Origin of the sequence: Phenylobacterium sp. J426 (assembly GCF_024699945.1) — a bacterium.
Taxonomy (GTDB): Bacteria; Pseudomonadota; Alphaproteobacteria; order Caulobacterales; family Caulobacteraceae; genus Phenylobacterium.
Map to the genome: position 1 here is coordinate 3,514,354 of NZ_JAJOMY010000001.1, position 55,420 is coordinate 3,569,773.

Annotated in this window: 48 protein-coding genes and 10 pseudogenes (2 of these 58 running past the window's edge); 20 read left to right on the forward strand and 38 right to left on the reverse strand. The window is 69.4% G+C overall.

Annotated features, from left to right (window positions below):
* A protein-coding gene (locus LRS10_RS18545; RefSeq protein WP_374571029.1) for a tetratricopeptide repeat protein crosses the window boundary here: on the forward strand, positions 1-349 show its end. 1,100 nt of this gene lie to the left of the window's left edge; the window shows 349 of its 1,449 coding nt (coding positions 1,101-1,449); its start codon lies beyond the left edge, outside the window; it ends in the stop codon at positions 347-349.
* On the opposite strand, the gene ssb is transcribed toward LRS10_RS18545, so the two are convergent.
* The 10 genes from ssb to flbT form a co-directional block, all read right to left on the reverse strand.
* Entirely contained in the window at positions 346-831 is a 486-nt protein-coding gene (gene ssb / locus LRS10_RS18550; RefSeq protein WP_257838532.1) for a single-stranded DNA-binding protein, read from the reverse strand. The two genes, LRS10_RS18545 and ssb, sit on opposite strands and share 4 nt — an antisense overlap.
* Positions 832-950: 119 nt before the next feature.
* Positions 951-1,334, reverse strand: coding sequence for a hypothetical protein (locus LRS10_RS18555; protein WP_257838533.1), 384 nt, complete (start codon positions 1,332-1,334; stop codon positions 951-953).
* Between the two features lie 32 nt (positions 1,335-1,366).
* Positions 1,367-2,080, reverse strand: a complete 714-nt coding sequence (locus LRS10_RS18560) for a hypothetical protein (protein ID WP_374570436.1) — start codon at positions 2,078-2,080, stop codon at positions 1,367-1,369.
* Between the two features lie 53 nt (positions 2,081-2,133).
* A complete protein-coding gene (locus LRS10_RS18565; protein ID WP_257838534.1) occupies positions 2,134-4,965 on the reverse strand; it encodes a hypothetical protein in 2,832 nt (943 codons plus the stop codon).
* A 136-nt stretch (positions 4,966-5,101) separates the two neighbouring features.
* Positions 5,102-5,938: a flagellin gene (locus LRS10_RS18570; protein WP_257838535.1), complete on the reverse strand. Its 837-nt coding sequence runs from the start codon at positions 5,936-5,938 to the stop codon at positions 5,102-5,104.
* Between the two features lie 166 nt (positions 5,939-6,104).
* On the reverse strand, positions 6,105-6,395 hold the full coding sequence (locus LRS10_RS18575; RefSeq protein WP_257838536.1) for a flagellar protein FlaG: 291 nt from the start codon (positions 6,393-6,395) through the stop codon (positions 6,105-6,107).
* Between the two features lie 118 nt (positions 6,396-6,513).
* On the reverse strand, positions 6,514-7,341 hold the full coding sequence (locus LRS10_RS18580; RefSeq protein ID WP_257838537.1) for a flagellin: 828 nt from the start codon (positions 7,339-7,341) through the stop codon (positions 6,514-6,516).
* Positions 7,342-7,625: 284 nt separating this feature from the next.
* Complete coding sequence (locus LRS10_RS18585) at positions 7,626-8,456, reverse strand: flagellin (RefSeq protein ID WP_257838538.1); 831 nt, start codon at positions 8,454-8,456, stop codon at positions 7,626-7,628.
* A gap of 276 nt (positions 8,457-8,732) precedes the next feature.
* On the reverse strand, positions 8,733-9,104 hold the full coding sequence (flaF, locus tag LRS10_RS18590) for a flagellar biosynthesis regulator FlaF (protein WP_257838539.1): 372 nt from the start codon (positions 9,102-9,104) through the stop codon (positions 8,733-8,735).
* Complete coding sequence (flbT, locus tag LRS10_RS18595) at positions 9,094-9,489, reverse strand: flagellar biosynthesis repressor FlbT (RefSeq protein WP_257838540.1); 396 nt, start codon at positions 9,487-9,489, stop codon at positions 9,094-9,096. The genes flaF and flbT overlap by 11 nt, the downstream gene beginning before the upstream one ends.
* A 198-nt stretch (positions 9,490-9,687) precedes the next feature.
* On the opposite strand from flbT, the gene LRS10_RS18600 reads away from it, so the two are divergent.
* The 4 genes from LRS10_RS18600 to LRS10_RS18615 all read left to right on the forward strand — a co-directional run bounded on the left by LRS10_RS18600 (position 9,688) and on the right by LRS10_RS18615 (position 13,959).
* Positions 9,688-11,475 (forward strand): tetratricopeptide repeat protein, encoded by a 1,788-nt coding sequence (locus LRS10_RS18600; RefSeq protein WP_257838541.1) that lies wholly within the window; start codon positions 9,688-9,690, stop codon positions 11,473-11,475.
* 79 nt (positions 11,476-11,554) lie between these two features.
* A complete protein-coding gene (locus LRS10_RS18605; protein WP_257838542.1) occupies positions 11,555-12,076 on the forward strand; it encodes a hypothetical protein in 522 nt (173 codons plus the stop codon).
* A 118-nt stretch (positions 12,077-12,194) separates the two neighbouring features.
* Positions 12,195-13,061, forward strand: coding sequence for a MoxR family ATPase (locus LRS10_RS18610; protein ID WP_257838543.1), 867 nt, complete (start codon positions 12,195-12,197; stop codon positions 13,059-13,061).
* Between the two features lie 88 nt (positions 13,062-13,149).
* Complete coding sequence (locus tag LRS10_RS18615) at positions 13,150-13,959, forward strand: hypothetical protein (protein WP_257838544.1); 810 nt, start codon at positions 13,150-13,152, stop codon at positions 13,957-13,959.
* 18 nt (positions 13,960-13,977) lie between these two features.
* On the opposite strand, the gene LRS10_RS18620 is transcribed toward LRS10_RS18615, so the two are convergent.
* Together LRS10_RS18620 and LRS10_RS18625 are read right to left on the reverse strand one after the other, a co-directional pair.
* A complete protein-coding gene (locus tag LRS10_RS18620) occupies positions 13,978-14,352 on the reverse strand; it encodes a hypothetical protein (RefSeq protein ID WP_257838545.1) in 375 nt (124 codons plus the stop codon).
* A 15-nt stretch (positions 14,353-14,367) separates the two neighbouring features.
* The gene (locus LRS10_RS18625; RefSeq protein ID WP_257838546.1) at positions 14,368-15,180 is read right to left on the reverse strand and encodes a universal stress protein; all 813 of its coding nucleotides are present in this window, start codon (positions 15,178-15,180) and stop codon (positions 14,368-14,370) included.
* Between the two features lie 108 nt (positions 15,181-15,288).
* Here LRS10_RS18625 and LRS10_RS18630 point away from each other — a divergent pair, with 108 nt between their 5' ends.
* The gene (locus LRS10_RS18630; protein WP_374570449.1) at positions 15,289-15,933 is read left to right on the forward strand and encodes a YfbR-like 5'-deoxynucleotidase; all 645 of its coding nucleotides are present in this window, start codon (positions 15,289-15,291) and stop codon (positions 15,931-15,933) included.
* Positions 15,905-16,910: pseudogene (locus LRS10_RS18635) on the forward strand (NAD regulator); the annotation flags it as partial. The gene LRS10_RS18630 and the pseudogene LRS10_RS18635, both read left to right, overlap by 29 nt.
* Here LRS10_RS18635 and LRS10_RS18640 read toward each other — a convergent pair.
* From LRS10_RS18640 to LRS10_RS18650, 3 genes and pseudogenes are all read right to left on the reverse strand, one after another.
* Positions 16,907-17,825: pseudogene (locus LRS10_RS18640) on the reverse strand (sterol desaturase family protein). The pseudogenes LRS10_RS18635 and LRS10_RS18640 overlap by 4 nt on opposite strands.
* A complete protein-coding gene (locus LRS10_RS18645) occupies positions 17,822-18,211 on the reverse strand; it encodes a hypothetical protein (RefSeq protein WP_257838548.1) in 390 nt (129 codons plus the stop codon). Before LRS10_RS18645 ends, LRS10_RS18640 begins: the two are co-directional and overlap by 4 nt.
* A 116-nt stretch (positions 18,212-18,327) precedes the next feature.
* Positions 18,328-18,858 (reverse strand): porin family protein, encoded by a 531-nt coding sequence (locus LRS10_RS18650; protein WP_257838549.1) that lies wholly within the window; start codon positions 18,856-18,858, stop codon positions 18,328-18,330.
* 207 nt (positions 18,859-19,065) lie between these two features.
* On the opposite strand from LRS10_RS18650, the gene LRS10_RS18655 reads away from it, so the two are divergent.
* The 3 genes from LRS10_RS18655 to LRS10_RS18665 are packed head-to-tail and all read left to right on the forward strand — an operon-like array spanning position 19,066 to position 22,577.
* The gene (locus tag LRS10_RS18655; RefSeq protein ID WP_257838550.1) at positions 19,066-20,181 is read left to right on the forward strand and encodes a beta-ketoacyl-ACP synthase III; all 1,116 of its coding nucleotides are present in this window, start codon (positions 19,066-19,068) and stop codon (positions 20,179-20,181) included.
* A gap of 35 nt (positions 20,182-20,216) precedes the next feature.
* Entirely contained in the window at positions 20,217-21,938 is a 1,722-nt protein-coding gene (locus LRS10_RS18660; protein ID WP_257838551.1) for an amidohydrolase family protein, read from the forward strand.
* Between the two features lie 45 nt (positions 21,939-21,983).
* Positions 21,984-22,577: an exopolysaccharide biosynthesis protein gene (locus LRS10_RS18665; RefSeq protein ID WP_257838552.1), complete on the forward strand. Its 594-nt coding sequence runs from the start codon at positions 21,984-21,986 to the stop codon at positions 22,575-22,577.
* Here LRS10_RS18665 and LRS10_RS18670 read toward each other — a convergent pair.
* The 7 genes and pseudogenes from LRS10_RS18670 to LRS10_RS18700 form a co-directional block, all read right to left on the reverse strand.
* A complete protein-coding gene (locus tag LRS10_RS18670; protein ID WP_257838553.1) occupies positions 22,574-23,821 on the reverse strand; it encodes a hypothetical protein in 1,248 nt (415 codons plus the stop codon). The genes LRS10_RS18665 and LRS10_RS18670 overlap by 4 nt on opposite strands.
* Positions 23,822-23,859: 38 nt before the next feature.
* On the reverse strand, positions 23,860-24,051 hold the full coding sequence (locus LRS10_RS18675; protein WP_257838554.1) for a hypothetical protein: 192 nt from the start codon (positions 24,049-24,051) through the stop codon (positions 23,860-23,862).
* Between the two features lie 80 nt (positions 24,052-24,131).
* Positions 24,132-26,826, reverse strand: a pseudogene (gene ppdK, locus LRS10_RS18680) (pyruvate, phosphate dikinase).
* A gap of 44 nt (positions 26,827-26,870) precedes the next feature.
* Positions 26,871-28,871: a glycine--tRNA ligase subunit beta gene (glyS, locus tag LRS10_RS18685; RefSeq protein ID WP_257838555.1), complete on the reverse strand. Its 2,001-nt coding sequence runs from the start codon at positions 28,869-28,871 to the stop codon at positions 26,871-26,873.
* 4 nt (positions 28,872-28,875) lie between these two features.
* Positions 28,876-29,760, reverse strand: coding sequence for a glycine--tRNA ligase subunit alpha (locus LRS10_RS18690; protein ID WP_257838556.1), 885 nt, complete (start codon positions 29,758-29,760; stop codon positions 28,876-28,878).
* A gap of 111 nt (positions 29,761-29,871) precedes the next feature.
* A complete protein-coding gene (locus LRS10_RS18695; protein ID WP_257838557.1) occupies positions 29,872-30,240 on the reverse strand; it encodes a hypothetical protein in 369 nt (122 codons plus the stop codon).
* 103 nt (positions 30,241-30,343) lie between these two features.
* Positions 30,344-31,042, reverse strand: coding sequence for a fasciclin domain-containing protein (locus LRS10_RS18700; protein ID WP_257838558.1), 699 nt, complete (start codon positions 31,040-31,042; stop codon positions 30,344-30,346).
* Between the two features lie 438 nt (positions 31,043-31,480).
* Here LRS10_RS18700 and LRS10_RS18705 point away from each other — a divergent pair.
* Positions 31,481-31,806, forward strand: a pseudogene (locus LRS10_RS18705) (P-II family nitrogen regulator).
* 75 nt (positions 31,807-31,881) lie between these two features.
* Positions 31,882-33,256 (forward strand): annotated as a pseudogene (locus LRS10_RS18710) (ammonium transporter).
* Positions 33,257-33,340: 84 nt separating this feature from the next.
* On the opposite strand, the gene LRS10_RS18715 reads toward LRS10_RS18710, so the two are convergent.
* The 4 genes and pseudogenes from LRS10_RS18715 to LRS10_RS18730 form a co-directional block, all read right to left on the reverse strand.
* The gene (locus LRS10_RS18715) at positions 33,341-34,219 is read right to left on the reverse strand and encodes a 4-(cytidine 5'-diphospho)-2-C-methyl-D-erythritol kinase (RefSeq protein WP_257838559.1); all 879 of its coding nucleotides are present in this window, start codon (positions 34,217-34,219) and stop codon (positions 33,341-33,343) included.
* A gap of 3 nt (positions 34,220-34,222) precedes the next feature.
* Positions 34,223-34,669 carry a tetratricopeptide repeat protein gene (locus LRS10_RS25295; protein ID WP_374570461.1) on the reverse strand — a complete coding sequence of 149 codons (447 nt, stop codon included), beginning with the start codon at positions 34,667-34,669 and terminating at the stop codon, positions 34,223-34,225.
* Positions 34,611-35,915, reverse strand: a complete 1,305-nt coding sequence (locus LRS10_RS25300) for a tetratricopeptide repeat protein (protein ID WP_374570463.1) — start codon at positions 35,913-35,915, stop codon at positions 34,611-34,613. Before LRS10_RS25300 ends, LRS10_RS25295 begins: the two co-directional genes overlap by 59 nt.
* Positions 35,916-35,980: 65 nt before the next feature.
* Positions 35,981-37,640: pseudogene (locus LRS10_RS18730) on the reverse strand (electron transfer flavoprotein-ubiquinone oxidoreductase).
* Between the two features lie 179 nt (positions 37,641-37,819).
* On the opposite strand from LRS10_RS18730, the gene LRS10_RS18735 reads away from it, so the two are divergent.
* Positions 37,820-38,374: a hypothetical protein gene (locus LRS10_RS18735; protein WP_257838562.1), complete on the forward strand. Its 555-nt coding sequence runs from the start codon at positions 37,820-37,822 to the stop codon at positions 38,372-38,374.
* A 22-nt stretch (positions 38,375-38,396) separates the two neighbouring features.
* On the opposite strand, the gene LRS10_RS18740 is transcribed toward LRS10_RS18735, so the two are convergent.
* Complete coding sequence (locus LRS10_RS18740; protein ID WP_257838563.1) at positions 38,397-39,221, reverse strand: acyl-CoA thioesterase II; 825 nt, start codon at positions 39,219-39,221, stop codon at positions 38,397-38,399.
* Between the two features lie 28 nt (positions 39,222-39,249).
* Positions 39,250-39,486, reverse strand: coding sequence for a hypothetical protein (locus tag LRS10_RS18745; protein ID WP_257838564.1), 237 nt, complete (start codon positions 39,484-39,486; stop codon positions 39,250-39,252).
* Between LRS10_RS18745 and LRS10_RS25305 the strand changes: the two are divergent.
* Positions 39,389-39,619 (forward strand): annotated as a pseudogene (locus LRS10_RS25305) (pyridoxamine 5'-phosphate oxidase family protein); the annotation flags it as partial. The gene LRS10_RS18745 and the pseudogene LRS10_RS25305 sit on opposite strands and share 98 nt — an antisense overlap.
* 49 nt (positions 39,620-39,668) lie before the next feature.
* Positions 39,669-39,884: a hypothetical protein gene (locus tag LRS10_RS18750; RefSeq protein WP_257838565.1), complete on the forward strand. Its 216-nt coding sequence runs from the start codon at positions 39,669-39,671 to the stop codon at positions 39,882-39,884.
* Here the strand turns inward: LRS10_RS18750 and LRS10_RS18755 are convergent.
* From LRS10_RS18755 to LRS10_RS18770, 4 genes and pseudogenes are all read right to left on the reverse strand, one after another.
* Positions 39,881-40,894: a PQQ-binding-like beta-propeller repeat protein gene (locus tag LRS10_RS18755; RefSeq protein WP_257838566.1), complete on the reverse strand. Its 1,014-nt coding sequence runs from the start codon at positions 40,892-40,894 to the stop codon at positions 39,881-39,883. The two genes, LRS10_RS18750 and LRS10_RS18755, sit on opposite strands and share 4 nt — an antisense overlap.
* Positions 40,861-41,928, reverse strand: coding sequence for a PQQ-binding-like beta-propeller repeat protein (locus tag LRS10_RS18760; RefSeq protein ID WP_257838567.1), 1,068 nt, complete (start codon positions 41,926-41,928; stop codon positions 40,861-40,863). Before LRS10_RS18760 ends, LRS10_RS18755 begins: the two co-directional genes overlap by 34 nt.
* A gap of 111 nt (positions 41,929-42,039) precedes the next feature.
* The gene (locus LRS10_RS18765) at positions 42,040-42,831 is read right to left on the reverse strand and encodes a glutathione S-transferase family protein (protein ID WP_257838568.1); all 792 of its coding nucleotides are present in this window, start codon (positions 42,829-42,831) and stop codon (positions 42,040-42,042) included.
* Positions 42,832-42,981: 150 nt separating this feature from the next.
* A pseudogene (locus LRS10_RS18770) lies at positions 42,982-45,495 on the reverse strand (TonB-dependent receptor domain-containing protein).
* A 219-nt stretch (positions 45,496-45,714) separates the two neighbouring features.
* Here LRS10_RS18770 and LRS10_RS25310 point away from each other — a divergent pair.
* The 3 genes and pseudogenes from LRS10_RS25310 (at position 45,715) to LRS10_RS18785 (ending at position 48,253) form a co-directional block, all read left to right on the forward strand.
* Positions 45,715-46,542 (forward strand): annotated as a pseudogene (locus LRS10_RS25310) (uracil-DNA glycosylase).
* Between the two features lie 75 nt (positions 46,543-46,617).
* Positions 46,618-47,676, forward strand: a complete 1,059-nt coding sequence (locus LRS10_RS18780; RefSeq protein ID WP_257838569.1) for a hypothetical protein — start codon at positions 46,618-46,620, stop codon at positions 47,674-47,676.
* Positions 47,588-48,253, forward strand: a complete 666-nt coding sequence (locus tag LRS10_RS18785; protein WP_257838570.1) for a lytic transglycosylase domain-containing protein — start codon at positions 47,588-47,590, stop codon at positions 48,251-48,253. Before LRS10_RS18780 ends, LRS10_RS18785 begins: the two co-directional genes overlap by 89 nt.
* Here LRS10_RS18785 and LRS10_RS18790 read toward each other — a convergent pair.
* Positions 48,161-48,604: a hypothetical protein gene (locus LRS10_RS18790; RefSeq protein ID WP_257838571.1), complete on the reverse strand. Its 444-nt coding sequence runs from the start codon at positions 48,602-48,604 to the stop codon at positions 48,161-48,163. The genes LRS10_RS18785 and LRS10_RS18790 overlap by 93 nt on opposite strands.
* A 77-nt stretch (positions 48,605-48,681) precedes the next feature.
* On the opposite strand from LRS10_RS18790, the gene LRS10_RS18795 reads away from it, so the two are divergent.
* Positions 48,682-49,761 carry a PA0069 family radical SAM protein gene (locus LRS10_RS18795; protein ID WP_257838572.1) on the forward strand — a complete coding sequence of 360 codons (1,080 nt, stop codon included), beginning with the start codon at positions 48,682-48,684 and terminating at the stop codon, positions 49,759-49,761.
* Here the strand turns inward: LRS10_RS18795 and LRS10_RS18800 are convergent.
* Both LRS10_RS18800 and LRS10_RS18805 read right to left on the reverse strand, forming a co-directional pair.
* The gene (locus LRS10_RS18800; protein ID WP_257838573.1) at positions 49,758-50,765 is read right to left on the reverse strand and encodes an LLM class flavin-dependent oxidoreductase; all 1,008 of its coding nucleotides are present in this window, start codon (positions 50,763-50,765) and stop codon (positions 49,758-49,760) included. The two genes, LRS10_RS18795 and LRS10_RS18800, sit on opposite strands and share 4 nt — an antisense overlap.
* Positions 50,766-50,786: 21 nt before the next feature.
* Positions 50,787-52,067: a class I SAM-dependent RNA methyltransferase gene (locus LRS10_RS18805; RefSeq protein ID WP_374570471.1), complete on the reverse strand. Its 1,281-nt coding sequence runs from the start codon at positions 52,065-52,067 to the stop codon at positions 50,787-50,789.
* Positions 52,068-52,209: 142 nt separating this feature from the next.
* Between LRS10_RS18805 and LRS10_RS18810 the strand changes: the two genes are divergently transcribed.
* Entirely contained in the window at positions 52,210-52,797 is a 588-nt protein-coding gene (locus tag LRS10_RS18810; RefSeq protein ID WP_257838574.1) for a hypothetical protein, read from the forward strand.
* A 34-nt stretch (positions 52,798-52,831) separates the two neighbouring features.
* On the opposite strand, the gene LRS10_RS18815 is transcribed toward LRS10_RS18810, so the two are convergent.
* From LRS10_RS18815 to LRS10_RS18825, 3 genes and pseudogenes are all read right to left on the reverse strand, one after another.
* Positions 52,832-53,569, reverse strand: coding sequence for a TlyA family RNA methyltransferase (locus LRS10_RS18815; RefSeq protein ID WP_257839207.1), 738 nt, complete (start codon positions 53,567-53,569; stop codon positions 52,832-52,834).
* Complete coding sequence (locus LRS10_RS18820; protein ID WP_257838575.1) at positions 53,566-55,323, reverse strand: class I adenylate-forming enzyme family protein; 1,758 nt, start codon at positions 55,321-55,323, stop codon at positions 53,566-53,568. The genes LRS10_RS18815 and LRS10_RS18820 overlap by 4 nt, the downstream gene beginning before the upstream one ends.
* Before the next feature lie 96 nt (positions 55,324-55,419).
* A pseudogene (locus tag LRS10_RS18825) lies at position 55,420 on the reverse strand (valine--tRNA ligase); it runs 2,668 nt beyond the window's last position.

The following is a 55,420-nucleotide window of genomic DNA, read 5'->3' on the forward strand; positions in this document are numbered from 1 at the left end:
CCAGGTCGGCGACAGCGCCGACGAGGTTGCCGCCATCGTCCAGGCCACCGGCGCTGACGTTCGAAGCCTGCCCGGTCTCGACCTCAAGAACGATCTCGACGATCTGGCGGCCTTGAGCTGCGCGCTCGACCTGGTGGTCGGGCCGGCGACGGCCACCACCAACATCGCTGCGGCGGCGGGCGCGACCGCATGGTTCGCCACCACGCCCGACGCCTGGCCACGCCTGGGTACCGCCGCCTTTCCCTGGTATCCGCAGGCCCGCGCCTTCTCAGGCGACAAGGCCTACGACTGGCCCGGCGTGATGGCCGCGGTCGCCGCGGCGCTCCACGCCCAGTTGGCGACGCCCTAGAACGGGATCTCGTCGTCCAGGTCGGCCGAGAATTCCTCCCGGGGACCCGAGCTCTGGGCGCGCGGGGCCCCGCCGCCGAAACCGCCGCCGTAGCCGCCCTCGTCTCGGTCGCTCATGCCGCCTGCATCACCGCGGCCCCCCAGCATGGTCAGTTCCCCGCGGAACTTCTGCAGCACGATCTCGGTGGAGTACTTCTCCTGGCCCGACTGATCGGTCCACTTGCGCGTCTGGAGGGAGCCCTCGATGTAGACGGTCGAGCCCTTCCGCAGATAATTCTCGGCGACCTTCACAAGGTTCTCGTTGAAGATCACCACGCGGTGCCACTCGGTCTTCTCCTTGCGTTCGCCGCTGCTGCGATCGCGCCAGGTCTCGGACGTGGCGATCCGGAGGTTGGCGACGCGGTCGCCCGAGGTGAGGCTGCGGATTTCGGGATCGGCCCCGAGATTGCCCACCAGAATGACCTTGTTGACGCTGCCCGCCATGTGGATGTCCTAGCTTTCTGTGCTCGCGGGCGCTCTTGCCCGGCGCGAAGCTAGCCCGCCGTTAACGGAACATCAACAAGATGTTCCGCTTCCGTTCCGCGCCATCCACAGCTATTCCGCTACTGCGGCATCGCGCCCGGGATCGCCAGCCGTCCGTCGCCCGTGCGCACGAGGGCGGTGTAACGCGGTCCCTCCATCGAGGTGGAGGTGCTGATCCCATAGCGGTCGATGAACAGGAAGTTCGCCTGATAGGCGCCGACGAGCTCCTGCTTGGTTCCACCCAGCGTCAGGAACTTCACCCGCATGGCCTCGAGGTTAGCGGCGCAGACCTCGAGGCTCGGGGCGTTCACCAGCTTGTTGTACTTCGGTGTCCCGTCCTGCTGGAAAACGACGTGGTAGCAGATGCCGGCGTCTCCAGGCGGCTTGGTGCGCTGGGCGCAGGCGGTAAGCGCGAACGCCGCGGCGGATGCGGCGGCTAGGACGAGAAGCGGCTTGGCGTGCATGACACTAGCCTATCACGTCCGTCTTACAGCCGTCACCCGGCCTGCGGGATCGGCGGCAAGCTGCAGTTCGGGGCCTGGGCGACCAGCGTGCGGAACGACTGGTTGTCCGACGAGATCTCCACGCGGCCGGTCACGAGGCGGAGGGTCTGCTGCCCGAAGCGTCCGTAGGTCGCCTGCCCCGGCCGCTCGCACCGCCCCGCGAAAAGCGCCTGGACGCAACCGTTGAGGTCCGTGTCCGCCAGCCGCCGCCATTGACCGCCCGCATGCCGGAGGCAGGCCGATACAGGCCCGGCCGGCGCCGTCGCGGCCATCTGGGGCGGCTCTTCGGCCGGGGGCTGGGCCTCCTCCTCCGGCGGCAGCGGCGTGAGCACCATCCCCGCCTGGTCGGCTGCGGCGAGCGCGCCGGTCTCGTCGATCCCGACATCGAGGGCGTCGGTGGCCACGCCGTTTCGCCGGGCGCAGTCGGCAAGGCTGAGCTCGCCGACGAACTGGCCGGCCACGAAACAGCGGAGCGGCCCGGCGGGATCGAGCCGGCCGTCGCTGGGGCCGCTCTCGATGATCAGTCCCGCCTGCGACGCGGGCGGCGGCTCGGTCGGCGTCTCGCCCGAACGGAGCAGCATCCAGGCGATCATGACGCCCGCAAGGAGCGCCAGGGCCGCGCCGGCGATGACCAGCCCGGTGCGGGGCCGTCCCGGAGCCGGGTCGGCGTGGTTCCCAGGTTGCTCGGGCGGGCTCTCGCGCTGCATGGCGCCTCGCTAGACTGCGGCGGGGCGCCTTTCAAGCCGCCGCATCGACGGCGTCAACCGCCAAGGCGGTTCAGCGCCGCCTGGTAGTTGGCCAGCTGGTTCGTCAGGTAGCTCGGAACCTTGCCGCCGGATGAGATCTGGGCGGCGGCCAGGGGATCGCGCGGCGTCGCCGCAGCCACCAGGTCGCGGTAGATCTGCCGGATCACGCCCTGCGCGCGAGCGAGGTCGGCGAGCGCGTGCTTCACCTCGTCCTCGTTCTTGAGGTTGAGGTGCTTGTCCATGTCGAGGCCATAGAACATCGGCTTGCCGTCCGCCGCGACCGTCCTGCCGTTCTTGCCGCTCTCGGTCTTCCGCAGCACGCCGTCCGGGATCCCCAGCAGCTCCAGGGCGTCCCGGTCCGCCTTGCCCGGACCGAACTCCACGACGGCCCGATCCGTGCCCGGGGTGATGTTCAGCACGCGCGAGGCGCCGCTGGACATCACCGCGACCTTCGCCTGGAACCCCGAGGCGCGCTTGATCTTGGCGGCCAGCGTGTCCAGCGTGTCCTTCGCCTCGATGGTGATCGTGTTCCAGCGACCCCCGCCGGCGCGCACCTGGAAGGTGTCGCCGGGCCGCAGCGCGCTCTGGTCGATCACCCGCTGCGAGTCCGCAAGGTCCAGGGTGCCCTTGGGCAGGCCCAGCTTGTCCAGGACGCTGGCGCCGTTCGGGTCGACCGCGATGGAGGTCGGCGCCGCGTGGCCGTCCTTGGCCGTGAACCGGCGCTGCCATTCAATCGCGCCGGTGTCGATGTCGAGCCGCGTCAGGAAGGCGTCCTTCTTGCCGACGGCCCCCGGCCCGTCCCCCGGCGCGCCGACGGCGCCCTCCGGCGGCAGGTCCGTGCCCACGGAGCCGGCGATGTACACCTGACCGCCCGAGACGGTCAGGGCGGTGGCCCGGTCGTTGCCAGTCCCGCCGTAATAGGCGATCCGGTCGCCCGGCCCTGCGGCGAGGTCGGCGGACAGCTTGGCGGCGAAGGCGTCCGTGCCGCCGGCATGCGCCCGGCTGACGGCGCCGGCCGCCAGCGCGCCATTGGCGGTGGTGCCGGCGATAATGATCTCGCCGCCGTCGATCGCCAGGCCAGTGATCTCGCCGCCCTGCAGATCGCCGAGATCGCGCATCGAGGTCAGCACCGGCTGGCCGCTCGAGATATCGAACCGGCGCAGGATGGCGCGGCCGTTCTCCACGCTCGCGGTGACCACGGACGCGCCATCCACCACCAGGCCGGCCGGCCGGTCCGCGCCGGGCGTGCCGAAGCTGTAGGTGAAGTTGCTCGCCACCTTGCCCGTACGATCCTGAGGCGTCGTGACAAGCTCGGGCTTGAAGGACTGGAGATAGCTGTCCCAGTCGCCCACGGCCGTTGCGCCGGGCATGGTGGACTGCGCCCGGCCGGCCACGAGGATCGAACCGTCGGCGCCGAAGGCGATGTGGGTGGCCTCGTCCTGCTTCCGCGCCCCCCGGCGCGCGGTCCAGATCTCTTCACCGTCAGCGTTGAAGAGGGTCACGAAGCTGTCGGACTGACCGGCGTACGCGCCGCCGTCGCCGGAGTTGAGCGGGCCTTCGGTCGCGCCGGCCAAGTCGCCCTTCACGGCGCCGGCGATGGCGATTCTGCCGTCCGCCGAGACCGCCAGGGCGAGGCCCGTCGCCTCCTCCGCCGCTCCGAGCGTCCGGGTGTACATGAGCTGGCCGGCCGCGTCGTACTTCAGCAGCGCCACGTCCTGCTGGCCCTTGATCTCCTGGCCGGCGGTCTTGGCTGTCACATCCGCCAGCATGTACACCGAGCCGTCGGGCCCGACCTGGGTCGCGCGCACGGCCTTGATCTCTGGACCGAGGGTCTTGGAAAACGCACGCCCATCCACCCAGTAGGTTTCGCCGTCGGCTTTCGGGGCCGAGGGAACGTCGGTGGTGTCCGTCTGGAACTTCAGCAACTGCTGGCGCAGCACCCCGTCGTTCGTCGACAGTTTGCCGTCCGGGTTCGGATCGCCGGCGGTCTGGGCCATGTAGACCGCGCCCGCGGTCTTCGGCGCATCGAACGTGATCGCCTCCCCGACCGAGGCCTTGATCTTCAGCGCCCACTGATCGGGCCCCGTGCCGATGTTGATCGTCTTGCCGCCCGACTGCACGGTCTTCGGCTGTCCCGGCAGGCGCTGCGTCGCGAAACGCGTGTCGACCCCGGCCGCCTTCAGCTGATCATTGATGAACACCACGACATTGGCCATCGACCGCGTGTCCGAGCCCATGTCGGCGAGGTCGATGTTGATCGTGTGGAGCACCCCGGCCCGCTTGATCCTGATGTCGAACTGCACGTCGCCCTGGAAGGCGGGAACCTCGGCGCTGCTGGTCCCGGCGAACAGGGGGGCGGTGGTGTACTCGGTCTTGGTCCGCGGCACGGGCGCCGTGCTCTTGGCGCGTTCCGCCGCCACGCCCTGGCTGAGCCGCAGGTTCTCGAACGTGGAGGCGCTGATGAAGGCGTTCATCTCGGCCATGCCGCGGTCGAACACCCGCTGGATCTGCATCTTGTCGGTGCTGGTGAGCCCCTTGGCCCGCATCCGCTCGGCCAGGCCCGACAGGGTCGACAGCCCCTGGTACATGGCGAACAGCTTGCGGTAGTCGCCGCTGGCGCCCGGAAGATCGAGCTGCGCGCCATGCTCGTCGATGACCTTCTTGCCGCCGAGGGCCGACTTCACCAGTTCGCTGGGCGGAACCGGCGTCGCCTGCGTGCTCCAGGGCGCCGTCGGGGCCACCTTCGACCGCATTCCGGTCGACGAGCCGCCGGCCGCGCCGCCGAGCCCCGTCGAACGGGGCTGATACAGACTGAGCAGCAGACTGGTATCGACCGGAATGACCATCGACTCGCACCGCGGGCGGGAGGCCGCCCGTCCCTACTAGCGCAACAGGGTCTCCAGGCTGTTAAGAGCCCAGAAGAAAAGGTCCGGGAGCGCTCAGCCTCCGGACCCTTCCCTACGCCCCAACGGAAACTCGGTCCTAGCCGCCGCGGAACAGCGACAGGATGATCTGCGGCGAGGAGTTGGCGATCGCCAGCGCCTGGGCGCCCAGCTGCTGCTGCACCTGCAGGGCCTGAAGCCGCGCGCTCTCCTTCGCGAGGTCCGCGTCGACCAGATTGCCGACGCCGCCTTCCAGCACGTCGGTGAGCTTCGAGACGAACTCGAGGTGCGCCTCGATCTGCTTGGCCTGCGAGCCCAGATTGCCCAGCGACTGGTTGACCGACGAGATCGCCACGGTGAGCTGGGCCAGCGCCGCCGAAGCCGTCGCGGTCGTCAGGATGCTTGCGCCCGCCGTGATCGCGATGTTGCCGCCGCCCAGCGACAGGTTCTGCGTGGACAGCGTGATCCGCGAGTTGGCGTCGGCGTTGGCCAGGAACTGGATGTTCGCGCCCACCGAGCCGTCCAGCAGGTTCGCGCCGTCGAACTCGGCGTTGTCCACCACCTGGCCGATCTGCCGGAGCAGCGACTGGAAGTCGGAATTGAGCGCGGTGCGCGAGGCGGTGTCCAGCGACGTGTCCATCGCCGCGACGACCTTTTCCTTCAGCTCGACGAGAAGGTCCGAGACGGTGGCGCCCGCGGTCATCGAGACCTGGGCGATGGAGTTCGCCCGCTCCAGGCTCATGCGCACGGCGCCTAGCGCACCGATGTCGGCGCGTTGCCCCTGGGCGATGGCCCAAATGGCGGCGTTGTCCTTCGCGTCGGAGATCTTCAGACCTGTGTTGATCCGGTTCTGGACTTGGGCCAGGTCGTCGTTCGTCTTGTTCAGGTTCTGCAGGGCAATCAGTGCGGACTTGTTCGTATGCACGCTGATCGACATGGCGCTCTCCACTCCGGACGGCATGGGCAGCGACTCGCCGTCCGCCCTCGCCTGCGAAGGTGAAGAAACGTGGTGATCAGATCGTTAACAGCCTCAACGGATCTCGCCGCCTCCGGAACGTTTCCGGGGCGGTTGAAAGGTTCGGACCCGCGGGCTTTGCGGGGGATCAGGCCTTGGTGCGGATGACCGCGCCGGCGGCGTAGCCGGTCTCTTCCCTCAGCCGCAGGACATCGGCCCTGGGCAGCTGGAGGACGACCTCGCCGGTCCGGCGATCGATCGTCTTGTAGACGTAGCTTCCGCTGGCTTGATCCTCTTCGATGACCAGTCGCAGATCGACCGGATCCGAGTTGGCGGCCCGGGCCTTCGCCTCACCGCCGGCGTGGCGGCCGGGTGCGGGCTTGGGCTGGCTGAGCGTCGGATCGGGCGTGGCTGCGGACGGCGCAACCTTGCTTTGCATGTCTCCTGTCGCTGTCGCTTAGGACAGCGCTCCGATGAAGCGCGGAACGGCGGACCGGTCGCCCGGCCCGCCGCCTACGCGGCGGCCGCGAAGCCGAAGCTCCGCGGCCTCAAGGGCCTTAACGGAATAGGCCCAGCAGGATCGACGAGGACTGGTTCGCGATCGACAGCGCCTGGACGCCCAGTTGCTGCTTGGTCTGCAGCGCCTGGAGCCTTGCGCTTTCCTTCGCGAGGTCGGCGTCGACGAGGTTGCCCACGCCAGCGTCGATCGAGTCCTGAAGCTTGTTGACGAACTCGATGTGCGACGACAGCGACTTGGAGCCGGTGCCGAGCTTCGACAGGGCGGTCGACACGTTGGTGATCGACGAGTTGATCGTCGTGATCAGCGACGAGGCCGCCGAAGCCGTGGAGAACGTCGTGCCGGCCGAGATCAGCACGTTCGCGCCACCGAGCGCGAGGCTCTGAGCTTGGACGGTGATCTTCTTGGTGCCGTTGGCGTTCGCGATGGCCGCGATGGTCGTGCCGCCGCTCTTGACCATGTTGATGCCGTTGAATTCGGCATTCGTCACGGCCTTGGCCAGCTGATCACGCAGGGCGCCGAAGTCTTCGGCGAGCGCGGTCCGGCTGGTCGAGTCGAGCGAGGTGTCCGAAGCCGCCAGGGCCTTTTCCTTCATCTGAAGGAGCAGGTCCGAAACGGTCTCGCCGGCCGAGATGGCCACGTCCACGGTCGACACGGAGCGTTGCAGCGACTCACGAACCGCATCCAGCGAACGGCTGTTGGCGCGCTGGTTCTGGGCGATGGCCCAGATGGCGCCGTTGTCCTTCGCAGAAGCGACCCGCTTGCCCGTGTTGATCCGGGCCTGGGTCGTCATCAGTTCGTTGTTGGTCTGGTTCAGGTTCTGGAGCGCGATCATCGCGCCCACGTTGGTATTGACGCTATTCGGCATCAGTTCGGTCCTTCTTCTCAAGGAACCGGCGCCGTTCTGGCGGCCGGAGGCGTTTTGCCCGAGGGAGCCGGCAGCAAGCCGGGCGCCAGAGCCGCGCCGCCCGAAGAATCACCTAAGTTCTTGAAATAGCGCCGTTATACCTGTGTTAGCCATGACAAAACCCGGCACTTTCTGCCGGGTGGGAGGTTGAGGCGGCAAGAATTGCCGGGCGCAAACCGGCCATATCTGCCGGGCGCCTCGAAAGGTCACCCGGGCGGAGCAGGGCCCCGCCCGGGGATCGCGACTTAGCGGAACAGACCCATCAGGATCGACGAGGACTGGTTCGCGATCGACAGCGCCTGGACGCCCAGTTGCTGCTTGGTCTGCAGCGCCTGGAGCCTTGCGCTTTCCTTCGCGAGGTCCGCATCGACGAGGTTGCCCACGCCGGCGTCGATCGAGTCCTGAAGCTTGTTGACGAACTCCAGGTGAGAGCCCAGCGACTTCGAGCCGGTGCCGAGCTTCGACAGGGCGGTCGAGACGTTGGTGATCGACGTGTTGATCGTGGTGATCAGCGACGAGGCCGCCGAAGCCGTGGAGAACGTCGTGCCGGCCGAGATCAGGACGTTCGCACCGCCGAGCGCGAGGCTCTGGGCCGAAACGGTGATCTTCTCGGTGCCGTTGGCGTTCGCGATGGCCGCGATGGTCGTGCCGCCGCTCTTGACCATGTTGATGCCGTTGAATTCGGCATTCGTCACGGCCTTGGCCAGCTGATCACGCAGGGCGCCGAAGTCTTCGGCGAGCGCGGTCCGGCTGGTCGAGTCGAGCGAGGTGTCCGAAGCCGCCAGGGCCTTTTCCTTCATCTGAAGGAGCAGGTCCGAAACGGTCTCGCCGGCCGAGATGGCCACGTCCACGGTCGACACGGAGCGTTGCAGCGACTCACGAACCGCATCCAGCGAACGGCTGTTGGCGCGCTGGTTCTGGGCGATGGCCCAGATGGCGCCGTTGTCCTTCGCAGAAGCGACCCGTTTGCCCGTGTTGATCCTGGTCTGGGTGGTGTTGAGCTCCGTGTTTGTCGCGTTGAGGTTCTGGAGCGCGACCATCGCGCCCACGTTGGTGTTGACCGAGTTCATCGGCATCGTTGAAGCCTTCCGTTCTGGAGGTAAGAGCCCGGCTTTTGCCGGCTGAGCGATTTTTCGCCCGCGGAAGGCCTCGCAAGCGCCGGGCCAGGCTTAACCATGACCGACCCCGACACCGCCCCTGAAATCGTTGAGCTTTTCGGCTGGATGCGCGCGGAAAGCACGCATCTCCGTTAGCCAAACGTGCCGCCCGGCAGGAACTGCCGGTTCAGGTGGGCAAGACATGAAAAAGGCCGCGGCGAACCGCGGCCTCCTGGCGTCCTCAATCGGGTCGGATCAGGCGGCCGCGGCGGCGGAGCCGTTGCTGGCGAGGCCCTGCATGATCATGCGGTTCACCTCGATGAGCGGCTCGATGTCTTCCTGTTTCCGGATCACCAGCGTGGTGTGCTTCGACACCCAGATGCTGAGCGAGATGATCGAGGCGCGCAGCTGCTGGGGCAGCTTGTTTTCCGAGCTCTGGCAGTCCGAGCCCAGCACCGCCCACATCCGACGGTTCCAGTCGAGCGCGTCGATCCGGCCGCGCAGGTCGTCGGGGTCGCAGGCCGCCGCGTCCATCAAGGCGCGCGTCACCTGGGCGAACAGGCGGTATTCCATGTCGCGTGGGTTCTCGGCCCGCGTCGCCGCCTGCTGGTAGGCGTTAAACGACATTCCCCAACCTCTCGTCTTCGTACTCGATCAGCCGACGGCAGAGCATGAGCGCCTTGTAGTACTCGCGCGCCATGCAGTGCCGGGAGATGTTCACGCATTCCCCGAGGATCTGCGGATTGGCGATAACGCTCATGAACTCGGTCATGCGACGCACGAACTCGTCGTAGTACCGGTCGGCGTTCGCCTCATCGAGGTACATCATCATGACGGGGAAGTAGATCCGGCGGGCCGGCGTGTTCGCCTCCTCCGCCTGCATGATGTCCTTCTCGCGGAGGACCGAAGCCTTGTTCTGCAGGACGAGCACCGAGCGACGGTCGCCGTTCTGCACCACGGCGCCATTGAGAACGAACCGCTCTCCAGGCCTCAGCGACAATTTCAGCGGCAAATCCGCCCCCTGCTCCTACGCCCTCGAACCGATTTCCGATTCGACCGGGCCATTGTCGCCTTCCGCCAGGCCCTGCGCACCTAAAGCGATAGTCGGCGGCAAGTTAACGCCACCTTGCCGACCGCCCGGACGGCGCAGCTTAAGGCGGCATTAAGCACGATCGCGCGACCAACGCCTCGACGATCAGGAGTGGATTTCATGCCGCGTCAGGCCCATCGCAGCGCCCCTGCCCCGCAGGCGCTTCAGATCGCCGCACCTGCCGCCAAGCGCATGCTGGCGGACAATCTGGTTGAGGATCGCTCCGGCGAAGCGTTGGCCCGGCTGACCTCCGCCATGGGCGAACTGAAAGCGATGGCGGCGCAGCCGATGCTGCAACGCGCCGTGGAGGCCCTGAACGCCCAGGACGAGAAGGCGGCGGCCGACTGGGCGCTGAAGGCCCTCAAGATCGACGAGCGCAACGGCTTCGGCTGGTGCCTGCTGGCCATGGCCCGCGAGCGCGCCGGCGACTTCATCTCCTCGATCAGCGCGTACGAATCGGCGCTGAAGCTGATGCCGGAGCATGCCGAGATCGCCAACGATCTCGGCCGCTTGGCCATGCGGATGGCCATGCCCGACCAGGCCGAGAAATTCTTCCGCCACTTCCTCATGCAGCGTCCCGGCCACCCCGAAGGGGCCAACAATCTGGCCAGCGCCCTGCGCATGCAGGGGCGAAGGGCGGAGGCGATCGAGGTGCTGCGGCCGGCGATCCAGCAGGAGCCGACCAGCGCGCTGCTATGGAACAGCCTGGCCGCCGTCGTCGCCGAGGACGGCGATCATGCGACCGCCGAGATCTTCTTCGCCGAGGCCCTGCGGATCGATCCGCGCTTCCTGCGCGCCCGCTACAACCTCGCCAACTCACTGGCCGACCGTGGCGCGGTGGCCGAGGCGCTCGAACACATTGAGGCGGTGCTGCCCTCGGTGAAGGCGGCCGACGACCGCCAGATGATGACCCTGGCCCGCGCGACCTGCCGGCTGGCGGTGGGCCGACTGTCCGAAGGCTGGGACGACTACGAAGCGCGGACCGACCACCAGTTCGCCGACAGCGTGCAGTTCCTCATCGACCGGCCGCGCTGGCAGCCGGGCATGGACCTCGCCGGCAAGTCGGTGCTGGTCATCGGCGAGCAGGGCCTGGGGGACGAGATCCTCTTCGCCAACGTCCTGCCGGACCTGACCGAACGTCTGGGCTCCGACGGCCGCCTCACCCTGGCGGTGGAGAAGCGCCTCGTGCCGCTGTTCGCCCGCAGCTACCCGCAGGCGGAGGTCGGCGCGCACACGACCTTCACCCACGGCGGCCGCGCGATGCGGGCGATGACCTTCGTCGAAGACCCGTCGCAGATCGACCTGTGGGTTCCCATCGCGACCCTCCTGCGCGAGTTCCGCCGCGACGTGGCGAGCTTCCCCGATCGGCCTCGGTTCCTGGAAGCGGATCCGATGCGCGTTGCGCACTGGCGCCGCGTGCTGGACGAGGCTCCGACCGGCCTGAAGGTCGGCCTGCTGTGGAAGAGCGGCACCGCCCGCGGCGCCCGCCATCGCTATTTCTCGGCCTTCGAGCAGTGGGCGCCTGTGTTGGCCCAGAAGGGCGTGACCTTCGTGAACCTGCAGTACGGCGACTGCGCCGACGAGTTGGCCTACGCCCGCCGGGAGCTGGGGGTCGAGGTCTGGGACCCGCCGGGCATCGACCTGAAACAGGACTTGGACGAGGTGGCCGCCCTCTCCTGCGCCCTGGACCTCGTCCTCGGCTTCTCGAACGCCACCTTCAACATCGCCGCCGCCTGCGGCGCGCCCGCCTGGCTGATCACCACGCCCGGCGCCTGGCCCAGGCTGGGCTGCGAGGACACCTACCCGTGGTACCCGCAGGTCCGCGCCTTCGCCCCCAAGACGTTCGGCGACTGGGAGACCACGATGGCCGAGGTGGCCGACGCCCTGGGCGCCTTCGCAAGGCCGTGAGGAACGCCCGGTTTTCCTGAGGGTTTTCGCAAGGGACAGCGCCGCTCCGGCGCAGCCCGCAGACCACAGGGAGCCCTTCATGGCCGGCCAGAGCTTCGAGCCCGACTTCGACGATCAGGATCAGTCGGAGATCTTCGACGAGACGAACGCCGGCGAAGGCGGCGACGCCGGCGAGGTGCGCAGCTACGCCGACGCCTCCGAGCGCCGAACCTTCGAGGAGCTGCCGGACGTTCCGGACCTCACTCAGTTGATCGGGGATCGTGACGACGACGAGGCCGTCGCCCTGGACGCCGACGAGTTCGATCCCGACGCGGTCGACGACGGTGATTTCGAGGAGGACAACGAGCTCGACTACCGCGCCGCCACCGAGGAGCGGGAGGACGACATCGACGGCCTGGGTCCCGAGGACAGCTTCAACGAGGATCGGATCCTGCGCACCGAGATCGAAGGCCTGCACGAGGTGCGGGACGCGGACGAGGCCGAGGGCGGGGAGGACGACTTTACGGACTTCCAGGCCCGAAACGTCTCCGACGAGGATCTCAAGGAGCTGGGCTATTCGGAGGACCGCGGCGGCGAGACCCGCGCCAAGCCGGACGAATAGAAGGCTCGCTCGACGCTAGGTAAGGGCGCGGAACCGGCTTGAATGTCGGCCCGCGCCCTATAGTCTGCCCCAGACAAACAAACGTTCGAATGCGGGCCCGACCCGCCTGGGGACCTGAATGAGCCAGCGTTTCGAAGGCACCGAGAACTACGTCGCCACCGAAGACCTGAAGGTTGCGGTCAACGCCGCGATCGCCCTCGAGCGCCCGCTGCTGATCAAGGGCGAGCCCGGCACGGGCAAGACCGTGCTGGCCTACGAAATCGCCAATGCGCTCGGGTCGGACCTGATCACCTGGCACATCAAGTCGACCACCAAGGCCGTTCAGGGCCTCTACGAGTACGACGCCGTCTCGCGGCTGCGCGACAGCCAGCTCGGCGACGAGCGGGTCAAGAACGTCAAGAACTACATCAAGAAGGGCAAGCTCTGGGAAGCCTTCGAGCACGAGGGCCGGCCGGTGCTGCTGATCGACGAGATCGACAAGGCGGACATCGAATTCCCGAACGACCTCCTGCAGGAGCTCGATCGGATGGAGTTCTACGTCTACGAGACCAACGAGACGATCAAGGCGAAGGTCCGCCCGATCGTCATCATCACCTCGAACAACGAGAAAGAGCTGCCGGACGCCTTCCTGCGCCGCTGCTTCTTCCACTACATCCGCTTCCCTGACGCCGAGACGATGAACGAGATCGTCGAGGTGCACTATCCGGGCATCAAGCAGAAGCTCGTCGCCGAGGCGCTGCGCATTTTCTACGACATGCGCAAGGTTCCCGGCCTGAAGAAGAAGCCGTCCACCTCCGAGCTTCTGGACTGGCTGAAGCTGCTGATGGTCGAGGACATCGGCGAGGACGCGCTGAAGGAAAAGGATCCGACCAAGCTGATCCCGCCCCTGCACGGCGCGCTCCTGAAGAACGAGCAGGACGTTCACCTCTTCGAGCGTCTCGCCTTCCTCGCGCGGCGGGAAGGCGCGGCTCGGCCGGGCCAGTGATCGCGCCCTAGCGGTTACAGCTAATTCACTCGCCTTTTTCGAGGGCTCCAGCCACGTTCTCATGTGAACGGACTGGAGCCCTTGTCACATGAAGCCGCTGCTTCTCCTCGCCGCCGCCTCGCTTCTCCCGCTGGCGGCGTGCGCCTCGAAGGCGCCGCCGCGCGCGGCGCTGGACTGCCCGGCCACCCAGGGCGCCCTCACCCGCACCTCCGCCGCCGACGACGGCAAGACGTGCGTCTACGCCTCCGCTGACGGCGCCGAGGTGACCCTGCGCCTCATTCCCGTCGCGGGCAGCGCGTTCGCGACTCTGGATCGCCTCGAGAGCACCTTGCTGGCCGAGGCCGACAAGGCGCCGACCGGCGAGGCCGTCGCGGTCGCGGAAACCGCCGCCTCGGCCACCAGCATCGCGGACGCCAGGCGCATCGAAAGCGAGGCCGCGAAGGATGCGGCGGCGGTGCAGGCGCCCGGCGCGGAGCGCTCGGACGACGGCGTCGACGTCCGGGTGGAAGCCGGCAAGGTCGTGGTCAAGGAGGGCGGCAGCACGACGCGCGTCAACCTGCCCGGCGTCCGGATCGAAGCTGACGAGGACAGCGACTCCGCCAGCATCCGGATCGGTCCGATGCACATCGACGCCAACGGCGACGAGGCGCGCCTCCAGGTGCGCCGTGACGTCCGGCTGAAAGGGGAATCGCTGTCGCGCGAGAAACGCGGCGTGCGCGCCACCTTCATCGTCGGCGGCCGTCAGGGCGAGAACCGGTCGTTCGTGGGCTACGAGGCCGGCGGACCCAAGACCGGGCCGCTGGCCGTGGCCATCGTGCGCTCCAACCAGGCGCTGGACACCGGGGACGACGTCCTCGACGACGTGAAGCGCCTGGTGCGCAAGAACGGCGGGGTCTAGGGACCCCGCCTGCCCGCCTCAACCGGCCGGCTGGACCTCGACCACCTTGTACGTCAGCGGCCGGCCGTCCTCGTCGGTGACGGTGACGTACTCGCCGACCGCGAAACGGTGTTCGCCCAGGCGGTGGACCGGCTCGTCGTCGGCCGCGTCGTCCGCGTCATAGTCGAAGAACCAGCGCTGCCCCTTGCGCGCCAGGCGACCGTCGGCGGGGTCCTCGTCCGGCGCGAAGCGGCGCACGGTGCAGGCGTCCTTCGCCTTGGCGTAGGCGCTCTCGTCCAGCATGCCGTCGGCGGTCAGCGGCGCCGTCAGCGCATAGCCGCGGTGATCGTCGCCGCCGGCGAATTCCGTGCCGGGATTGCGAGCAAGCCGCATCACGATGCGCGACAGGGACATGGGTGACCTCCAGACCTAGTGGGATAGAAATAGGGACGGCTGATCGGAATTCAGCAAGGTGCGGGTCGTTCCGCCGAAGATGAATTCTTGAAGCCGCGGGTGGCCGAACGCGCCGGCCACCAGGATATCCGCGCCCGCCTGGGCGCACGCGTGCAGCAGCGCCGGTGCGGCGTCGCCGCTGTCGGGCAGGACCCGCAGTTCCGACGTCACCGCGCGCGCCGCGTAGTACTGCTGCAACTTTGCCGGCTCGAACGTCCGGGAACTCGCCTTCGGCGCCGCCAGGATGATCACATGGCTCGCCTTCTCCAGCAGCGGCAGCGCCAGCCGCGCCGCGCGCGAGGCCTCCTTCCCGCCGTCCCAGGCGACCGCCACGACGCCGCCGACCTTCAGGCCGGCGCGAGCAACCAGCACGGGCCGCTGCTCGTCGGCGACCATCTGCTGGAACGCTTCGGCCAACGGGCCCCGGCCACGAGCCGGGTCGTCGCCGAAGACCACGACGTCGGACAGCCGGCTCTCCGCCGAAAGGCCGGCCCAGACCGGCGTCTGCAGCGCGATGAACCGACCCTTGGCGTAGCCGGCGCCTTCAAGCGCCGCCCGCGCGTTCTTCTCGCCGGCCGCGGCCGCCTCCTTGAGGGATTCCAGCGCCGTCGTCTGAACGCCGCCCAGGAAGCCTTCGCCCATCCACGGCATGACGTCGGCCACGTCGGCCGGCGTATAGACCCCGGCCACTTCGGCGCCGAAAGGCTCGGCCAGGGTCACGGCGGCCGCGACCGCGGCGCGATCGCCTTGTCCGCCCGAGAGGGGCGCCATGATGCGGGCCCAGCTCATCCGTTCATCCTTCATCCCCGCCTGTCTGGACCCCGCGGCCCCGCCGCAGCATTGATCTTTCGCAGGTCCTGGGCCAGTTCACGGCCTGACTGTGGAGGTAATGCGCCGGTGAGAAAAGGGCTGCGGAGAACGGCTCAGACGCCAAGGGCCTGGCAACGCATGCTGTCGGGCCGTCGGCTGGACCTCTTGGATCCCTCGCCGCTCGACATCGAGATCGAGGATATCGCGCACGGCCTGGCCCGCGTCGCCCGCTGGAACGGCCAGACGGTCGGCGAACACGCCTTCTCCGTGGCCCAGCACTCCGTGGTGGTCGAGGAGATCGTCGCTCACATCCAGCCCGACGTCGAACCCCGGTGGCGGCTGGCGGCCCTCCTGCACGACGCCTCCGAATACGTGATCGGCGACATGATCAGCCCCTTCAAGGCGGCTCTGGGCATGGACTACAAGCTGTTCGAGGAGCGGCTGGAGAACGCCATCCACGTCCGCTTCGGCCTGCCCGCCAAGACACCGGTCGCGATCAAGAAGCTGATCAAGCAGGCGGACCGCGCCTGCGCCTTCTTCGAGGCCACCCAGCTGGCTGGCTTCAGCCACGACGAGGCGCTGGACTTCTTCGGCGCGCCGCCCGCGGGCTACACGCTGAAGATCGATCCCCAGGCGCCGTTCGACGCCCAGGCTCGCTACCTGCAACGCTTCGAGGTGCTGTCCGAGGCGGCGGGCTACCGTCCGCACGCCCAGGCGTTCGACACCGAATGAGCGCGGGATCGAGCATGGTGGTCATCGGCCTGTCGGCGGTGGTGGTGGCCATCCGCGACGGCGAGGCCGTGGTGCTCACCGTCCGCCACGGCGCGGCCGGAGCCGAGGACGTCGGCCTGCCCTTCGGCCCGTTCGACCCCGAAGGGCACCGCACCTTCGAACTCGCGATGCGGGCCTTCGTCACCGAGCAGACCCGGTTCGACCTGGGCTACGTCGAGCAACTCTACACCTTCGGCGACAAGGGCCGAGACGCCCCCCTCGCCGACGTGGGCCTGCCCGGCGGAGACGGCGCTCCGGCGCGGGTCATCTCGGTCGGCTACCTGGCGCTGGCGCCCGCAGCGGTGGACACCCACTTCCAGGGCAGCGCCTGGCGGCCGTGGACGCGGTTCTTTCCCTGGGAGGACTGGCGCCACGGTCGGCCGGCGGCGCTCCAGGCCCTGGAGCCGGCCCTGCGCGCCTGGGCCGCCGGCGGCCCCCAGCGCCTGGCCCGCGTCCGGCTGCTGTTCGCCCTGGACGAGGCTCCGTGGAACGAAGAGCGGGTGCTGGAGCGCTACGAACTGCTCTACGAGGCCGGGCTCGTGCAGGAGGCGGCGCGCGATCGCGGCGAGCCCTCGCCCGCGCGCGACGAAGCGCTGAAGGCGGCGCAAGGCGAGCCGATGATCTCCGACCACCGCCGGATCCTGGCCACGGCCCTGGGGCGGCTCAGGGGCAAGCTCAAGTACCGCCCGGTGGTGTTCGAACTTACCCCCGAAGCCTTCACCCTGTCGGCCCTGCAGCGGACCGTGGAGGCCATCGCCGGCGTGCCGCTGCACAAGCAGAACTTCCGCCGGGCCCTGGAACGGGCCGAACTCGTCGAGGGCCTGGGCCGCCTGGACGCCGACACGGGCGGCCGCCCGGCCGAGCTGTTCCGGTTCCGTCGCGAGGTGCTGGACGCGCGCCCGGTCTCCGGGCTCAGCCTGCCCCTGTTGCGCGATTAGGCCGCTTCGTCGAGCTTCGCGGGCGCCGCCGCGGCCCGTCGCGCCTCCCAATCCGCCTTCAGCTTCGCGCTGGTGTCGCGGCTGCCGTCCGGGCTCCAGCCCGGCGGGCCGAACACCCAGCCCAGGATGTGCCGCGGCTGCCGGGCGATGTCCTGCGCCATCCCGATCCACTCGTGGAACGCCACCCGGACGATGTTGAAGGTGCCGAGGTTCTTCACGATCCCATAGCGGCACGGCTCCTCGTCCAGCTCGGGCTGGAAGGTGCCGAACAGGCGGTCCCAGACGATGAGGATCCCGGCGTAGTTGCGGTCGAGATAGCGGGGGTTGCGCGCGTGATGCACCCGATGATGCGACGGGGTGTTGAACACCGCCTCGAACCAGCCGGGCATCCGGCGGATCGTCTCGGTGTGGATCCAGTACTGGTAGACGAGGCTGATCCCCTTCTGGATGGCGATCATCGCCGGCGGGAAGCCGATGAAGGCCAAAGGCAGCCAGAGCAGCCAGGTGCCGGCCAGGCCCCCCCGTCCAGGTCTGCCGCAGCGCCGTCGACAGATTGTAGTGCTGGCTGGAATGGTGGTTGACGTGGCTGGCCCACCAGAACCGCCGCTCATGCGCGAGGCGGTGGAACCAGTAGTAGGTCAGGTCCTCCAGGAAGAAGATCGCCACCCAGGCCCAGACCGCCGTCATGGGGATATCGAACAGCCGGTACTGGTAGGCCCAGAGGCTCGCGCCCGCGATCGCGCCGCCGAGGATGACGCCGGCGATGGTGGAGCCCAGGCCCATGCCCAGCGAGACGGCGGTGTCCTTGGCCTCGTAGTTCGCCCGCACCTTCCTCAGCCTGGCGAACACGATCTCCAGGATGATGGTGAGGATGAAGAACGGGGTCGCCAGCGTGACCGGGTCGATCGTCTTCATGCCGCCAGGTCCTTCGGCGGCCAGGCCGGCAGGTTGAGGAAGGCCTTGGGCGCGGCGATGTCGGCGAGGTCGACGCAGAGGCGGCCCTGTCGGAAGCTGGCCTGCAGCGCCTGCGCCCAGGGAATCTGGCGCGCCACATAGCCGTCGCCGAGGCGGCACAGCACCAGCGCCAGGCCGCCTGACTTGGCGAGCGCGCCCTGCCCGTCCGAAGCGACCCAGACGGCGTCGAGGCGGCGATCGGGGAACTCGTCTTCGAACAGCGCCCGCGCCTTCGAATCATCGAGCGGCCCGGCCGGCCGCGCGATCTTGGCCCATGCGGCCAGACCCACCAGCGCCGCCACGGCGAGCCCCGAGGCGAAGAGCTGGATGAAGAACGCCTCGCTCAACCGCTTTCCTCCGTACCCCTTTTCGGACGAGCGTGGTCCTGGCGGAGCAAGCGGTCAAGAAGAAGCCCTCCCCGTCGCCGGGGAGGGCTTCCTTGTGTCACATCAGGAAGGCGCCGCTAGAACTTGCGCGTGTAGGCCACGGACCAGACGTCGGCGTTTCCGCCGTCGAAGTCGTGGCGGGTCCAGTCGACGCGTACGCCGTTGACGCCGTCGAAGTGGTGCTGGGCGCCGACCCCGTAGTTCCAGGACTCGCCGTCGTCCGAAGCCGACACGCCCAGGGCCGAGCCCTTGATCTTGGTGGTGCCGTAGCCGAAGCGGGCGAACACGTCGGTGTTGGCGCTCACGGGCGCGAAGCCCACCACATAGGCGGCCAGCTGGTGCTTCAGCTCGACGTTCACGTTCGTGCCGCCGATGTTCACGTCGTCGTCGCGGACCCCGATGGCGGCCTCGCCCTCGACGCCGAGCCAGGAGTTGGCGCGGTAGCCGAGGCGGCCCTGCAGGGCGCCCAGATTCACGCCGTCGCCGTCCACGTGGGCGTAACCGGCGGTGGCGTACATGTTGCTGACCGGCGCCTGCTGCGCCTGGGCGATGGCGGGGACGGCGAAGGCGACGGCGGCGGCGGAAGCCGCGGCGAAGAGAGCTTTCATAGTTGGTACTCCACTCACGTTTTTTGTCTCAAGCTCCCCCGAGCCGGGTTTAGGTCGGCGTCAAACGCGGCCCGTCCCGGCCGGTTCTGTGGCGAAGCTTTGTTCACGGACGACCTGTGGCCTAGCGGCCACAGGGTGCGACCATGCCCCCGATGACCTCGGCGCCGGCCGTGCTATCAGTCGCGCCGCAAGTTCTGGGGAAGACGCATGACCACCGCCGTGATCGCCGCCACCGGCCTCCACACACCCTCGGAGAGCCTGTCCAACGCCGAGCTGGTCGAGACCTTCAACACCTATGTCGAGCGCTTCAACGCGGCCAACGCCGAGGCTATCGCCGCCGGCGAGGTCCAGGCGCTGACCCCCTCCTCCGCCGAGTTCATCGAGAAGGCGTCCGGCATCAAGTCGCGCTACGTGGTGAACAAGTCGGGGCTGGTCGATCCCGACCTGATGCGCCCGATCATCCCCGAGCGCTCGAACGAGGAGCTTTCGGTTCTGGCCGAGATCGCGGTCGAGGCGGCGAAGGACGCCCTGGCCCGCTGGGGCAAGCCGGCCTCAGAGATCGACGCCGTCATCTGCGCCGCCTCCAACATGCAGCGCGCCTATCCCGCGATGGCCATCGAGGTGCAGCAGGCCCTCGGCATCGAGGGCTTCGCCTTCGACATGAACGTCGCGTGCTCCTCAGCGACCTTCGGCATCAAGACCGCCGCCGACTTCGTGGCGTCCGGCTCGGCCCGCGCCGTCCTGATGGTCAATCCGGAAATCTGTTCGGGCCACCTGAACTTCCGCGATCGCGACAGCCACTTCATCTTCGGCGACGTGGCCACCGCCGTGATCGTCGAACGCGCCGACCAGGCGAGCGACGGATGGGAAATCCTCGGCGCCCGCCTGAAGACCCAGTTCTCCAACAACATCCGCAACAACTTCGGCTTCCTGAACCGGGCCGCGCCCGAAGGCGTCGGCCAGCCCGACAAGCTGTTCGTCCAGGAGGGCCGGAAGGTCTTCCGGGAGGTTGTGCCGATGGTCTCGGAGATGATCGTCGAGCACGCCGGCGATCTCGGCATCGACCCGACCGGGCTGAAGCGCCTGTGGCTCCACCAGGCCAACATCAACATGAACGAGCTGATCGGGAAGCGCGTGCTGGGCCGTGAGCCTCAGCCGGGCGAGAACGTCATCATCCTCGACGAGTACGCCAACACCTCGTCCGCCGGCTCGATCATCGCCTTCCACAAGGCCAACCAAGACTTCCAGCCGGGCGACACCGGCCTGATCTGCTCGTTCGGCGCCGGTTACTCCGCCGGCACGGTGTTCGTCCGCAAGCGGTAGGGCTAGGCTCCCCGCAACCGAGGGGAGTCTATTCCATGCGCAAGTTCTTCGCCCTGGCGGGAGTCGCCGCCGCCGCCGTGCTGGCCGGAGGCGCGAGCGCGCCCGCCTACGACCTGCTGATCCGCGGCGGCGACATCTACGATGGAACGGGCGCGGGCCCGGTCCGCGGCGACGTGGGCGTGAAGGGCGACCGGATCGTCTGCGTGGGAAGCTGCGCGTCCGGCGCCGCGAAGAAGACGCTCGACGCGCGGGGCCAGGCGGTCTCGCCCGGCTTCATCAACATGCTCTCCTGGTCGGTCGACAGCCTGATCCAGGACGGCCGCGGCCTGTCCGAGCTGAAGCAGGGCGTGACGCTCGAGGTGATGGGCGAAGGTTCGTCCATGGGGCCCTGGAGCGACGCCCAGAAGGCCGACGACGTTCGCCGGCAGGGCGACATCAAGTACGACGTGACCTGGACCACCCTCGACGAATACCTCCGCCACCTCGAGAGGCGCGGCGTCTCCCTGAACGTGGCCTCGTTCGTCGGCGCCGAGACCGTCCGTGTGAACGTGTTGGGCGAGGACGACGTAGACCCCACGCCCGAGCAGCTCCAGAGGATGCGCGCCCTCGTGGTGAAGGCCATGGAAGACGGCGCCATGGGCGTCGGCACGTCGCTGATCTACGCCTCAGGCAACTACGCGGAGACCGACGAGCTCGTGGCCCTGACCACCGAGGCGGGCCGCTGCGGCGGGATGTACATCAGCCACATGCGCTCGGAAGGGAACCGCCTGCTGGAGGCCATCGACGAGCTCATCGAGATTTCCCGCCGTTCGGGCGCGCCGGCCGAGATCTACCATCTCAAGGCCAGCGGCCGGGCGAACTGGGGCAAGCTGGACGCCGCCATCGCCAAGGTGGAGGCGGCCCGCGCCGAAGGCCTGCGGATCACCGCCGACATGTACACCTATCCGGCCGGCTCCACGGGCCTCGACGCAGCCATGCCGGTGTGGGTCCAGGCCGGCGGCGTCGAGAAGTGGATCGGTCGCCTCCAGGATCCGGCGACGCGCGCCAGGGTGAAGGCCGAGATGCTGGCCGACGGGACCAGTTGGGAAAACCTGATGCGGCACGCGGGTCCCGAGGGGACGCTGCTGGTCGGCTTCAAGAACCCGAAGCTGAAGCCGCTTACCGGCAAGACGCTGGCGCAGGTCGCCAAGGACCGCGGCGTCAGCCCTCAGGACGCGGCCATCGACCTCGTCATCGAGGACGGCAGCCGGGTGCAGGTGGTCTATTTCCTGATGAGCGAGGAGAATGTCGCCCGCCAGACCGCCCTGCCCTGGATGAGCTTCGGGTCGGACGCCGAGGCCCAGGCGCCGGAGGGCCCGTTCCTGCTGTCGTCGACCCATCCGCGCGCCTACGGCAACTTCGCCCGCGTGCTCGCCAAGTACGTGCGCGACGAGAAACGGCTGACCCTGGCCGACGCGGTGCGCAAGCTGTCGGGCCAGCCGGCGCACAACCTGGGACTCCGGGAGCGGGGCCTGCTGAAGCCCGGCTACTTCGCCGATGTGGTCGTCTTTGATCCGGCGACGGTCCAGGACCACGCCACCTTCGAGAAGCCGCAGCAGCTGGCCACCGGCGTGAACCACGTCGTGGTCAACGGCGAGCTCGCCCTCGAGAACGGCGAGGCCACCCGGGCGAGGCCCGGCCGCGTCGTCCGCGGGCGCGGGTGGACGGGCTGGCCCGACGGGGGCTGTCGGGCCAGCGCCCGCGACTGGACCTGGTAGGCCGAAGCGGCCGTTCGCGCGTTGAGGCTCCCTGCGGAGTGCTGGATGCGCGAGAACGGCCCCAACGACCTGACCGGACTGCTGGACGAATTGCAGCGCGCCGCCGATGACAACGGCGCCAAGCTCTCGGTCGGCGAGATCCTGGAGGCGATCGGGAAGCGGTCGTTCGGTCCGTTGCTGCTGCTCGGCGGACTGTTGGGCATGACCCCCGTCGCCGCCGTGCCGAGCGCTCCGACGATCATCGCCGTCCTCACGCTCCTCGTTTCTGTCCAGCTGCTGCTCGGCCGCGAAACCATCTGGATCCCCCGCGTCCTCGAGAAGCTCTCCGTCAAGGCGGATCGCGTCCGCACGGCGGTGAAGATCAGCCGCAAGCCGGCCCGCGTCGTCGATCGCCTGGTGCGGCCGCGCCTGCTGACGCTGACCCGTCCGATCACCGATCGGATCGTGGCCGGCGTGTGCGCGCTGATCGCGCTCTGCGTGCCGCCGCTGGAGTTCCTGCCGTTCGTGGCGTTCGTGCCTTCGCTCGCGATCGCGGCGATCGGCCTGGGTCTTCTGGCCCGCGACGGCCTGCTGGTGCTGATCGCCCTTGCGGTCAGCTCCGGCGCCCTCGGACTGCTCGCCTGGAACCTGCTCCTCTAGGCCCAGTCCGCGTCGGGCCGCATCTTGAGCTCCCGCGCCGCCACGCGAATATCCTCCAGATCCACGGGATCACTCAGGGGATCGGCGTCCAGCCGGGTGACGCGGTTCAGGCGCTTCTGCCAGCGGCGCAGCTCGTCGCAGTAGGCCTTGACCGGGATGCGGCGCAGGTCGCCGTCCTCTTCGATCAGGTCGCACAGCCCGTTGTGGACCCAGATGCCCTTGTGCCAGTCGGGCATGTCCACGGCCGGGAACAGGCAGACGCCGTGCAGATCGATGCCCATGTCCACCGCCGCCAGCCCCTCCTGGACCACGTCGCGCAGCCAGTGGTGGCGGCCTTCCTCGAGCCCGCTGGTCTCGGCCACGATCATCGGCCGTCGGTAGCGCTCGTAGGCGAACTTCAGGAGGTCGCAGAGCGGCACGATGCGGTCGTCGTCGCGCGGCAACGCGGCGTGCGGCCCGTGGGCGCGGTACTCCATCTGGCCGAACGAGTAGCAATTGACCCCAAGGATATCGAGGACGTCCGGCGCGCCGCCCAGCTCCGGATTGCGCTTCCCCGCCAGGATGTCCCAGGCGACGAAGGTGTCGTCGTACGTCTCCTTCCAGGCCGCCGCGGCCAGGTCGGGTCGGTCCCGCGGCGCCACGACGTTCACCAGCGGATCGATGTGCACCATGCGCGCGGCGGGACAGACCTTACGGATCGCCTGCACGGCGGCGATGTCGGCGGCGCAGAGGCGCTTGCGGAAGTCGAAGCGGCGTTCCCGGCTGTCGCCCCACGGCGCGGTCCAGGCCCATTCGCCGCCGCAGAAGCTGAAGAAGGTGATCTCGTTGATCGGCGTGAAGAAGTGGGGCGCCGGCAGGCGGGGGACCACGTGCTCGGCCAGCGCGCGGGCATAGTCGGCGAACCGCGGCACGAAGTCCGGCCCGAAGGGGTCTAAGTCGTCCGGATAGCCATAGTGGCAGAGGTCCCAGATCGGCAGGACGTGCTGAGCGTGCATCGCCTCGATCAGCGGCTCGATCGTCGAGAAGTCGTAGACGCCACCGCCCCGGTCGATGAAAGGCCACGGCGCACCCTCGCGTGCGACGCCGATGCCCAGATGCCGCAGGAAGGCATAGTCCTCCTGGGCATGCTCCCGATGGCGCGTTTCGGCGACCAGGTCGCGACGCCCGCGATCCTTCCAGACGAAGGTCGAGCACTCGAAACCGGACAGGAAAAAGGTCGGGAAGATCCCGTTGGCGACGGCCATGCAGGCCTAACCAGGGACGAGCTTCGCCGTTCCCGCCCCTATCTCACCAGCCACAGGATGCCGCCGACGATCAGCGTCCAAAGCGCCGCCGATCCCAGCACCGCGATGGCGAGGCCGGCGAGCCGCGCCCAGCGCAGCCGCACCCGCGGCCGACGAGGCAGCTCCACGATCGGTACGGGCGGCGGCAGGACGGCGGCGCGCGCCCGCGCTGGGCGCAGGTCGAAAACCATGGCCGGACGCTAGCGAGTAGACCGCCCAAGCTCTACCGTAGGCCTACCCATTTCGTCGCAGCGCCGGCGGGATTGGTCGCTTAGCGGTCCTTCTCGCGTTCGCCGATGGCGGCCTGGGCCGCTGCGAGACGCGCGATCGGCACGCGGTACGGCGAGCAGCTGACGTAATCCAGGCCCACTTCTTCGCAGAACTGGATCGACGCCGGATCCCCCCCGTGCTCGCCGCAGATGCCGAGCTTCACGTCCGGCCGGGCGGCGCGGCCACGTTCGGCGGCGATGCGGATCAGGTCGCCCACGCCCTCCTGGTCGAGGCTGACGAACGGGTCCTTCTCGAAAATGCCCTTCTCGATGTAGTGGCCCAGGAACCGGCCCGAGTCGTCGCGGCTGATGCCGAACGTGGTCTGGGTCAGGTCGTTTGTGCCGAACGAGAAGAACTCGGCGTTGGCCGCCAGGTCGCCGGCGCGGATCGCGGCGCGGGGCAGCTCCACCATGGTGCCGACCTTGTAGTCGATCTGGCAGCCCCTCTCTTCGATGACGGTTTTCGCTGTGCGATCCGTCAGGTCGCGCAGGAACTTCATCTCTTCGCCCTTGGCGACCAGCGGGTGCATGATCTCCGGGATCGGCGCCGGACGCCCTTCGCCCACCACCTCGCAGGCGGCCTCGACGATGGCCCGGACCTGCATCTCGTAGATCTCGGGATAGGCCACGCCCAGGCGGCAGCCGCGGTGGCCCAGCATCGGGTTCACCTCGTGCAGTTCCTTGGCGCGCAGCATCAGCTTCTTCGGGTCCAGCCCCGTCGCCTCGGCGACCGCGGCCAGATCCTCCTCCGTGTGCGGCAGGAACTCGTGCAGCGGCGGGTCCAGCAGGCGGATGGTGACCGGCAGGCCTTCCATGATCTTGAACAGCTCGACGAAGTCCTGCCGCTGCATCGGCAGGATCTTGGCCAGCGCCGCGCGGCGACCCGCCTCGTCGTCCGCCAGGATCATCTCGCGCACGGCTGCGATCCGCGCAGGGTCGAAGAACATGTGCTCGGTCCGGCACAGTCCGATGCCCTCGGCGCCGAACTGGCGCGCGGTCCCGGCGTCCAGCGCGGTTTCGGCGTTGGCGCGCACCTTCAGGCGGCGCACGCCGTCGGCCCAGCCCATCAGCGTGCCGAAGTCGCCCGACAGCTCGGGCTCGATCATCTTCACTGCGCCCGCCAGCACCTCGCCGGTGGAGCCGTCGATGGTGATGATGTCGTAGGCCTTGATGGTCCGGCCGCGGGCGTGGAATTCGCCGGCCTTGCCGTCGATGCGGATCTCGCCCGCACCCGACACGCAGGGCCGGCCCATGCCGCGGGCCACCACGGCCGCGTGGCTGGTCATGCCGCCGCGGGCGGTGACGATGCCGCGCGCGGCGTCCATGCCGCGGATGTCCTCAGGCGAGGTCTCCTCCCGGACGAGGATCACCGCCTCGCCCGCGCCGCCCAGCTTCTCGGCCTCCTCGGCCGTGAAGACCACCTTGCCGGTGGCGGCGCCCGGCGACGCCGGCAGGCCTGAGGCGATCACGTCGCGCGGACTGCCGGGATCGATGGTCGGGTGCAGCAGCTGGTCGAGGCTGCCGGGCTCCACCCGCATCACCGCCTCTTCCTTGGTGATCAGCCCTTCCGAGGCCAGGTCCACGGCGACCTTCAGGGCGGCCTTGGCGGTCCGCTTCCCGTTGCGCGTCTGCAGCATGTACAGACGGCCCTTCTCCACCGTGAACTCGATGTCCTGCATGTCGCGGTAGTGCTTCTCGAGCCGCTCCACGACCTCCCGGAACTGGGTGAAGACCTCCGGCAGCGCCTCTTCCATCGACGGCGAGACGTCGCCCATCTCCTCGCGCGCAGCCTTGGTCAGCGGCTGCGGCGTGCGGATGCCGGCCACCACGTCCTCGCCCTGGGCGTTGATCAGGAACTCGCCGTACAGCCTGTTCTCGCCCGTCGACGGGTTGCGGGTGAAGGCGACGCCCGTGGCGCTGCTCTCGCCCATGTTGCCGAACACCATCGACTGCACGTTCACCGCCGTGCCCCAGCTCTCCGGGATGTCGTGCATGCGGCGGTAGAACTTCGCCCGGTCGTTCATCCAGCTCGCGAACACCGCGCCAATGGCGCCCCCAGAGCTGTTCGTGCGGATCCTGCGGGAAGGGCTTGCCGAGCTCGCTTTCGACGGCGCGCTTGTAGTCGGCGACGACGGCTTCCCAGTCCTCTGCGGTCAGGTCGGTGTCGACCCGCGCCTCCAGACGGTCCTTATGCTCGTCGAGGATCTCCTCGAACATGTGATGGTCGAGGTCGAGCACCACGTTCGAGTACATCTGGATGAAGCGGCGGTAGCTGTCGAAGGCGAAGCGGCGGTCGCCCGACAGCTTCGCCAGGCCGTCCACCGTCTCGTCGTTCAGGCCCAGGTTCAGGACCGTGTCCATCATCCCGGGCATCGAGGCCCGGGCGCCCGAGCGCACCGAGACCAGCAGCGGGTTGGCCGCGTCGCCGAAGCGCTTGCCGGTCAGCTCCTCCACCTTCTTCAGGCCCTGGGCGACCTGCCCCTCGAGTTCGGGCGGATAGCTCTTGCCGTTGGCGTAGTAGTGGACGCAGGCCTCGGTGGTGATGGTGAAGCCCGGCGGGACCGGCAGGCCCAGGGACGACATCTCGGCCAGGTTGGCGCCCTTGCCGCCCAGCAGGTTCTTCATCGAGGCGTCGCCGTCAGCGCCGCCGCCGCCGAAGGCATAGACCCAGCGCGTCTTCACCATCGTGTCGGCCATAACGTCTCCACCTCCACCCGACCCGGCTCGAGAAGCCGGGGAAATCAGCCTGTGACCTGCGAGAAGTCCGCCACGCGCCCCATGGCGTCGCGGACCCTGGCCAAAAGGCGCAACCTGTTGTCCCGTTCCGCCGGATTATCCGAGTTCACGAGCACCTTGTCGAAGAACGCGTCGACCGGCCCGCGCAGCTTGGCGAGCTCGGCCATGGCCTGAGCGAAGTCCTCGCTGTCGATCAGCTCGTCCAGCACGCCGTCCAGCGCCCCGACAGCGGCCACCAGCGCCTGCTCCTCGACCGGCGCCCCGCCCATCTGCGTCGGCTCCCCGGCCGGCAGCGGGCCCTTCTTCTCCTCGGCCCTGAGGATGTTCACCGCGCGCTTGTAGCCGGCCAGCAGGTTCGCCCCGTCCTCGGTCTTCAGGAAGGCGTCCAGCGCCTCGACCTTGGCCACGATGCGCACGAGGTCGTCGTCGCCCAGGGCGAACACCGCGGCCACCAGGTCGTGACGCCGACCCTGCTCGCGCAGCAGCACGGCGAGCCGGTCGGCGAAGAAGTCCAGCACCTCGCCCGAGACGAACCGCTTCAGCGGCAGGCGTGTCCGGGTCTCCAGCACGATCCGGATCACCCCCAGGGCGGCGCGCCGGAGAGCGAAGGGATCGCGCGAGCCGGTCGGCTTCTCGCCGATGCTGAAGAAGCTCGTCAGCGTGTCCAGCTTGTCGGCCAGCGCCACCGTCGCGGCGACCTTGTCGGTCGGCACGGCGTCGCTCGGCCCCTGCGGCCGGTAGTGCGAACGGATGGCCTCGACCACGGCGGGGTCCAGCCCCTCGGCCTCGGCGTAGTAGCCGCCCATGACGCCCTGCAGCTCGGGGAACTCGCCGACCAGGCCCGACACCAGGTCGGCCTTCGCGAGGCGCGCAGCCTGCACCGCCCTGTCCCGGTCCGCCCCGACCAAGGGCGCGAGTTCGCCGGCCAGGGCCACGATCCGCTCGACGCGCTCGTACATCGAGCCCAGCTTGGCGTGGAAGGTGACGCCCTTCAGCTTTTCCAGCCGCTCTTCCAGCCTTGTCTTGCGGTCCTCGTTCCAGAAGAACCGCGCGTCCGACAGGCGCGCCGACAGCACCTTGGCGTTGCCCTTGGCGATGATCTCGCCGCCGTCCTTGGCCTGGATGTTGGCCACCGTCAGGAAGTGCGGCGCGAGCTTGCCCGTCTTGGGGTCGCGGACCGCAAAATAGCGCTGGTGCACCCGCATCGAGGTCCGGATCACCTCGGGCGGCAGGTCCAGGAACGCGGGGTCCATGTCGCCCAGCACCGGCACGGGCCACTCGACCAGGCCTGCGACCTCGTCCAGCAGCCCCTGGTCCTCGACCAGTTCCAGGTTGCGGGCGAAGGCCAGGGTCTTGGCCGCGTCGACGATGCGGTCCTTCCGCGCCTCGACGTCGAGAACCACGCAGCGCTTCTCCAGCCCGTCGGCGTAGGTGTCGAAGTCCTTCACCTCGAAGGGCTGCCTGTCGCCCATGAAGCGATGGCCCTCGACGGTGTTCCCGCTCGGGATGCCGTCGATTTCGAATGGCACGACCTGGCCGCCGAACACGCAGGTGATCCGCCGCAGCGGCCGCACCCAGCGCAGCTTGCTGGTCCCGGACACCATCGACTTCGGCCACGGGAAGGTCCGCACGATCTGCTCGACCATCTCGGCGACGATCGCGGGCGTCGGCCGGCCGGCCTTGTGCACATGGGCGAAATAGACGCCGGCCCGCTCGGTCAGCTGGTCCTGGGTCAGGCCCGTCTTGCGCAGGAACCCTTCCAGCGCCTGCGGCGGGGCGCCGACCTTGGGGCCCTTCAGCTCCTCGTGGCGGTCCTTCTGCGCTTCAGGCAGCCCTTCGGCCACCAGCGTCAGGCGCCGCGCGCCGGCGAAGGTCTTCAGCGCCTCGGGCAGCAGGCCTTCGGCGGCCAGCTTCTCGCGCGCCAGGCGTTCCAGGTCGCGCGCGGCGTTCGCCTGCATGCGCGCGGGGATCTCTTCCGAGAACAGTTCGATCAGCAGCTGGGGCATGGTCTTACGCGTTCGCCCCTTGGCTCTCGACCCAGGCTTCCGCGCAGAGTTTGCACAGGTCCCGGATGCGGCCGATGTAGCTCTGCCGCTCGGCGACCGCGATCGCGCCGCGGGCGTCCATGATGTTGAACAGGTGGCTGGCCTTCAGGACGTGGTCGTAGGCGGGCAGCACCAGCGGCTGGCCCTGGCGTCCCTTCGAGCCGACGATCCGCCGGACCTCGGACTCCATCTCCTCGAACTGCGTCTTCAGGACGTCGACGTTGGCGACTTCCAGCTCGAAGGCCGAGAACTGCTGCTCGTTGGCGAGATAGACGTCGCCGTACTTGAACTCGTCGTTGAACTGCAGGTCGTACACGCTGTCCTTGTTCTGCAGGTACAGCGACAGCCGCTCCAGGCCATAGGTCAGCTCGCCGGCCACGGGGAACACGTCCAGCCCACCCACCTGCTGGAAGTAGGTGTACTGGGTGATCTCCATCCCGTCGCACCAGACTTCCCAGCCCAGGCCCCAGGCGCCGACCGTGGGGTTCTCCCAGTCGTCCTCGACGAAGCGGATGTCGTGCAGCAGCGGGTCGATGCCGATGGCTTCCAGCGACCCCAGGTACAGCTCCTGCAGGTTCGGCGGGTTCGGCTTCAGGATCACCTGGTACTGGTGGTGCTGGTGCAGGCGGTTCGGATTCTCGCCGTAACGGCCGTCCGCCGGCCGGCGCGACGGCTGCACATAGGCCACCTTCCACGGCTTTGGCCCCAACGTGCGGATCACCGTCATCGGCGACAGCGTGCCGGCGCCGACTTCCACGTCGTAGGGCTGCAGGATCATGCAGCCCTGACGGCTCCAATAGTCGTGCAGTTTCAGGATCAGGCCCTGAAACGAAAGCGGCGCATCAGACATGAAAAATGGGCTTGTTCGCAGGCGCAAAAAAAGTCGGCGGACCATAGGGCCCGCCGACCTTCGCTTCAACCCACGCCCGCCCGGTTTCGAGCGGCGTGGAATCCCGAGCTCTTAGTTGCCGCGGGCCGCGGTCTTCTTGCCCGCGTTCGACATGGGCTGGCCGTACTTGGCGCGGTTTTCCGGGGTGTCCGGAACCGGGCCGTTGGTGACCATCGTCGTCGTGACGCTCGCGCCTTCGCCGAAGCTGGTGGCCGAGGTCGCCGTGGCGCCGGTCGACTCGGTGGAGACCGTCGCGTCGGTCGAGGTCGTCACGCCCACGTCCGTCGAGGTCGACGTCGTGGCGCTGGTGTCGCTCGTCGGCGTCGAGGGGCTGGTCGTGGTGTGGTGGTCCGGCGTCGCCGAAGACGTGGACTGGGCCATGGCGGCCCCGGCCATGAGAGCCGAAGCCGCAGCGGCGGTGGCGAGGATCTTGAGGGTCATAGGTCTAGAACTCCTGTTGCCTGGACGTCCGACGCCCCTCCCCGGGGTTTGGCAGAAGCTTTACCGCTGAGCCGGCGATTTGGTTCCCGCCGCAGTTGCAGAACTAGCCGTCGGTCGACGCGCCGGCCGGAGCCGCGCCGCCATCGCCCTGGCCGGCCACCAGCACCTTGTCGACCACGTGCAGCAGGCCCGAACCCGTCCGGATGTCGCTCTGCACGATGGTGGCGCCGTCGGCCTTCAGGGCCGCTTCGTCGCTGCCGTCCAGCACGACCTGATCGCCCGCGCCCGACGGCACCGGACCGCGAGCCCCCTTGATCTTCGCGGAGTCGACGGGCGCGTTGATCACGTGATGCAGCACCAGCTTCTGCATCGCCGTCTTGTCCGCCTCCAGGCGCGACAGTTCCGACGCCGGCAGGGCCGCGAAGGCCGCGTCGGTCGGCGCGAAGACCGTCAGGTTCTTGTTGGTCTTCAGGAGGCTGGTCAGGTTCGTGGCGTCGGCGGCCTTGATGAAGGTGGTGAACTGGCCGGCCGCCTTCAGGGTGTCGATCAGATCGCCCGACGGGCTCACCTGCGCCGCGGCGTCCGACGCCGGCGCGGCCTTGCCGGTCACGGCAGGCGCGGCCTCTGCGACGGCCCTGGCGGTTCCCTGCGGCTGGCTCTTGGCCGGCGTGTCGGACGTCGCCTTGCCGGTGGCCGCCTTGGCCTCGGCCTCTGTCTTGGCGGTGGCCGGGCTCTGGGCCAGGGCCGGGCCGGCGATCAGGGCGGCGACGGCGGCGGCGGAAAGCAGGCGGGTCATCGACATTCGCAAAGATCCTCGTCTCACTAACGGCAGGTCGGTTGTGCAGGCAGCACGACGGACCCGCTGAGGGGGCCCGGCGTCACTACGCGCGAAGAAGGCGGCGAGTTTCTGACCCTCACAGGCTCGTGAACGTTCCGCCCCGCCGCCAACCGGAAGCTGCCGGGCGGCGCGGGTCAAGGGTAAAGGTTCGTGACGCTCGACGCCGGAATTTGCCTCAATTGAAGGCGCCGGCCACAGCCGGCGCCCAACGATTGGGCGCATGACTCCTTCTTGTCCCTTTCCCCCTCCCCGCTGTCCGCCGGCCGCGACGCCGGGCCCTAGCGTCGGGCGACCGCTGCGCAGGGGGGATGTGTTCGCAGACGTCCGCGGCGGTCTCGAGAACGAAGAGGGGCAGGCCCGCCCACGAGGGCCGGACGCGGGAGCGAGCGGATGAAACTCATCATGGCGATCGTCAAACCCTTCAAGCTGGACGACGTGCGCGAAGCGCTCGTCGCCGCCGGCGTGGAGGGCCTGACGGTTTCGGAGGTCAAGGGCTACGGCCGGCAGAAGGGGCAGACCGAGATCTATCGGGGGCCGAGTACCAGATCAACTTCCTGCCGAAGGTGAAGCTCGAGGCGGTGGTCGACGACGCCGCGGCCGCCAAGGCCGTGGAGGCGATCAAGGCCGCCGCGTCCACCGGCAAGATCGGCGACGGCAAGATCTTCGTCCTCGACGTCTCGGAGGCCGTGCGCATCCGGACGGGCGAGACCGGCGCGGCCGCGCTCTAACCGGGATCTGAGGGGAATCTTTCGATGACACGTTCCACGAAGTCGCGACTGGCGGGCCTGGTGCTCGCCGCCGCCATGCTCGGGGCGCCGATCGCGGCGCCCGCCCTGGCCCAGGAGGCGCCCGCGCCGGCCGAGGCCGCGGTGACGGCCGTTCCGGCTCCGGAGGCGACCGCCTCGGCCGCCGCCGCGCCGCCGACGCCCGAGCCCGCGCTCCTCGCGCACCAGGCCAAGCTCGAGCTCGACTCGGCCGGCACCGCCTGGATCCTGACGGCCACCGCGCTGGTCCTGCTCATGACGATCCCGGGCCTTGCCCTGTTCTACGGCGGCATGGTGCGCCGTAAGAACGTCATTGGCACCGTGGCCCAGTCCTTCGCCGTGGTCTGCGTCGTCACCGTCGTGTGGATGGCCCTGACCTACGGCCTGGCCTTCGGCACGAACAGCGACGCCACCCTCAACAAGTACATCGGCAGCTTCGACGTCCTGTTCCTGAACGGGGTCACGATCGACACGGCCTATTCGGCCGCGCCGGGTCTGCCCGAGTTCCTCTGGATCGTGTTCCAGATGACCTTCGCGATCATCACCCCCGCCCTCATCGCCGGCGCGTTCGCGGAGCGCATGAAGTTCTCGGCGCTCCTGCTGTTCACCACCCTCTGGTCGGTGTTCGTTTACGCGCCGGTCTGCCATTGGGTCTGGGGCGGCGGCTTCCTGTCGGAACTGGGCGTCCTGGACTTCGCCGGCGGCACCGTGGTGCACATCAACGCGGGCGTCGCGGGCCTCGTCTGCGCCCTCGTGCTCGGCCGCCGCAAGGGCTTCGGCGCCGAGAACATGGCGCCGCACAACCTGGTTCTCACGATGATCGGCGCCAGCCTGCTGTGGGTCGGCTGGTTCGGCTTCAACGCCGGCTCGGAATGGGCGGCCGACGGCCTCGCTGCCGCCGCCATGCTGAACACCCAGGTCGCCACCGCCGGCGCCCGCCCTGTCGTGGATGGTCATCGAGTGGTTCGAGCGCAAGAAGCCCGGCATGCTCGGTCTCGCCTCCGGCGCGGTCGCGGGGCTGGTGGCGGTCACCCCCGCCGCCGGGTTCGTGAACCCGCAAGGCGCGCTGGTCATCGGCCTGGTGGGCGGTGCGGCGGCCTATGTCGGCGCCGTCTGGCTCAAGCGCCTGCTCAAGTATGACGACAGCCTCGACGCCTTCGGGGTGCACGGCGTCGCCGGTATCGCCGGGGCGCTGCTCACCGGCGTCTTCGCGGACGCGGCGATCAACGGGGCTGGCGAAGGCGCCAGCGTGGTCAACCAGTTCGTCGGCATTCTCGCCACCATCGCCTGGTCGGCGATCGCCACCTTCGCGATCCTGATGGTCTGCCGGTTCACCACGGGCCTGCGCGTCAGCGACGAAGCCGAGGTCGACGGTCTGGACCTCTCGCAGCACGGCGAGGCGCTGCACGAATAGCCTCCGGGGGAGTACGGCGCCCCGATCCTGTCGGGGCGTCAGGAGGTGCGAGGGGGTCCTGCGGGACCCCCTCTTCATTTGCGCTCAGTCCCAGGGACCGCCCAGGCGGCAGCGCTTCACCCACCAGCGGGGCGCGATCGCCTCGATCCGCTCGGCCAGGCCTTCGGCCTCGATGTCGGAGGCGCAGAGCGCGAAACAGGTGCCGCCCGATCCCGAGACCCGCGCCAGCAGGGCTTCGGGCTCCCCGCGAAGGGTCTCCAGCACCGCCCCGACCTCCGGCGCCACGGCCACGGCCGGCGCCTCGAGGTCGTTGCGAAGCGTCGACAGCCAGGCGGCCGCCTCCTGCGGAGTCTCGAGAGCCTCGGGCATCGCCGGCCGCGCAACCGAACCGAACGCCGCGGTGGCGTCCAGCGTGCGGTAGACCTGCGGGGTCGAGACCGGGACGCCCGGATTGACCAGCACCGCGTCCAGCACCGGCAGGTCGGGCGCCGGCGACAGGATCTCGCCGTAGCCTTCGGCGAGCACCGGCCGCCCCCAAAGGCAGGCTGCGCCGTCGGCGCCCAGGCTCGCGGCCACCGCTTCCAGGCGACCGTCGTCGATCGGCAGCTGCAGCGCCTCGCGCATCAGCCGCAGCGTCGCCCCGGCGTCGCTCGAACCTCCGCCGAGCCCGCTCGCCACCGGCAGCCGCTTCTCGAGCCGCAACGCGACAGGCTCCACAGGCCGGCGCGCCTCGGCGATGAGCGCGCGCGCCGCGCGCAGCACCAGGTTGTCATCGCTCGCCGAGAGGCCCGCGGCGAACGGCCCGTCCACGACCAGGTCCAGCGCGTCGCCCCCCGCCACGCCGACCCTGTCGCCGAAGTCGGCGAAGGTCATGAGGCTGCAAAGCGGGTGGTAGCCGGTCGCGTCCGGCGCGCCGACGTGCAGGAAGAGGTTGACCTTGGCCGGCGCCAGCCTCGACGCCATGGCCTACTGCGTCGCCAGCTTGGGGGCCTGCGGTCCTTGTCCCGACGCCAGCTTGCGCTCCGCATCGCCGCGGATCTTCGCGTCGGGATTCAGCGTCAGCACGCGGCGCCACTGGAACACCGCCTCGTCCTTGCGGCCGACCATCCAGTAGGCGTCGCCCAGGTGGTTGTTGATCTCGGGATCGCCGGCTTCCAGCTCGACCGCCTGTTCCAGCTTCTCGACGGCGGTCTTGTAGTCGCCCATCCGGTAGTGGGCCCAGCCCAGGCTGTCGATCATGGCGCCCGAGCGCGGGTTCGCCGCCACGGCCCGCTCGACCATGGCCATGGCCTCCTTCAGGCGTTCGCCGCGGTCGATCCAGGAGTAGCCCAGGAAGTTCAGCAGTTCGGGTTCGTCAGGCCGCAGCTTCAGCGCCTCGACAAGATCGGCCTCGCCTTCCTTCCAGCGGTCCATCTGCGACAGCGCCGCGCCGCGCGCGTAGTAGAGCCGCCAGTCGGGCGTGCGGCTCTCGGCGATCAGTTCGCCCAGCAGCCGGACGGACTCGTCGTATTCCTCGTTGGCGCGGAGTAGGTCCGACAGCGTCAGCCGCGCGTCCGCGTCGCCTGTCGCCGCCGCCGCGCGGGCAAGCTTGAGGGCCGTGGCCTTGTCGCCCGCCTGCTGATAGCTCCAGGCCAGCTTGGCCTGGGCCGACGGATACTCCGGCGAGCTGGGCTTCGGCCGGCCGTAGGCGGCGCGGGGCGCCCTCAACGTCGCCGGCGCCTTGCAGGAAATCGCCGACCATCAGCCAGGCGTCGTTCCGTTGCGGATCCAGCCGCAGCGCCAGCCGCAGATAGGCCAGGCCGATCTGCCCCTGCTTCGCGGCGATCATGGTCGCGGCCGGCGCCAGCAGCGCCAGGGCTGAGCCTTCCTTGATCGTCGGCGCAGGCGGAGCCGCCTTGTTGGCGGCGGCGCGGGCCCTGGCGGTGGTCAGGCCGAGGCTTGCGGGGTTCCGCTCCAGGCCCCCGTCGTAGACCTTGATCGCCTCGGCGCGGCGACCGCGCCGCTCGAGGAAAGCGCCGTAGGCCAGCACCGCCAGTTCGGACGGCGCATCGCCCGCGGTGATCGCCTTGAAGTCGGTTTCGGCCTCGTCATAGCGCTTGGCGCGCTCGTAGAGGTGCGCCTGTCCCAGCTGGCCGAAGTAGTCGACCGTCGGGTCGCCGCGGACCTGGGGCCGCACCAGGGAGCCTTCGACGTCGCCCCCCTGCGCCGCGGCCCAGGGGGCCAGCAGCGCCGCGGCCGCGCGATGCGGGAAGCCGATGGCCTCGCCGGTAAGCTGCTCGTGGGCCTGCTTGCCCTTTCCGACCGCGATCAGTTCCACCGCCGAGACCAGGCGGCCCATGCGCTTGCCCGGTTCCGACGCCGTGGCCCCGTCGGGCGCCAGGACGGCGGCCTTCGACACGTCGCCCGCCAGCAGCGCCGCCGTGAACGCGCGTTCCGTCACCGTCGTCTCGCCGCCGCTTTGGGTGCGGGCGAGGTCGAGGAACCGGGCCGCCTCGTCGCTGCGCCCGCCGGCGAGGGCGGCGTTCCCCGCGAGGAACATGCCGTAGGCCGTGTCGGCGGCCGCGGTCGGCGCGCCGCCGGCTCCAGAGCGTTCCGAAGTGGCGGCGCAGGCGCCCAGCAGGACGAGAGGGGCCGCGAAGGCCAGAAGACGAAGACGCATGGCCTGAGCTTGGGCGCTCGCGCGGGTCGCCGCAAGGCGCCCGCGCGGCGAAACGGCGCCCGCCTCTACATATTCGGGTAGTTCGGCCCGTCCCCGCCCTGGGGCGTGGTCCAGTCGATGTTCTGCGACGGATCCTTGATGTCGCAGGTCTTGCAGTGGACGCAGTTCTGGAAGTTGATCTGGAACTTCGGGTTCTGCCCCGCCTCGTCGTAAAGCACCTCGTACACGCCCGCCGGACAGTAGAGGCGCGCGGGCTCCCCCGTACTTCGGCAGGTTGACGTCGATCGGGATGGACGGATCGCGCAGCTTCAGGTGCGCCGGCTGGTTCTCGTCGTGGTTCGTGTTCGACAGGAAGACGCTGGAAAGCTTGTCGAACGACAGCACGCCGTCCGGCTTCGGATAGACGATCGGCTTGAAGTCCTTGGCGTTCCCCGTCGATTCCGCGTCACCCTTGGTGTGCGGCATGGTGCCGAACAGCGAGAAGCCGCCCAGCAGATGTGTGGTCCACATGTCGAAACCCGACAGCGCCGTACCCATCGCCGTGCCGAACTTCGACAGGAACGGCTTGGCGTTGCGGACGACCTTCAGCTCCTTCTTCACCCAGGAGGCGTCGAAGATCTGCTTGTACTCGACCAGCTCATCCCCGGACCGGCCGGCCGCGATGGCGGCGGCGGCGGCCTCGGCGGCCATCATCCCGCTCTTGATGGCGTTGTGGCTGCCCTTGATGCGCGGGACGTTCACGAAGCCCGCGCTGTCGCCCATCAGCAGGCCGCCGGGGAAATAGAGCTGCGGGATCGACTGCAGGCCGCCCTCGCTGATGGCCCGGGCGCCGTAGGCGATCCGCTTGCCGCCCGTGAAGTACTTGGCGACCTCCGGGTGGTGCTTCCAGCGCTGGAACTCGTCGAACGGCGACAGCCACGGGTTCTGGTAGTTCAGGTGCACCACGAAGCCCACGGCCACGTAGTTGTCGCCGAAGTGGTACATGAAGCTGCCGCCGCCGGTCTTGTCGTCCAGCGGCCAGCCCAGGGTGTGCACCGCCAGGCCCGGCTGGAACACCTCGTCGGGCACCTGCCACAGTTCCTTGATCCCGATGCCGTACTTTTCGGGATTGCTGTCCTTGCACAGGCCGTACTTGTGCTTCAGCACCTTGGCGATCGAGCCGCGCACGCCCTCGCCGATGAAGACGTACTTGCCGTGCAGCTCCACGCCCGGCTGGTAGTCGGGGCCCGGTCCGTCCTTGGTCATGCCGAACACGCCGGCGACCACGCCCTTCACCTCGCCGTTCGGCCCGAACACCGCTTCCGATGCCGCCATGCCGGGGTAGATCTCGACGCCGAGGCTCTCCGCGTGGCCGGCCAGCCAGCGGCAGACGTTGCCCAGGCTCGCGATGTAGTTGCCGTGGTTGTTCATGAAGGGCGGCATCGCCCAGACCGGTAGGTCGAGGCTGCCCTGCGGCCCCAGCACCACGAACTTGTCCTTGGTGACCGGCGTCTCCAGCGGCGCGCCCAGCTCCTGCCAGTTCGGGATGAGTTCGCTCAGGCCCTTGGGGTCGATCACCGCGCCCGACAGGATGTGGGCGCCCACCTCCGAGCCCTTCTCGAGAACGGCGACGGTCAGCTCCGGATTGATCTGCTTCAGCCGGATCGCCGCGGCGAGGCCCGACGGACCGGCGCCGACGATGACGACGTCGTACTCCATGCTTTCGCGTTCGACGGCTTCGCTCATGCCGGCCTGGCTCCTCAGATCCCCTTCGCGACGGGTCGCGGCCCGTCGTCTGTCGCGGGTCTTATCGGGATGTCACGCCACGGTGGTCAAGGGGCGGTCAAGGTGAAAGGCCGCGGAAACGGCAAGGATATTCGCCCGCCGCGCTTCCGCCGCGGGTCGCCTGGGCTATGGTGCGGGCCATGCTGCTTCCCCTGCTCGCCGCCGCCCTCGCCGCCGCTTCGCCGCCAACCGACGTCCGGACCGTCGACGGGGCGAACCCCCAGGATGCGTTCTTCGCCCGCCTCACCGCCCTGTGCGGCCGGAGCTTCCAGGGCCGGCTCGCCTCGGACGACCCCGCGGACGCCGCCTTCCGCGCCCCGGCGACGCTGCAGGTCCGTGACTGCACCGCCGACACCGTGCGCATGCCGCTGCAGGTCGGCCAGGATCGCTCGCGCACCTGGGTGGTCACCCGCACGGCGCAGGGGCTCACGCTGAAGCACGACCACCGCCATGCCGACGGTTCCGAGGACGTGCTGAGCCAGTACGGCGGCTCGACGGCCCAGCCGGGCTCGGCCGAGCGCCAGGACTTCCCCGCCGACGCCTTCTCCCGCGCCCTCTTCGAGCGCCAGTCCATCCCCGCCTCGATGGCCAACGTCTGGTCGCTGCAGCTCCGCCCGGGCCAGCTGCTGGCCTACGAGCTGAACCGCCCCGGCCGCCGCTTCCGCCTCGAATTCGACCTTTCGCGCCCCGACTGACCTCCAGCCCGCCAAGGCCGCGTCATTCGGGCGAGACGCGCGGTGTCTCCCGGTACCAGACCAGCTGTTCGCTGGTGGCCAGCAGCTTGCCGTCGCGCCGCCAGTAGCTGGAGCGCTCGTCCGAGGCCCCGCCGCCCCCGACCCGGCCCTCGTACTCCACCAGCAGCCAGTCGCGGCCGGCCTCGGCGACCTCCTCGGCCGTAGCGTGCAGATAGACCGTCAGCGACAGCGTCGTCGTCATCACCGTATGGCCCAGGGCGTAGAACGCCCGCGGCGGCGAATTGTCGGTCAGCATCCCCAGCATCGGCTTGTCCCAGGGGCCCAGCCTGGGCCGCACCCAGGCCGTCGAATAGGAACTCGCCTGCGGCTGGATCGGGAAGGTCTCGGTCGTCCGCCGCTCGAAGGCCTGGGCTCCGAAGTGCCGCGCGCCGCCGGGGCTCATCGGCGTGGGCAGGTTCTCAGGCTCCGGCGCCTCGGGCATCTTGGCGAAGGCGAACGGCGGCGTCGCCGGTCGCCTGGCCAGGGTCACGATCGCCTGGACGCTGACGCCCTCTGCGCCCGCCGGCCGCAGATCCACCTCCCACACCCCGATCGAGCCGCCCTGCCGAAGCCGCCGCGTCCGGATCTCGACCTCCCCGTCCGCCAGCGCCGCCACATAGGTCAGGCTGATCGACAGCGGCTCGCCCACCGCCTCCGGCTCGGTGCCCACCACCGTCAGCGCGAGGCCGATGGGATAGCCGCCCCACAGCGGCCCGTTCGGGTTCTTCCAGTCGGGGCCCGCGTGGGTGGTCCAGCGGCCCGGCTCCACGGCGGTCAGGGCGAAGAGGTCGGAATCGGTGGTGCGCATGCGCCGCCTCTAGCCCGGCGACGTCGCGTCATGAAAGGTCGACGCGCCACGCCCGGCGAGGCACGCTGATCCCATGAGCGACAGCTTCTACCACCCGGCCCAGCGCCGCCTGCAGGACGCCTTCGGCAGCCGCCCGCTCGCGGACCGGCTGGCGCAGCGCACCCGCCATGACCGTTTCACCGACGCCGACGCGGCCTTCATCGCCGCCCAGGGCTTCTTCTTCCTCGCCACGGCCGACGCCGAGGGGCCCCGACTGCTCGTTCAAGGGCGGTCCGGCAGGCTTCGCCCGCGTCGTCGCGACCGACCGCCTGGTCTTTCCCGACTACGACGGCAACGGCATGTTCCGCAGTCTGGGCAACATCGCCGCCAATCCGCACGTGGGCCTGCTGTTCGTCGCCATGGGCCCGGAGCCCTGGCGCATCCGGGTCAACGGAACGGCGCAGGTGTTTGACGACCACCCCGACCTCGCCGCCACCCCCCGGCGCCCAGCTCATCGTCGAGGTGACGCCAACCGACATCTTCCCCAACTGCGGCCGCTACATCCCGACGGCAGAGACCCTGACCGTCTCGCCGCACACGCCCGAACCCGAGCGCCCGCCGCTGGAGCCCGCCTGGAAGGCCCACCCGCTGTTCGCCGACGTCCTGCCGCAGCGGCGGCGCTAGCGGCCCTTCAGCTTGAACACCACCACCGCCGGCTCGCCTTTCGGCGTCTCCAGCGTCACGCCCCGCGCCTTGCGGAACAGCTGGTAGCGCCGCGACAGGTCGTTGACGTGGTAGTTCTTCATGCCGGTGACCACCGCCACGTACTGCGTCTTGCCGACCGCATAGGTGATGACGCTGGAGCTCGGATAGTTGTCCAGCGGCGCCCGCCACAGCAGCGACCCGTCCCGGTCGTCGAAGGCCATCAGCGAGGGGTCCAGGTCGCCCGCGAACACCAGCCCGCCGGCGGTCGACAGCACCGCGCTGGCGATCGGCGCGTCCAGGTCGTGCTTCCAGCCCAGCTTGCCGGCCCTCAGGTCCATGGCCTGCAGCCGGCCCATCTTGCCGCTCGCCGCGGCGCTCGGATGGTCGGCCGGCGTGAAGCCCACGCCCGAGCTCAGCAGGGTGAACCCCGGCCCGGTCGGCGGCCCGAAGGTCAGGCACCACTGGGTGACCGGCAGGAACAGCATCTGGCTCTTCGGATTGACCGTCGTCGAGGGCCAGTTCCGCGCGCCCGTCGCGTTGGGGCAGATCAGCGTCGAGCGCGTCTTGTCCGGCCACTTGTCGGGATCGATGATCTTGGCGCCGGTCTTCGGGTCGATCCGGGCGATGACGTTCTGGCCGCCGCCGTCGATCGAGAACAGGTATTCCCCGGTCCGGGCGTCCAGGGCGTCGAGGATGCCCATCTTGCCGATGTTCATCACCACCCTGCGCGGCCGGCCGCCGACCTCGATCGTCGCCAGCTGACGCTCGAACGACCAGTCGAGGTCCCATTGGTCGTTGGGCAGGTGCTGGAAGTGCCAGACCAGTCGGCCCGTGCTCGGGTCCAGGGCGACCGTGCTGTCGGTGTAGAGCGCGTCCTGGGTCGTCCCGGCCACGCCCGACGGCTTCATCAGCGGGCCCGTGTCGTAGGTCTGGCCGATCCCGTAGTAGACCAGGTTCAGCTCGGGATCGTAGGTGCCCTGCTGCCACACCGAGCCGCCGCTGCGGCGCTCCAGCGGCAGGCCGTTCCAGCTGTTCCCCCCGGCGCGTCCGGCCGCGCGATGGTGTGGAAGCGCCAGGCCTCCCGCCCGGTGGCGATGTCGAGGCCGACGATGAAGGCGCCGCCCGGGGCGCCGCTGGCGGTGACGCCCTGGATCAGCTTGTCACCGACGATCAGCGGCGCGCTGCGCAGGTTGAACGACCCGCGGCTGGCGGCCGGCGGGCTCAGCGCGATCTGATGGTCCCAGATCATCTCGCCGGTCCTGGCGTCCAGCGCCAGGACGTGGAGGTCCGAGGTCGGCACGTAGAGCCGTCCGTCGCGGATCGCGAGACCCATCTTCTGGCTCGAAGCCCCCGCGGGCTTGTGGGCGCGCCGCCACAGCACCTGGCCGCTGGTCGCATCCAGCGCCAGCACCGTGTCCGGGCTCGTCTGCAGGAACATCAGCCCGTCGTGCACCAGGGGCGTCGGCATGCTGGGCCCTGCCTGCAGCGGCGCGCGCCACGCCGGCGCGAGGGCCTTCACCGTCCTGCGGTCGATCTGGGTCAGCGGGCTGTAGTTCAGCCCGTCGTAGGTCCGCCCCCAGTGCAGCCAGTCGCCGGCCGCCGGCGCCTTCAGCGTCGCCGCCGTGACGGGCTTGGCCCGGCCAAGCCGCGCCAGCGCCGCCGCATCGGGCCTGATGTCGGGCGCCGCGGCCACGGCGGGCGGCAGGTCCAGGGCCCCTTCCCGCGCGGTGTTGGCGCGGCCGGTTAGGAAGGTCGCGATCGCGCCGATCTCCGCGCGCCCCAGGCCCTCGGCCATCGGCCGCATCGTCCCGGTGGTCAGGGCGTCGATGATCTGGGTGTTGGAATAGCCCTTCAGCTGCTCGCGGCTGGGCGCCCGCGGGACCGCGGGCTCATGGCACATCTTGCACCGCGCCTGGAACAGCGCCCCGCCGTCCGCCGCCGGCTGGGCCCAGGCGCCGCCGGCCGCCGCCCCCGCCAGCACCAGCCCCGCCATCACAGCCTTCACCATCGCGCCCTGCGCCATGTCCGCCTCCCCGCGTTGCGCCCCACGTTCATCGCGCGGAGTCGTTCATCCCCAGCCGAACAGCGAATTGTTGGCGCCGTATTGCAGAGCTGTCGCGCCGTCGCCGCGTGGCTACCGCGTCGGCGGGGCCGGCCTCGGACCTGGCGGCGCGTGCGCGGGCAGCGCCGGCAGGCCGCCGACCATGCCCTTGGGCCGGGCCTTGGCCAGCATCCGCCGGTAGGCCGGACGCGCTTCGATCTTCGCACGCCAGGCGTTGATCCGCGGAAACTGGTCCTTGTCGACGATGTTGAGCTGCATCGCGAAGTTCAGCGGAAACAGCATCATGATGTCGGCGGTCGAGAACTCCGCCCCGCCGAACCAGGGCTGCTTGGCCAGATAGTCCTCGGCGAACTGCACCACCTGCTCGGAATCCACCAGCCGCGAACGGGCGGTCGGCGGCTGGATCATCCACACGCGGTAGTCCGCGATCGCCCGCGAGGCGAGAGAGCCCTCGGCGTAGTGCATCCACATGAGGTGATAGGGATAGTCGGGCGAGTTGAGCGCCGGCGTCAGTCGCCCGGGCGCATGCCGGTTCACGATGGTTTCGATGATCGCCCCGGACTCCACCAGCACCTGGTCGCCGTACTTCACGGTCGGGAACACCGGCATGGCGGGATTGATTCCCCGCAGCGCCGCCGACGTCGCCGCCATGTCCGCCGGCTTGAACTCGAGCTGGTACGGCAGGCCCAGCTCTTCCATCAGCCACACGATCCGTTCGGACCGACGGCCCTCGAGGTGGTAGATCGTGATCGGCGGCATGGGCGCGGCCTTCGCCGCCCTCGCTTGGGCTGCGAGTGTCGGGGCCGGAGCCGCCGCCAGCGCGAGCACCAGGCCCGCAATTCCCACCGACATCGCCCGACGCATCAGCTCGCCTCCGAGGCTCACCTGCGCCCGTTGCGCGGCGTCGCCCTCGCCCCCCAACCGAGCAGCCAATTGTTGGCGCCTTATTGCAGCCGCGACGCAGCGAGGCGGCAGGGGCCGGACGTCCGGGGACGCGCCGACCCCTGCGCCGGATCAGAAGTTCACGCGGGCCGACATCGAGACGGTGCGGCCGTTGGCGGCGCGTCCCACACCGATCCCGTTCGCCGGGACCGACGGCGTGGTGATCTCTATGAAGGCCACCTCGTCGAACAGGTTGTCCACGTTGAGCATCAGCTGCACGCGGTCCGTCGGGCGGAACTGGCCGAAGGCGCTGACCAGCGTGTAGCCCGGCATCTTCATCAGGTTGTTGTCCTGCACCCAGCTGTCGGTCGTGCCGACGATGTTGGCGCCGACCGTCACCCGGCCCACCTCGAACTGCGGCGTCGCCTGGTAGATGAAGTCCGGCTGACGGCGCGGGACCTTGCCGTCGACGGCGGGGTTCAGCTTGTCCTTGACCAGTTCGGCATGGGTGTAGGTCACCCCCGCCATCAGGCTGAACGGGCCGCGCCGATACGTGCCTTCGGCCTCGACGCCATAGGCGGAATAGGTCCGGTCGGTCGTGATGGCGCCGGCCTGCACGTTGGTGTCCTCGGTGTCGGCGGCGAAGCCGGTGACGTTCACGGCCAGGCCGTTCGCGCGGTACTTGAAGCCGCCCTCCAGCTGCTCGACGATGTCGTAGCCGTCGTCCTTGTCGGGCAGGCTGCCGTCGATCGTGCTGACCTTGTTCGAGAACAGCAGCTTGTCGGCCCCGGCACGGGCGCCGCGGCTGTAGCGCGCGAACAGGGCGAACGGCTCGGCCACCCGATAGTTCACGCCCACCGAGTAGCTGAGGTAGCCGTAGTCGTAGTCGACCGGGGCCGGCCGGTCGAACGGCGTGAAGGCCGTCTTGGACTCGGCCACCGAGATGACCCCGTCCCGGTTGAAGTCCACCGGCCGGATCCCGACGCGGCCGCCGCCCAGATCCGCGCCGAACAGCTCGCCGCGCACCTTCCCCGAATCGTAGCGGAGGCTGCCCCCCCACCGCGATCTTGCCGAGGCGGTAGTTGAGCGATCCATAGGGGGCGGTGATGTTGTACCGGACGTCGTAGCTGCGCCGGAAGAAGGCCGTGCTGCCCGAGCGGTTGAAGCCCACATAGCCGCCCTGCGTCTGCGGCACGCCCGCGGCGTTGGTGTAGTCGATCAGCGCCGACATCTCGTCGCCGGCCACGTCCTGCAGGTGGTTACTGTACAGCCAGTCGCTCGTGTAGTCCTGCAGCGACTTGTAGATGCCGCCCGTCACCGTCAGGTCGGCCGCGCCGACGCCGAACACGCGGGTGGCCCGCAGGTCGTTGATGAAGTTGTCCAGCGACCGCGACTCGATGCGGTTCAGCGAACTCGCGACGATCAGGCCATTGCCGTTGATGCCGCCAAGGTTGGTGATCACCTGGCCGGCGCGCGGACCCGTGGCGTAGCGGAATACGCCCGTGCCGGCGCCTCAGCGAGGCCGGCAACGCGCCGCCCGAGTAGATGTTCGCAACCAGGTTCCGGGTCGTGCCGCCTTCGATCTGCGAGAACCGGCCGCGTTCGGTGATCGTCCAGCCGTACGCGTCGAACTGCGATTCCAGGCCGATCGACTTGACCAGGGCGTTCATGCCCTTGCTCATCGGGATCTCGGTCGGGTTGTTGTCGGCGTCCAGCGTGATCAGCTTGCCGAGATGACCCGCCAGCATGGAGTCGCGCCGGACGTCGTAACCCTCGAAGCTGCCGTAGTGCGGATCGTCATTGCTCCCGGTGATCCGGACCGGGCCCGGCAGGTAGTGCGGCGAACGGTCGTCCAGATACTTGCCCGAGATGCGCACATAGCCCTCGGCGAACTGGCGCGTGACGTTGAACTTCAGCTGGCCGCCTTCGAAGGCCTTGAAGCCGACGCGGCGGGGCCCCTCCCCCGTGCGGTAGAAGCCGCCGATGTGAAAGCGCCAGTCGTCGTTGATCGGGCCGCCGTAGTCGAAATCCAGCCGATGGGTCTCGTAGTTCAGCCCCGTGGTCAGCTGCAGCGCCCCGCCCTGCACATCGCCGGTCTTGGAGATCAGGTTGATCACCCCGGCCGGCGAGTTCGACGCGAACGTCGAGGACGAGCCGCCGCGGATCGATCTCGACCGCGGCCAGGTTGAAGTCGGCGCGGATGTAGATGTCCGACGCGCCGTTGAAGAAGTCGCCGAACTCCAGGACCGGCAGGCCGTCCTCCTGGAGCTGCATGTACTTCGAGCCGCCCGAGGCCAGCGGAAGGCCCCGCACCGTATAGGCCGAACTGCCGTCGCCGGTGGACGACTCGGTGCGGATGCCCGGCAGGTTGCGCAGCAGGTCGCCCAGCGAGCGGGCGCCCAGCGCCTCGATGTCCTTCTCGCGCAGCGCGCTGGTCGAGGTGGCGCTGTCCAGCCGGTCACGGCCCTTGGCGACCCCGGTCGAGAACACCTCCTCGCGGCTCCCGGGGGCCTGGGCGGCCGGGCCGGCGCGAGCGGTGGACACCGCCCCGGCAGCCCGGTCGGCCTCCGTCTGTTCGGCCGCCGCGACGGCCGAGGCCGCGAACAGAAGCGGCGCAACCGCTGCTGACAGATAGAATAGTTTCATCCACTCCCCCAGGTTGTGCTTGTCGTCTTCATGCAACAAGAACGTCGTTCTGAGGGATAACCTTCGATGACCTTCCGTTTTCTTAAGCGTTATTCACGGCTTACGCGTTCTATGATGTGCATATTGCGCACATCTTGATCCCAATGGCGGCGCATCCCCGGAGCCCGACCACAGTCGCCTTCCCCCGCCTCCTCCGGCGCCGTAATCATCGCGTCACCGATGCCCGACGTGTCCCCCTACGCCGTCGCCGAAAGCCTGCTCGCCTTCTGGGCCGAGGCAGGCGTCGACGCCGTGTTGCTGGACGAGCCGCTGGACCGCATCGAGGCGGGCAAGGTCCTGCCGCCGAAGCCGCCGCCGTCGCCGCTGGCCGCCGTCGCCTCCGGGCCTCGGCCGGGCGCGCCCACGATCGCAACCGCCGATGTGTCCGCCGCCGTCGCCGAGGCCCAGGCCCTCGCCGCCCAGGCGCAGTCCATGGACGAGCTGGCCGCCGCCATCGCCGGGTTCGAGGGCTGCGGTCTGCGATTCTGAGGGAGCATCGACGAAGGCCGTCACCTGGCGCGGCGCGCAGGGCGCCCCGTCATGGTCATCGGCGAAGGCCCCGGCCAGGAGGAAGACCTGCAGGGTCTCCCCTTCGTCGGCCGCGCCGGAAAGCTGCTGGACCGCATGCTGGCCGCGGCCGGCCTGACCGACCGGGTGCTGATCACCAACACCGTCTTCTGGCGCCCGCCGGGGAACCGGACGCCCGCCCCTCACGAACAGGTGATCTGCGCCCCGTTCGTCGAGCGGGCGATCCAGCTCACGGCGCCGAGGATGCTGCTCCTGGCGGGCGGCGCTTCGGCCAAGAGCCTGCTGAAGAAAGACGAGGGAATTCTGTCTCTTAGAGGCCGCTGGTTCGAGTGGAGATCAGCGGACGGAAGCCTGGAGCTTCCCGCCATGCCGACGCTGCACCCGGCCTTCCTGTTACGCCAGCCGGGGGCCAAGAAGCGGGCGTGGAGCGACCTTTTGACCTTCACCGAACGACTTGATCGCCCCGAGCGGCCTGCATAGCCTCACCGCTTCGGTTTCGGGAAAAGGGTTCGCGTTTAGGCGGCGTTAAGACTCGCCGGCGCGAAAAGGGTCCGCATGACGCTCGTTCAGCGCCTGTGCGTGGGGGTCGCCGCCCTCGTGATGTCCGCCGCGGCCGGTCAGGCTGCGGCCGCGACCCCGAGCGCGCTTTCCGAGCGTGACGTCCGCGCCTATCGCGCCGCCTTCGCCGCCGCCGACCAAGGCGACTTCGTGGGCGCCCAGCTCGAGCTGGCCGAGGTGCAGGACACGTCGCTGCAGGGCTATCTCTCGTTCCGCCAGCTCATGCATCCGACCGCCCACAAGGCGACCTTCGAGGAGCTGGCGGGCTGGCTCGGCCACTTCCGCGACCTGCCGCTCGCCGACCGGGTGTTCAACCTCGCCAAGCAGCGAAAGCCGGCCGACGCCCCGCCGCCGCCCGTGCCCGCCGTGGCCGGCGTCGACAGCAAGCGCAGCGAAGCGACCTTCGCGGCCCGCGACGCCTTCTATTCGGGGGATGCCCGCCGGGCCTACATGCTGGCCGTCGAGAGCGCCGACCGCTGGATCGCCGGTCTCGCCGCGTTCCGTCTGCGCGACTACGCCACCGCCCAGGACTACTTCGTCCAGGTCGCGGGCGACGACGACGAGGATGTCTGGCAGCGCTCCGCCGCCGCCTATTGGGCCTATCGCGCCGCCACGGCCGTGGGCGACCCGGTCGCCGGCCAGGCCTTCCTTCGCCGCGCCGCCCTGAACCCGCAGACCTTCTACGGCATGATCGCCGCCCGGCAGGTGCAGCTGACCACCGCCGCTGCGGCCGCCACCGGCCAGTTCGTGCTGGCCAGCTACAACGCGCCGCCGCCGCCCGCCGCCCGGCCGCGCCCCCAAGGGCCAGCCCAGCCCCGAACTTCAGCGCTTCATGCAGGAGCAGCCGCGCGCGCACCGCGCCGCCGCCCTCGTCCAGATCGGCCGCATGGAGGACGCCCGGCAGGAGCTGCGCGTCGGCCTGGCGCTGGCCAAGACCGCCGTCGAGCGCGACAACTGGAAGGCGCTGATGGCCGAGATCACGCCGGGTTCGGGCGAAAGCGTCGGCCCGGGGTACCTGACGCTGGGCGACTATCAGCTGCCGTCGCTGGAGCCTAAGAGCGGCTTCACCGTCGACAAGGCGCTCGTCTACGCCATCGTTCGCCAGGAAAGCCGCTTCAACCCGGCCGCCATCTCGCCCGTCGGCGCCATCGGCCTGATGCAGGTGATGCCCGCCACGGCGGCGCTGGCAACCGGCGACGACAAGCTCCGCACCAACTACAAGCTGCTGCTGGATCCCGCGACCAACCTCGATGTCGGCCAGGCCTATATCGGCTGGCTGACCGATCGCGGCGTCGGCTTCGACCTGCTGCGCGTGGTGGCGGCCTACAACGGCGGGCCCGGCGCGGTGCTGAAGACCATTCGCCACGTCGGCGAGGACGATCCGCTGATGCTGATCGAGTCCCTGCCGGCGCTCGAGACCCGCGACTACGTCGAGAAGGTCGTGGCCGGCTACTGGGCCTACAAGCGGATGTTCGGCGAGGACACCCGCTCGCTCGACGCCCTGGTCACCGGCGCTCGCACGGTCGACCTGCGCCTCGACCTACCCAACCCGGCGGGGCCGCAGCCCCAGCTGACGGCGCAGTCGCTTCAGGTCGGGGTCCTGAAGACGAACCACGCCGGCGCGTTCGACTAGCACGCCGTAGGGCCTGCGGCTGAACAGGCCCGCCTCGCCCAGGCCTTCGACCGCCGCCGCGCCGCGGCCCTCGGACAGATGATCCGACAGCGCCTCGACCCAGCCGTCGCGCAGCCGGAAGTCGGCCGGCAGCACCAGGACCAGCTCCGCCTTCGCCCAGGCCAGCGCCTGCTCGATCGTGTCGGCGGCCTCGGCCCCCATCTCCTCGCACAGGGCTGATACGCCTTCCGAGTGCGGCGCAACGAGGAAGACCTCCTTCACCAGCCCCTCCACGGCCCCCGCGGTCAGCTGGGCCAGGAGGCCGGGCAGTCTGCGGGGCTCGGCCCGGGCGTCGACAATCACCGAAAGCATGCCGCGACAAGCCCAGCCCGGCGCCGCCCCGTCAATAAGTTCTTGCTTTGTTCACTCCGCCATACGATGAATAGCGGGTGTCTACCTTCACCCAACAGCTCCGCGGACGAGGCGCACGTTCGAATGCGAGCGGGCGCTATGAATCCCAGCTCCGCGAAGCGTTCGACGACGGTTGGACGCCGGACGACGAGCCGGCCGCGCCGATCAGGACCACGGTCTCCCCCGAGAAGGCGCGGGTGATCATCAGCCACAACGACAGCCCGGACGTCGGATTTTCGGCCTCGATAAACCCGTACCGCGGCTGCGAGCATGGCTGCATCTACTGCTACGCCCGCCCCGCCCACGCCTACATGGGCCTGTCGCCTGGCCTCGATTTCGAATCCAAGCTGTTCTTCAAGCCCGACGCCGCCCGCCTGCTCGAAGCCGAGCTCTCGAAGCCGACATACCGGCCCGAGTTGATCCACATCGGCGGCAACACAGACCCCTATCAGCCTCAGGAACGCACGCTGCGCATCACGCGCCAGGTGATGGAGGTGCTGGTCCGCTACAGGCATCCGTTCTCGGTCATCACCAAGTCGGCGCTGATCGTCCGCGACGCTGACTTGCTGGCCGAAGCGGCCAGTCGGAACTTGGTGCGGGCTGCGTTGTCGATCACCAGCCTCGACCGGAAGCTCGCCCGCTCGATGGAGCCCCGCTGCGCGACGCCTGAGAAGCGGCTGGACGCGGTGAGGCAGCTCTCGGGCGCCGGCGTGCCGGTCACCGTGCTGTTCGCGCCCTGTATCCCAGGGCTTAACGATCACGAGATGGAGGCGGTGCTGGAACGCGCCGCCGAGGCCGGCGCGACCGGCGCGGCCTATGTGGCGCTTCGCCTTCCGCTGGAGATCAAGGACCTCTTCCGCGAGTGGCTGGAGAGCGACCATCCCGATCGCGCGCGCCGGGTGATGTCCCTGGTCCGGCAGATGCGCGGCGGCAAGGACTACGATGCCCAATGGGGCAGTCGGATGAAGGGCGAAGGGCCGATCGCTGCGCTGATGGCCAATCGCTTCGAGGCGGCGAAGAAGCGCTACGGCCTGAGCGGCCGCTGGGGCGAGCTCGACGTGAGCCAGTTTCGGGCGCCGCCCAAGCCCGGCGACCAGATTGACCTTTTCGGGACCTAGGCGGGCTCGGCGGCCAGCGCCTTGGCCGCCTCCGCGGTGATCTCGAACGACCGCAGCCGGGCCGCATGGTCGTAGATCTGGGCGGTGACGATCACCTCGTCGGGTCTGTAGGTCTCGACAAAGGTGCGGAGGCCCTGGCGGACCGTCCCCGGCCCGCCGACCACGGCCTTGGCGAGCGCGCCCTGCTCGGCCGGAGAGATCCCGAAGGCGGCCAGTCGCTGGTCCATGTCGTCGACCGGCGGCGGCAGGGGCGACGGCCGGCCCGTCCTGAGGTTCAGGAAGGCCTGCTGCAGCGAGGTGAACAGCCGCTTCGCCTCCGCATCGCTGTCAGCGGCCACCACGTTGAGGCCCAGCATCAGGTGTGGCTTCTGGAGCCGCTCCGAGGGCTTGAAGCTGGTCCGGTAGACGTGGATCGCCTCCTCCATCTGTGCGGGGGCGAAGTGCGACGCGAAGGCGTACGGCAGGCCGAGGATGGCGGCGAGCTGGGCGCCGAAGGTGCTGGAGCCCAGCATCCAGACCGGAACGTCGAGGCCGGCGCCTGGCACGGCCCGGACCGCCTGGTCGGGCTGGGCGGGGTGGAAGTAGGCCATCAGCTCGACGACGTCCTGCGGGAAGCGGTCGACGTCGCCGACCAACGTCCGCCGGAGCGCCCGCGCCGTCAGCTGGTCGGTCCCAGGCGCTCGGCCGACACCCAGGTCGATTCGGCCCGGGAAGAGGCTGGCCAGCGTGCCGAACTGCTCGGCGATCACCAGCGGCGCGTGGTTGGGCAGCATGATCCCGCCCGCCCCAACCCGGATCGTGCGGGTCCCGGCGGCCACATGGCCGATTACGACGGCGGTGGCCGCCGAGGCGACGCCGGGCATGTTGTGATGCTCGGCGAGCCAGAACCGCTCATAGCCCAGGCGCTCGGCGTGGCGGGCAAGGTCGAGGGTGTTGCGGAATGACTGGGCGGCGTCGGAGCCTTCCAGAATGGGCGAGAGGTCGAGGACGGAGAGGCGAACCATGCGTGGCAATATGGGTCGCCCTCAGCGCTGGAACACCCCCACCAATTCTACGTGCGGGGACCAGAGGAACTGATCCACAGGCAGCACCCGCTCCAGCCGGAAGCCGGCGTCGATGAGGGTTCGGGCGTCGCGGGCGAAGGTGGCGGGATTGCACGAGACCCCGATCACCCGCGGCACGGCCGACCGCGCCAGCTGCGCCGTCTGCTCGGCTGCGCCCGCCCGGGGCGGATCGAAGACTACGACGTCGGTCTTCTTCAGCTCCTCGGCGAGCACCGGCCGGCGCACGAGGTCGCGGGCTTCGGGCGTCACCGCCTGCAGGCCGGGTAGGCTGGCCAGCACGGAGCCCAGGGCCGCGATGGCCTCAGGGGAGAAGTCGGCCGCGTGAACCGGCGCGATCTCGGCCAAGCGGAAGGTGAAGGTGCCCACGCCGCAGTAGAGGTCGGCGATCCGCGTCGCCCCGGCCGCCGCTTCGGCGACGAAGGCGGTCATCGCCGCCTCCGCGCCCCGTGTCGCCTGAAGGAAGCCCCCCGGGGGAAGCGCGACTGTCGCTGGCCCCAGGCGCACCAGGGCGCTGCGCGCCTGATAGACGACCTCGCCCGCGATCGTGACGCGGGCAAAGTCCGCCTGGGCAGCGCGTTCGGCGACCTGCATGCGGGCGTCGGCCGACAGCCCGCCGCTCTTCGCCGCGACGCCCGTGATGTCGATATCGAGCCCCGTGTCGGACAGCGTAACATGCAGCGACGGCGCCGACTTCGGATGCTCGAACAGCGGGACCGCCAGTCGTCTCAGCGCCGGAATCGCCGCCTGGATCGCTGGATCCGATATCGGGCAGACGGAGATGTCGACGAGGTCCCAGGACTTCCTCGCCTTGTACCCAAGCCGTGCGGCTTCCCGGCTGCCCCGGCGCGCATGAAGCGTCACCCTTCGTCGCGTCGCCGGTTCGGTCGCGTAGGCTGGCAGAATCTCGGTTTCAATGTGCTGCCGGGCCAGCGTGCCGGCCAGCCGCTCGACCTTCCAGGCGAGATAGGGGGCGTGGTCCCAATGCTGCAGGGCGCACCCGCCGCAGGCGAAGAAGTGAGGGCACGGCGGCTCCACCCGATCCGCGCTGGGCTGCAGCACCTCCAGGAGTTCGCGCCGTTCGCCACTCCCCTGGACCCGCACCCTCTCGCCAGGCAGGCTGAACGGCACGAAGAGCGGACCGGCGGCGACGCCGTCCCCCTCGCCGCCCATAGTCTCGATTAGGAGGTGGACCGGCGGGCCCGGCGGCGGCTTCGGGTTGGGGCGGCGTGGACGCGACTTCATGCACCTGCCTAGGCCTCCGCCACGCTTAAGCCAAGATGAACCAAGATGAACGACATTCTCAACATCCGTTCAGCTTGCCTAGTTCAGCTTGGTCCCGACACGGCCAAGAGGCCTGCGCAAGATTCGAGAGAGGGATTCCAGAATGTCCAAGCGTGTGACCCTGAGGGCTGGCCTGGCCGCTGTCGCGGGCCTGATGGCCCTTGGCGCGGGGGCTGCCCACGCTCAACCCTATGGCTACTACGGCATGGGGTCTGGTGGTTACAGCTATGACGCCTGCAAGCGTGAGAAAACCGGCCGCGGCACGGTGGGCGCCCTCGTCGGCGGCACCATCGGCGCGGTGATCGGGTCGAACGCCGCCGCTCGCGGCGTGCGCACCGAAGGTTCGCTGCTGGGCGGCGCGGTCGGAGCCGCGATCGGCGCAGGTGTCGGCAACTCCAGCGCGGCTTGCACGTCGGGCCAGTACACCGCCCCTCCGCCGCCCCCGCCGCCGATCGAGTCCAGCTACTACGGACCTCGTGGTTCATACTACGACCGCGACGACTACGCGTCGTACGAGGGTGACTACGCCTATGGCCGCCGCGGCGAGCGGTATCGCCTTTCCGGCGGTCGGCCCGACGCGGACGGCTGCACCCTCGCCGAGAGCCCGATCTACATGCCCGACGGCCGCACCCAGACCCGCTTCGTGCGCGTCTGCCGCGACTCCAGCGGCCGCTACGCGGTCGTCGACTGATCCTGAGCTAGCCTCTGTCTTCGGCCGCCCGCCCTCAGCGGGCGGCCCTCTTCTTCGCCCAAAGCAGGAATTCGCGATTGCCGTCGCCGCCTGGGATCGGGCTGTCCGTCGCCGCCTGCACGTCCCACCCGCTTGCGTCCAGGAATGTCCGTACATTCTCCAGGGCCTCCGCCTGCGCCTGGGGATCCGTCACGAGACCGCCCTTCCCCACCCGCTCCGGCCCGACTTCGAACTGGGGCTTCACCAACGCCACCAGGTCGGCGCCGTGGCCCGCAAGGGCGAGCGCAGCCGGCAAGGCCTTCGCGAGGCCGATGAAGCTGACATCTGTGACGACGAGGTCAGGCCGCTCAGGCGTCAACGCCGGTGTCAGGCGCCGGGCGTCCGTGGCCTCCAGATTGGTCACGCGTGGATCCCCTCGGAGCTTGGCGTGCAGTTGCTCCCGCCCTACGTCCACGGCGTAGACGCGGCGCGCTCCGCGGGCGAGGCACACCTCGGTGAAGCCGCCGGTAGACGCGCCGACGTCGAGGACGATCCTCCCCTCGACAGGCACGGGCCATACCGCGAGCGCATGATCGAGCTTTAGCGCACCTCGGCCGACCCAGGGATGGGCTGCGACCGCCTCGAGCGCACAAGCCGCGTCCAGCATCTCGGACGCCCTGCCCACGGGTCGGCCGTCAGCGGTGACGCCGCCCGCCTCGATCGCCGCACGCGCCTTGGCGCGGCTCTCGACGAGGCCGCGCTCGACGAGCAGGACGTCCGCGCGCTTCCTCAGGCGGCGGCCTCTTCGAACAGCTTCTTGAGTTCGTTCTTGAGGATCTTGCCGTTCGGATTGCGAGGCAGCGTCTCGTTCCAGAACCTGATCGCGACCGGCACCTTGAAGGCGGCCAGACGCTCGGCGACATGGGCCCGGAGCTCGTCCTCGGTGGCCTCCGCGCCGGGCTTGAGGGTCACCACGGCCGCGGGCTCCTCACCGAGCGTGCGGTGCGGCACGCCGACGACGGCCGCGTCCATCACCGCGGGATGGTCATAGAGGACGTTCTCGACCTCGACGCAGTAGATGTTCTCGCCGCCTCGGATCAACATGTCCTTGGCCCGATCGATGATGAAGCAGAAGCCCTCTTCGTCCATCCGCGCCAGGTCGCCGGTGCGGACCCAGCCGTCGACGAAGGTGGTGGCTGTCGCCTCGGGCTTGTTCCAGTACAGCTTGCAGTTCATCGGTCCGAACGACCACAGCTCTCCGACCTCGCCGGGTGGCAGCACGGTCTTCCCGTCGACCGGATCGCGGATCTGGATTTCGGCCACCGCGGCGGCCGGGCCGCAGCTGTCGGGCCGGTTGATGTAGTCCTCGGCCCCGTTCGACGTCACCGTCGCGCACGTTTCGGTCATGCCCCAGCCCTGGCCCGGCTGCGACTTGGGGAAGGTCTCGCGGAGGCGCCGCACCAGCTCGGGCGCCGATGGGGCGCCGCCGTAGGAGACGCTCTCCAGGGATGACAGGTCGAAATCCTTGCGCGCCGGGTGCTCGATGAGCTGCCACGCGATCGTCGGCACGCCGCCAGCCAGCATGATCCTCTCTCGCTCGATCAGCTCGAAGGCTCGGATCACGTCCCACTTGTGCATCATCACCAGCTTGCCGCCGGCGAAGAGCGTTGGATTCAGGACCGCGAAGCAGCCGGTCACGTGGAAGAACGGCACCGAGATGAGAGCCGAGCGCTGCGGCGCGTTCGGGTCGGGCGCCGGCGGCGCTTCGCCCTTGCGCAGGAAGTTGCGGGCCGAGGCGGCGGCGGCGGTCAGGATGTTGGTGTTCACGCCCCGTTGGGTGGCGAGCGCCCCCTTCGGCTTCCCGGTCGTGCCCGAGGTGTAGAAGATGGTGGCGTCGTCCTCCGGGCCGATATCGGCCGCGGGCAGCGCCTGATCGGGCAGCGCCGCCCAGTCGTTGGCGCCGCCAAGCACCTTCTCAAGCGGGGTGATGTAGGGGTGAGCCACCTCCTCGTCGCCCAGCCGGCTCACGTAGACACGGACCAGGTCAGGACAGTTGGCGAAATGCTCCTTCATGCGCTCGTAGCGCTCGGCGTCCATCACCGCGACCTTCGTCCCGGAATCGGTCAGTCCGTATTCCAGCTCGGGCCCCGTCCACCAAGCGTTGAGCGGTGTGACAATGGCGCCCAGCGAGGCGGCGGCGTAGAAGGCCACAACCCATTCCGGCAGATTGCGCATGATCACCGCGACCCGGTCGCCCTTGCCGACGCCCTGGGCCGCGAGCTCGCGAGCGAAGGCCGCCACGGCCCGGTGGAAGGCCTCGAAGCTGACCCGCTCGTCCTCATAGACGAGGAAGATCTTCTCACCGTGGGCCCGGCTCGCTTCCACCACCGCGCGGAGCGACGGCGGCAGGTGCTTCCAGACCTTGGTCCGGACGCCGCGGATTTCCAGCTCTTCCGTCTCCAGCGGCGTCCCCGGCTGGGTCAGCAGCGCGTGGGCCTGGGCGATGGACATGGCGGGCCAGCCGGCGGGCAGCACGGGCTCGGACATTCGGCGTTTCTCCTGGCGCGCACGGGTCAAGGCTGCCCGTGCGTCATCCCAAGTGAACAACCATAACCTGACGCCGGAGGCAAACCGGCGACGACGT

Bases quoted from the DNA above. Each gene is read 5' to 3' on its own strand.
- ssb (WP_257838532.1), bottom strand. From the start codon at position 831: ATGGCGGGCAGCGTCAACAAGGTCATTCTGGTGGGCAATCTCGGGGCC.
- LRS10_RS18555 (WP_257838533.1), bottom strand. From the start codon at position 1,334: ATGCACGCCAAGCCGCTTCTCGTCCTAGCCGCCGCATCCGCCGCGGCG.
- LRS10_RS18560 (WP_374570436.1), bottom strand. From the start codon at position 2,080: ATGCAGCGCGAGAGCCCGCCCGAGCAACCTGGGAACCACGCCGACCCG.
- LRS10_RS18565 (WP_257838534.1), bottom strand. From the start codon at position 4,965: ATGGTCATTCCGGTCGATACCAGTCTGCTGCTCAGTCTGTATCAGCCC.
- LRS10_RS18570 (WP_257838535.1), bottom strand. From the start codon at position 5,938: ATGTCGATCAGCGTGCATACGAACAAGTCCGCACTGATTGCCCTGCAG.
- LRS10_RS18575 (WP_257838536.1), bottom strand. From the start codon at position 6,395: ATGCAAAGCAAGGTTGCGCCGTCCGCAGCCACGCCCGATCCGACGCTC.
- LRS10_RS18580 (WP_257838537.1), bottom strand. From the start codon at position 7,341: ATGCCGAATAGCGTCAATACCAACGTGGGCGCGATGATCGCGCTCCAG.
- LRS10_RS18585 (WP_257838538.1), bottom strand. From the start codon at position 8,456: ATGCCGATGAACTCGGTCAACACCAACGTGGGCGCGATGGTCGCGCTC.
- flaF (WP_257838539.1), bottom strand. From the start codon at position 9,104: ATGTCGTTTAACGCCTACCAGCAGGCGGCGACGCGGGCCGAGAACCCA.
- LRS10_RS18600 (WP_257838541.1), top strand. From the start codon at position 9,688: ATGCCGCGTCAGGCCCATCGCAGCGCCCCTGCCCCGCAGGCGCTTCAG.
- LRS10_RS18605 (WP_257838542.1), top strand. From the start codon at position 11,555: ATGGCCGGCCAGAGCTTCGAGCCCGACTTCGACGATCAGGATCAGTCG.
- LRS10_RS18610 (WP_257838543.1), top strand. From the start codon at position 12,195: ATGAGCCAGCGTTTCGAAGGCACCGAGAACTACGTCGCCACCGAAGAC.
- LRS10_RS18615 (WP_257838544.1), top strand. From the start codon at position 13,150: ATGAAGCCGCTGCTTCTCCTCGCCGCCGCCTCGCTTCTCCCGCTGGCG.
- LRS10_RS18620 (WP_257838545.1), bottom strand. From the start codon at position 14,352: ATGTCCCTGTCGCGCATCGTGATGCGGCTTGCTCGCAATCCCGGCACG.
- LRS10_RS18625 (WP_257838546.1), bottom strand. From the start codon at position 15,180: ATGAGCTGGGCCCGCATCATGGCGCCCCTCTCGGGCGGACAAGGCGAT.
- LRS10_RS18650 (WP_257838549.1), bottom strand. From the start codon at position 18,858: ATGAAAGCTCTCTTCGCCGCGGCTTCCGCCGCCGCCGTCGCCTTCGCC.
- LRS10_RS18655 (WP_257838550.1), top strand. From the start codon at position 19,066: ATGACCACCGCCGTGATCGCCGCCACCGGCCTCCACACACCCTCGGAG.
- LRS10_RS18660 (WP_257838551.1), top strand. From the start codon at position 20,217: ATGCGCAAGTTCTTCGCCCTGGCGGGAGTCGCCGCCGCCGCCGTGCTG.
- LRS10_RS18665 (WP_257838552.1), top strand. From the start codon at position 21,984: ATGCGCGAGAACGGCCCCAACGACCTGACCGGACTGCTGGACGAATTG.
- LRS10_RS18670 (WP_257838553.1), bottom strand. From the start codon at position 23,821: ATGGCCGTCGCCAACGGGATCTTCCCGACCTTTTTCCTGTCCGGTTTC.
- LRS10_RS18675 (WP_257838554.1), bottom strand. From the start codon at position 24,051: ATGGTTTTCGACCTGCGCCCAGCGCGGGCGCGCGCCGCCGTCCTGCCG.
- glyS (WP_257838555.1), bottom strand. From the start codon at position 28,871: ATGCCCCAGCTGCTGATCGAACTGTTCTCGGAAGAGATCCCCGCGCGC.
- LRS10_RS18690 (WP_257838556.1), bottom strand. From the start codon at position 29,760: ATGTCTGATGCGCCGCTTTCGTTTCAGGGCCTGATCCTGAAACTGCAC.
- LRS10_RS18695 (WP_257838557.1), bottom strand. From the start codon at position 30,240: ATGACCCTCAAGATCCTCGCCACCGCCGCTGCGGCTTCGGCTCTCATG.
- LRS10_RS18700 (WP_257838558.1), bottom strand. From the start codon at position 31,042: ATGTCGATGACCCGCCTGCTTTCCGCCGCCGCCGTCGCCGCCCTGATC.
- LRS10_RS18715 (WP_257838559.1), bottom strand. From the start codon at position 34,219: ATGGCGTCGAGGCTGGCGCCGGCCAAGGTCAACCTCTTCCTGCACGTC.
- LRS10_RS25295 (WP_374570461.1), bottom strand. From the start codon at position 34,669: ATGGACCGCTGGAAGGAAGGCGAGGCCGATCTTGTCGAGGCGCTGAAG.
- LRS10_RS25300 (WP_374570463.1), bottom strand. From the start codon at position 35,915: ATGCGTCTTCGTCTTCTGGCCTTCGCGGCCCCTCTCGTCCTGCTGGGC.
- LRS10_RS18735 (WP_257838562.1), top strand. From the start codon at position 37,820: ATGCTGCTTCCCCTGCTCGCCGCCGCCCTCGCCGCCGCTTCGCCGCCA.
- LRS10_RS18740 (WP_257838563.1), bottom strand. From the start codon at position 39,221: ATGCGCACCACCGATTCCGACCTCTTCGCCCTGACCGCCGTGGAGCCG.
- LRS10_RS18760 (WP_257838567.1), bottom strand. From the start codon at position 41,928: ATGGCGCAGGGCGCGATGGTGAAGGCTGTGATGGCGGGGCTGGTGCTG.
- LRS10_RS18765 (WP_257838568.1), bottom strand. From the start codon at position 42,831: ATGCGTCGGGCGATGTCGGTGGGAATTGCGGGCCTGGTGCTCGCGCTG.
- LRS10_RS18780 (WP_257838569.1), top strand. From the start codon at position 46,618: ATGACGCTCGTTCAGCGCCTGTGCGTGGGGGTCGCCGCCCTCGTGATG.
- LRS10_RS18785 (WP_257838570.1), top strand. From the start codon at position 47,588: ATGGCCGAGATCACGCCGGGTTCGGGCGAAAGCGTCGGCCCGGGGTAC.
- LRS10_RS18790 (WP_257838571.1), bottom strand. From the start codon at position 48,604: ATGCTTTCGGTGATTGTCGACGCCCGGGCCGAGCCCCGCAGACTGCCC.
- LRS10_RS18800 (WP_257838573.1), bottom strand. From the start codon at position 50,765: ATGGTTCGCCTCTCCGTCCTCGACCTCTCGCCCATTCTGGAAGGCTCC.
- LRS10_RS18805 (WP_374570471.1), bottom strand. From the start codon at position 52,067: ATGAAGTCGCGTCCACGCCGCCCCAACCCGAAGCCGCCGCCGGGCCCG.
- LRS10_RS18810 (WP_257838574.1), top strand. From the start codon at position 52,210: ATGTCCAAGCGTGTGACCCTGAGGGCTGGCCTGGCCGCTGTCGCGGGC.
- LRS10_RS18820 (WP_257838575.1), bottom strand. From the start codon at position 55,323: ATGTCCGAGCCCGTGCTGCCCGCCGGCTGGCCCGCCATGTCCATCGCC.